This is a genomic window from Paenibacillus sp. yr247 (assembly GCF_900103825.1).
In the GTDB taxonomy this organism is placed as follows: Bacteria; Bacillota; Bacilli; order Paenibacillales; family NBRC-103111; genus Paenibacillus_E.
On record NZ_FNIF01000002.1, the window covers coordinates 459,185 to 515,500 of the forward strand.

Annotated in this window: 60 protein-coding genes and 2 pseudogenes (1 of these 62 running past the window's edge); 23 read left to right on the forward strand and 39 right to left on the reverse strand. The window is 43.4% G+C overall.

What is annotated here, in order from left to right; translation table 11 throughout:
* A protein-coding gene (locus BLT91_RS06820; RefSeq protein WP_090818505.1) for a WGxxGxxG-CTERM domain-containing protein crosses the window boundary here: on the reverse strand, positions 1-452 show its 5' portion. 55 nt of this gene lie to the left of the window's left edge; 452 of the gene's 507 nt are visible here — the first part of the coding sequence; the start codon lies at positions 450-452; its stop codon lies beyond the left edge, outside the window.
* 154 nt (positions 453-606) lie between these two features.
* On the opposite strand from BLT91_RS06820, the gene BLT91_RS06825 reads away from it, so the two are divergent.
* The 4 genes from BLT91_RS06825 to BLT91_RS06840 all read left to right on the forward strand — a co-directional run bounded on the left by BLT91_RS06825 (position 607) and on the right by BLT91_RS06840 (position 3,890).
* Positions 607-1,563, forward strand: coding sequence for a tRNA modification radical SAM protein MnmL/YtqA (locus tag BLT91_RS06825; protein WP_090818508.1), 957 nt, complete (start codon positions 607-609; stop codon positions 1,561-1,563).
* A 202-nt stretch (positions 1,564-1,765) separates the two neighbouring features.
* On the forward strand, positions 1,766-2,242 hold the full coding sequence (locus BLT91_RS06830; RefSeq protein ID WP_141224942.1) for a c-type cytochrome: 477 nt from the start codon (positions 1,766-1,768) through the stop codon (positions 2,240-2,242).
* Between the two features lie 30 nt (positions 2,243-2,272).
* Positions 2,273-2,851: a tRNA 5-(aminomethyl)-2-thiouridylate-methyltransferase MnmM gene (locus BLT91_RS06835; protein ID WP_090818514.1), complete on the forward strand. Its 579-nt coding sequence runs from the start codon at positions 2,273-2,275 to the stop codon at positions 2,849-2,851.
* A 73-nt stretch (positions 2,852-2,924) separates the two neighbouring features.
* Positions 2,925-3,890: a type I phosphomannose isomerase catalytic subunit gene (locus BLT91_RS06840; protein WP_090818517.1), complete on the forward strand. Its 966-nt coding sequence runs from the start codon at positions 2,925-2,927 to the stop codon at positions 3,888-3,890.
* Between the two features lie 67 nt (positions 3,891-3,957).
* Here BLT91_RS06840 and BLT91_RS06845 read toward each other — a convergent pair whose 3' ends face one another.
* From BLT91_RS06845 to BLT91_RS06855, 3 genes are all read right to left on the reverse strand, one after another.
* On the reverse strand, positions 3,958-5,460 hold the full coding sequence (locus BLT91_RS06845) for an IMP dehydrogenase (protein ID WP_090818520.1): 1,503 nt from the start codon (positions 5,458-5,460) through the stop codon (positions 3,958-3,960).
* Between the two features lie 243 nt (positions 5,461-5,703).
* Positions 5,704-7,467, reverse strand: coding sequence for a B12-binding domain-containing radical SAM protein (locus BLT91_RS06850; RefSeq protein WP_090818524.1), 1,764 nt, complete (start codon positions 7,465-7,467; stop codon positions 5,704-5,706).
* An 89-nt stretch (positions 7,468-7,556) separates the two neighbouring features.
* Positions 7,557-7,781 (reverse strand): hypothetical protein, encoded by a 225-nt coding sequence (locus BLT91_RS06855; protein WP_090818527.1) that lies wholly within the window; start codon positions 7,779-7,781, stop codon positions 7,557-7,559.
* Between the two features lie 938 nt (positions 7,782-8,719).
* Between BLT91_RS06855 and BLT91_RS06860 the strand changes: the two genes are divergently transcribed.
* The 3 genes from BLT91_RS06860 to BLT91_RS06870 all read left to right on the forward strand — a co-directional run bounded on the left by BLT91_RS06860 (position 8,720) and on the right by BLT91_RS06870 (position 12,097).
* On the forward strand, positions 8,720-9,730 hold the full coding sequence (locus tag BLT91_RS06860; protein ID WP_090818530.1) for an RluA family pseudouridine synthase: 1,011 nt from the start codon (positions 8,720-8,722) through the stop codon (positions 9,728-9,730).
* Between the two features lie 21 nt (positions 9,731-9,751).
* The gene (locus BLT91_RS06865; RefSeq protein WP_090818532.1) at positions 9,752-10,708 is read left to right on the forward strand and encodes a D-2-hydroxyacid dehydrogenase; all 957 of its coding nucleotides are present in this window, start codon (positions 9,752-9,754) and stop codon (positions 10,706-10,708) included.
* Positions 10,709-10,951: 243 nt separating this feature from the next.
* The gene (locus tag BLT91_RS06870) at positions 10,952-12,097 is read left to right on the forward strand and encodes an NADH-dependent flavin oxidoreductase (RefSeq protein ID WP_090818534.1); all 1,146 of its coding nucleotides are present in this window, start codon (positions 10,952-10,954) and stop codon (positions 12,095-12,097) included.
* 312 nt (positions 12,098-12,409) lie between these two features.
* On the opposite strand, the gene BLT91_RS06875 is transcribed toward BLT91_RS06870, so the two are convergent.
* Both BLT91_RS06875 and BLT91_RS06880 read right to left on the reverse strand, forming a co-directional pair.
* The gene (locus tag BLT91_RS06875; RefSeq protein ID WP_090818538.1) at positions 12,410-13,258 is read right to left on the reverse strand and encodes a 1,4-dihydroxy-6-naphtoate synthase; all 849 of its coding nucleotides are present in this window, start codon (positions 13,256-13,258) and stop codon (positions 12,410-12,412) included.
* 1 nt (position 13,259) lies between these two features.
* Positions 13,260-13,898 carry a futalosine hydrolase gene (locus BLT91_RS06880; RefSeq protein ID WP_090818541.1) on the reverse strand — a complete coding sequence of 213 codons (639 nt, stop codon included), beginning with the start codon at positions 13,896-13,898 and terminating at the stop codon, positions 13,260-13,262.
* A gap of 200 nt (positions 13,899-14,098) precedes the next feature.
* Between BLT91_RS06880 and BLT91_RS06885 the strand changes: the two genes are divergently transcribed.
* The gene (locus BLT91_RS06885; protein WP_090818544.1) at positions 14,099-14,704 is read left to right on the forward strand and encodes a DUF2087 domain-containing protein; all 606 of its coding nucleotides are present in this window, start codon (positions 14,099-14,101) and stop codon (positions 14,702-14,704) included.
* 78 nt (positions 14,705-14,782) lie between these two features.
* On the opposite strand, the pseudogene BLT91_RS32665 reads toward BLT91_RS06885, so the two are convergent.
* Positions 14,783-14,911: pseudogene (locus tag BLT91_RS32665) on the reverse strand (VOC family protein); the annotation flags it as partial.
* Positions 14,912-15,004: 93 nt separating this feature from the next.
* Positions 15,005-15,394 carry a hypothetical protein gene (locus BLT91_RS06895; protein WP_090818546.1) on the reverse strand — a complete coding sequence of 130 codons (390 nt, stop codon included), beginning with the start codon at positions 15,392-15,394 and terminating at the stop codon, positions 15,005-15,007.
* A gap of 73 nt (positions 15,395-15,467) precedes the next feature.
* On the opposite strand from BLT91_RS06895, the gene BLT91_RS06900 reads away from it, so the two are divergent.
* From BLT91_RS06900 to BLT91_RS06935, 8 genes are all read left to right on the forward strand, one after another.
* Positions 15,468-15,773 carry an ArsR/SmtB family transcription factor gene (locus tag BLT91_RS06900; protein ID WP_090818549.1) on the forward strand — a complete coding sequence of 102 codons (306 nt, stop codon included), beginning with the start codon at positions 15,468-15,470 and terminating at the stop codon, positions 15,771-15,773.
* Positions 15,774-16,197: 424 nt separating this feature from the next.
* On the forward strand, positions 16,198-17,220 hold the full coding sequence (locus BLT91_RS06905; protein ID WP_254776814.1) for a glycosyltransferase family 2 protein: 1,023 nt from the start codon (positions 16,198-16,200) through the stop codon (positions 17,218-17,220).
* Between the two features lie 4 nt (positions 17,221-17,224).
* The gene (locus tag BLT91_RS06910; RefSeq protein ID WP_254776815.1) at positions 17,225-17,671 is read left to right on the forward strand and encodes a GtrA family protein; all 447 of its coding nucleotides are present in this window, start codon (positions 17,225-17,227) and stop codon (positions 17,669-17,671) included.
* 20 nt (positions 17,672-17,691) lie between these two features.
* Positions 17,692-17,985, forward strand: a complete 294-nt coding sequence (locus BLT91_RS06915; RefSeq protein ID WP_090818557.1) for an alpha/beta-type small acid-soluble spore protein — start codon at positions 17,692-17,694, stop codon at positions 17,983-17,985.
* Between the two features lie 101 nt (positions 17,986-18,086).
* On the forward strand, positions 18,087-18,530 hold the full coding sequence (locus tag BLT91_RS06920) for an Hsp20/alpha crystallin family protein (RefSeq protein WP_090818559.1): 444 nt from the start codon (positions 18,087-18,089) through the stop codon (positions 18,528-18,530).
* Positions 18,531-18,688: 158 nt separating this feature from the next.
* Positions 18,689-18,907 (forward strand): hypothetical protein, encoded by a 219-nt coding sequence (locus tag BLT91_RS06925; RefSeq protein WP_090818562.1) that lies wholly within the window; start codon positions 18,689-18,691, stop codon positions 18,905-18,907.
* An 8-nt stretch (positions 18,908-18,915) separates the two neighbouring features.
* Complete coding sequence (locus tag BLT91_RS06930; RefSeq protein ID WP_141224943.1) at positions 18,916-19,419, forward strand: hypothetical protein; 504 nt, start codon at positions 18,916-18,918, stop codon at positions 19,417-19,419.
* A gap of 27 nt (positions 19,420-19,446) precedes the next feature.
* On the forward strand, positions 19,447-19,782 hold the full coding sequence (locus BLT91_RS06935) for a hypothetical protein (protein ID WP_141224944.1): 336 nt from the start codon (positions 19,447-19,449) through the stop codon (positions 19,780-19,782).
* Between the two features lie 20 nt (positions 19,783-19,802).
* On the opposite strand, the gene BLT91_RS06940 is transcribed toward BLT91_RS06935, so the two are convergent.
* From BLT91_RS06940 to BLT91_RS06970, 8 genes are all read right to left on the reverse strand, one after another.
* On the reverse strand, positions 19,803-20,063 hold the full coding sequence (locus tag BLT91_RS06940) for a hypothetical protein (protein WP_090818568.1): 261 nt from the start codon (positions 20,061-20,063) through the stop codon (positions 19,803-19,805).
* Between the two features lie 20 nt (positions 20,064-20,083).
* Positions 20,084-20,326, reverse strand: a complete 243-nt coding sequence (locus BLT91_RS06945; RefSeq protein WP_090818571.1) for a spore germination protein — start codon at positions 20,324-20,326, stop codon at positions 20,084-20,086.
* Positions 20,327-20,513: 187 nt separating this feature from the next.
* On the reverse strand, positions 20,514-20,828 hold the full coding sequence (locus BLT91_RS06950) for a 50S ribosomal protein L33 (RefSeq protein WP_090818574.1): 315 nt from the start codon (positions 20,826-20,828) through the stop codon (positions 20,514-20,516).
* On the reverse strand, positions 20,825-21,031 hold the full coding sequence (locus BLT91_RS31345; RefSeq protein WP_175532127.1) for a hypothetical protein: 207 nt from the start codon (positions 21,029-21,031) through the stop codon (positions 20,825-20,827). The genes BLT91_RS06950 and BLT91_RS31345 overlap by 4 nt, the downstream gene beginning before the upstream one ends.
* An 8-nt stretch (positions 21,032-21,039) precedes the next feature.
* Positions 21,040-21,264, reverse strand: a complete 225-nt coding sequence (locus tag BLT91_RS06955; protein ID WP_090819816.1) for a DUF1128 domain-containing protein — start codon at positions 21,262-21,264, stop codon at positions 21,040-21,042.
* 129 nt (positions 21,265-21,393) lie between these two features.
* Positions 21,394-22,050: a TetR/AcrR family transcriptional regulator gene (locus BLT91_RS06960; protein WP_090818577.1), complete on the reverse strand. Its 657-nt coding sequence runs from the start codon at positions 22,048-22,050 to the stop codon at positions 21,394-21,396.
* Positions 22,051-22,111: 61 nt separating this feature from the next.
* Positions 22,112-22,753, reverse strand: coding sequence for a YigZ family protein (locus BLT91_RS06965; RefSeq protein WP_090818580.1), 642 nt, complete (start codon positions 22,751-22,753; stop codon positions 22,112-22,114).
* Positions 22,754-22,922: 169 nt separating this feature from the next.
* The gene (locus tag BLT91_RS06970) at positions 22,923-24,278 is read right to left on the reverse strand and encodes a glucose-6-phosphate isomerase (RefSeq protein ID WP_090818583.1); all 1,356 of its coding nucleotides are present in this window, start codon (positions 24,276-24,278) and stop codon (positions 22,923-22,925) included.
* 205 nt (positions 24,279-24,483) lie between these two features.
* On the opposite strand from BLT91_RS06970, the gene BLT91_RS06975 reads away from it, so the two are divergent.
* Together BLT91_RS06975 and BLT91_RS06980 are read left to right on the forward strand one after the other, a co-directional pair.
* Positions 24,484-25,767, forward strand: a complete 1,284-nt coding sequence (locus BLT91_RS06975) for an NAD(P)-binding domain-containing protein (protein ID WP_090818589.1) — start codon at positions 24,484-24,486, stop codon at positions 25,765-25,767.
* A 147-nt stretch (positions 25,768-25,914) separates the two neighbouring features.
* Positions 25,915-26,580, forward strand: coding sequence for a hypothetical protein (locus tag BLT91_RS06980; protein WP_090818592.1), 666 nt, complete (start codon positions 25,915-25,917; stop codon positions 26,578-26,580).
* Between the two features lie 364 nt (positions 26,581-26,944).
* Here the strand turns inward: BLT91_RS06980 and BLT91_RS06985 are convergent, their stop codons facing one another.
* On the reverse strand, positions 26,945-27,262 hold the full coding sequence (locus tag BLT91_RS06985; RefSeq protein WP_090818595.1) for a pyrimidine/purine nucleoside phosphorylase: 318 nt from the start codon (positions 27,260-27,262) through the stop codon (positions 26,945-26,947).
* Between the two features lie 155 nt (positions 27,263-27,417).
* A complete protein-coding gene (gene tkt, locus BLT91_RS06990) occupies positions 27,418-29,439 on the reverse strand; it encodes a transketolase (RefSeq protein ID WP_090818598.1) in 2,022 nt (673 codons plus the stop codon).
* 182 nt (positions 29,440-29,621) lie between these two features.
* On the opposite strand from tkt, the gene BLT91_RS06995 reads away from it, so the two are divergent.
* Positions 29,622-30,929: a DUF1800 domain-containing protein gene (locus BLT91_RS06995; RefSeq protein WP_090818601.1), complete on the forward strand. Its 1,308-nt coding sequence runs from the start codon at positions 29,622-29,624 to the stop codon at positions 30,927-30,929.
* A 22-nt stretch (positions 30,930-30,951) separates the two neighbouring features.
* Entirely contained in the window at positions 30,952-32,187 is a 1,236-nt protein-coding gene (locus tag BLT91_RS07000) for a DUF1501 domain-containing protein (protein WP_090818604.1), read from the forward strand.
* A 41-nt stretch (positions 32,188-32,228) separates the two neighbouring features.
* Here the strand turns inward: BLT91_RS07000 and purU are convergent, their stop codons facing one another.
* Complete coding sequence (purU, locus tag BLT91_RS07005) at positions 32,229-33,128, reverse strand: formyltetrahydrofolate deformylase (RefSeq protein ID WP_090818607.1); 900 nt, start codon at positions 33,126-33,128, stop codon at positions 32,229-32,231.
* Positions 33,129-33,149: 21 nt separating this feature from the next.
* A complete protein-coding gene (locus tag BLT91_RS07010; protein ID WP_090818610.1) occupies positions 33,150-34,277 on the reverse strand; it encodes a deoxyribonuclease IV in 1,128 nt (375 codons plus the stop codon).
* Between the two features lie 125 nt (positions 34,278-34,402).
* Here BLT91_RS07010 and BLT91_RS07015 point away from each other — a divergent pair, with 125 nt between their 5' ends.
* On the forward strand, positions 34,403-34,831 hold the full coding sequence (locus tag BLT91_RS07015; RefSeq protein WP_090818613.1) for a DUF2621 domain-containing protein: 429 nt from the start codon (positions 34,403-34,405) through the stop codon (positions 34,829-34,831).
* Between the two features lie 193 nt (positions 34,832-35,024).
* Here BLT91_RS07015 and BLT91_RS07020 read toward each other — a convergent pair whose 3' ends face one another.
* From BLT91_RS07020 to BLT91_RS07095, 16 genes are all read right to left on the reverse strand, one after another.
* On the reverse strand, positions 35,025-35,237 hold the full coding sequence (locus BLT91_RS07020; protein WP_090818616.1) for a hypothetical protein: 213 nt from the start codon (positions 35,235-35,237) through the stop codon (positions 35,025-35,027).
* A 113-nt stretch (positions 35,238-35,350) separates the two neighbouring features.
* Positions 35,351-38,101 carry a non-ribosomal peptide synthetase gene (locus BLT91_RS07025; protein ID WP_090818619.1) on the reverse strand — a complete coding sequence of 917 codons (2,751 nt, stop codon included), beginning with the start codon at positions 38,099-38,101 and terminating at the stop codon, positions 35,351-35,353.
* Between the two features lie 9 nt (positions 38,102-38,110).
* Entirely contained in the window at positions 38,111-38,863 is a 753-nt protein-coding gene (locus BLT91_RS07030) for a 4'-phosphopantetheinyl transferase family protein (RefSeq protein WP_217635184.1), read from the reverse strand.
* A 20-nt stretch (positions 38,864-38,883) separates the two neighbouring features.
* On the reverse strand, positions 38,884-39,867 hold the full coding sequence (locus tag BLT91_RS07035) for a glucosamine inositolphosphorylceramide transferase family protein (protein WP_141224945.1): 984 nt from the start codon (positions 39,865-39,867) through the stop codon (positions 38,884-38,886).
* Positions 39,868-39,935: 68 nt separating this feature from the next.
* On the reverse strand, positions 39,936-40,763 hold the full coding sequence (locus BLT91_RS07040; protein WP_090818627.1) for a glycosyltransferase family 2 protein: 828 nt from the start codon (positions 40,761-40,763) through the stop codon (positions 39,936-39,938).
* Between the two features lie 37 nt (positions 40,764-40,800).
* The gene (locus BLT91_RS07045) at positions 40,801-42,093 is read right to left on the reverse strand and encodes an oligosaccharide flippase family protein (RefSeq protein ID WP_175532129.1); all 1,293 of its coding nucleotides are present in this window, start codon (positions 42,091-42,093) and stop codon (positions 40,801-40,803) included.
* A gap of 19 nt (positions 42,094-42,112) precedes the next feature.
* Positions 42,113-43,267, reverse strand: a complete 1,155-nt coding sequence (locus BLT91_RS07050) for a glycosyltransferase family 1 protein (RefSeq protein ID WP_090818634.1) — start codon at positions 43,265-43,267, stop codon at positions 42,113-42,115.
* Positions 43,268-43,354: 87 nt separating this feature from the next.
* Complete coding sequence (locus BLT91_RS07055; protein ID WP_090818637.1) at positions 43,355-44,926, reverse strand: right-handed parallel beta-helix repeat-containing protein; 1,572 nt, start codon at positions 44,924-44,926, stop codon at positions 43,355-43,357.
* 104 nt (positions 44,927-45,030) lie between these two features.
* Positions 45,031-46,410 carry a sugar transferase gene (locus tag BLT91_RS07060; protein ID WP_090818640.1) on the reverse strand — a complete coding sequence of 460 codons (1,380 nt, stop codon included), beginning with the start codon at positions 46,408-46,410 and terminating at the stop codon, positions 45,031-45,033.
* A gap of 34 nt (positions 46,411-46,444) precedes the next feature.
* On the reverse strand, positions 46,445-47,563 hold the full coding sequence (locus BLT91_RS07065) for a glycosyltransferase family 4 protein (protein WP_175532131.1): 1,119 nt from the start codon (positions 47,561-47,563) through the stop codon (positions 46,445-46,447).
* Entirely contained in the window at positions 47,523-48,773 is a 1,251-nt protein-coding gene (locus BLT91_RS07070; RefSeq protein WP_090818646.1) for an O-antigen ligase family protein, read from the reverse strand. The genes BLT91_RS07065 and BLT91_RS07070 overlap by 41 nt, the downstream gene beginning before the upstream one ends.
* Positions 48,774-48,825: 52 nt before the next feature.
* Positions 48,826-49,869, reverse strand: coding sequence for a UDP-glucose 4-epimerase GalE (gene galE / locus BLT91_RS07075; RefSeq protein WP_090818649.1), 1,044 nt, complete (start codon positions 49,867-49,869; stop codon positions 48,826-48,828).
* A 205-nt stretch (positions 49,870-50,074) separates the two neighbouring features.
* Entirely contained in the window at positions 50,075-50,755 is a 681-nt protein-coding gene (locus tag BLT91_RS07080) for a CpsD/CapB family tyrosine-protein kinase (protein WP_090818653.1), read from the reverse strand.
* On the reverse strand, positions 50,739-51,488 hold the full coding sequence (locus BLT91_RS07085) for a YveK family protein (RefSeq protein WP_090818656.1): 750 nt from the start codon (positions 51,486-51,488) through the stop codon (positions 50,739-50,741). Before BLT91_RS07085 ends, BLT91_RS07080 begins: the two co-directional genes overlap by 17 nt.
* A gap of 101 nt (positions 51,489-51,589) precedes the next feature.
* Entirely contained in the window at positions 51,590-52,387 is a 798-nt protein-coding gene (locus tag BLT91_RS07090) for a tyrosine-protein phosphatase (protein WP_217635185.1), read from the reverse strand.
* A 20-nt stretch (positions 52,388-52,407) separates the two neighbouring features.
* On the reverse strand, positions 52,408-52,842 hold the full coding sequence (locus BLT91_RS07095; RefSeq protein WP_090818662.1) for a hypothetical protein: 435 nt from the start codon (positions 52,840-52,842) through the stop codon (positions 52,408-52,410).
* 183 nt (positions 52,843-53,025) lie between these two features.
* Here BLT91_RS07095 and BLT91_RS07100 point away from each other — a divergent pair, with 183 nt between their 5' ends.
* Complete coding sequence (locus BLT91_RS07100; protein ID WP_090818665.1) at positions 53,026-53,397, forward strand: helix-turn-helix domain-containing protein; 372 nt, start codon at positions 53,026-53,028, stop codon at positions 53,395-53,397.
* Between the two features lie 198 nt (positions 53,398-53,595).
* Here the strand turns inward: BLT91_RS07100 and BLT91_RS07105 are convergent, their stop codons facing one another.
* The 3 genes from BLT91_RS07105 to BLT91_RS07115 form a co-directional block, all read right to left on the reverse strand.
* Positions 53,596-54,114: a tyrosine-type recombinase/integrase gene (locus BLT91_RS07105; RefSeq protein ID WP_090818668.1), complete on the reverse strand. Its 519-nt coding sequence runs from the start codon at positions 54,112-54,114 to the stop codon at positions 53,596-53,598.
* Positions 54,115-54,142: 28 nt separating this feature from the next.
* Entirely contained in the window at positions 54,143-55,165 is a 1,023-nt protein-coding gene (locus BLT91_RS07110) for an LCP family protein (RefSeq protein WP_090818671.1), read from the reverse strand.
* 316 nt (positions 55,166-55,481) lie between these two features.
* Complete coding sequence (locus BLT91_RS07115; RefSeq protein ID WP_090818674.1) at positions 55,482-55,775, reverse strand: response regulator transcription factor; 294 nt, start codon at positions 55,773-55,775, stop codon at positions 55,482-55,484.
* 305 nt (positions 55,776-56,080) lie between these two features.
* Between BLT91_RS07115 and BLT91_RS31350 the strand changes: the two are divergent.
* Positions 56,081-56,316: pseudogene (locus BLT91_RS31350) on the forward strand (hypothetical protein); the annotation flags it as partial.

Below are 56,316 nucleotides of genomic sequence, written 5' to 3' on the forward strand. Positions count from 1 at the left end.
AACAGACCTAACAGACCAAGCCATCCCCAGTTCATATTTCTGTTATCTGCCGCGGTATTCGCATAAGCCCGATAAGATGAAGTATCATAATTGCCACGATGCGTGCCGGTTGTACTCATGCGATCCATCATATTGTTGCCATAAGTGTTGATTTGCCCCCTAACACCTGTGCCGTAAGTACTTGTGCCCGTGCCGTCCCCCGGATAGGTACTTGTGGGAGCAGGAGTGCCGGTGGCAGTACTAGTGCCTGTAATAGTACCAGTTGTAGCATCATAATTACTTCCTGTATACCCCGATGTTGTCGTAGTCCCCGTCCCCATAGTTCCCGAAGTTCCCATATTCGTATTCATTGTTGTACTGGTTCCCGCTGTGTTCGCCTGGACACCAGCTGCCCCAAAGCTCAATGCTGTCGTCAAAGCAACTGCCAGAGTAATCGTATGAAGCTTTTTCATCTGTCAATTTCCCCTTTCAGCATATAATAGTGATGCAAAGTTATCATGCTCCCATTCGTTCCGTTTTAACGGGGAACTTGTTGGAAAGGCAGGGGTCGCTTTCATTCTTAATTTTCGCTACAATATAGGTTGGAAAGAAAGGAGCACGCCCCTTATGTCTACAATCATTCAGGAGTCGCCTCAATTATGGGGAGACAAACGTTTCCATACATGGAATTATGAAATGCGCGAAGCCTTCGGCGGAAAGGTTTTTAAGGTTATGCTGGATGCAGGCTTTACCTGTCCTAACCGCGATGGCAATATTGCGACTGGCGGCTGTACCTTTTGCAGCGCGAGAGGATCAGGCGATTTCGCGGGGAGCCGCCGAGATGATCTAGTCACTCAATTTAATAAAATCAGAGATCTCCAGCATCAGAAGTGGCCTGAGGCCAAATATATCGGTTACTTCCAGGCTTATACAAATACGTATGCTCCCGTGGAACAATTACGTGAATATTATGAGGTTATTTTGCAGCAGCCGGGCGTTGTGGGATTATCCATTGCGACAAGGCCGGATTGTTTACCCGATGATGTCATCGAATACTTGGCTGAGCTGAATGAACGTACCTACCTCTGGGTCGAAATGGGACTTCAAACCGTGCACGAATCCACGTCTCAGCTCATCAATCGAGCTCATGATACCCAGTGCTATGTGGATGCGGTTGCCAAGCTGCGTAAGCATAATATCCGCACTTGTGCACATATTATTTATGGATTGCCCGGGGAGACGCATGAAATGATGCTGGACACCGGACGAGCTGTCGCTCAGATGGATGTGCAGGGCATTAAAATTCATTTGCTTCATTTAATGCGTAAAACACCTATGGTGAAACAATATGAAGCTGGCTTACTTGAGTTTTTGGAAAAAGACGAATATGTGAAGCTTATTGTAGACACACTCGAGTTTTTACCACCGGAAATGATTGTACATCGCTTAACTGGGGATGCTCCACGTGATTTGCTGATTGGGCCAATGTGGAGTCTAAAAAAATGGGAAGTACTGAATGCCTTTGACAGCCTGCTAAAAGAAAGAAATACTTGGCAGGGTAAACTTTGGAAAGGCAAAGTATAGCAGAAGGACATAAAACCAATTTGGATTTTGAACCGTTTCCTTTATATAGTGAGAGCGAATAAAGGAGATGGATCAAATGAAAAAACGGGTTGGAGCAGCTTTGGTAGGGATAATACTTGTTGTGGCTGGGTGCGGAAGAGCGTCGTCGTCCGAAGTGGTGACGCCGGGTTCGGCAGCGCCGTTGCCGTCCGCGGCGGCGGTAGTGAGTGCGTCGCCCACAGCTTCGGCTGTTGCTACGCCTTCAACGGCAGCCTCTACGGCGACGCCGGCGGCCAGCAGCACGCCGCAGCCTAGCGCAGCGGCTACGGCGACGCCGACAGCTGCGGTCGCTACCGCAGCCCCGGTGAAAGAGGCGGCATCGGCGAAGCCATCGCCGTCACCAACGCCAGCGCCTGCAAGCGCGGCACCCTCGCCATCCGCTAAGCCGCAGGCTACGGATAGTGGCACCAGCACAGCCGCGCAGGCGCAGGTGCTGTATAAGGACAACTGCATGGCCTGTCACGGGGCAGGGCTTGCAGGTGACTTCGGGCCGAACCTGACGAAAGTCGGTTCGCGCAAAACCAAGGATGAGATCGTCACGCAGATTCTGGGAGGTAAAGGCGATATGCCACCTTTCAAAAACGCATTGAAATCCGAAGAAATTGAAGCGCTAGCCGCTTGGCTAGCAGCTAAAAAATGATTGTAAGCTACAGCATGGAGGCTTCAAAGCATGGGTTTTGTTTCTGTTCTGAGTTTTGCTCATCAACTAATTAATCAGCGGGCCCAGCCTGGCGATACGGTCATCGATGCGACCCTCGGAAACGGCGTTGACGCCTTGTTCTTGGCGAAGCTGGTGGGCAGCCGCGGCAGCGTGTACGGCTTCGATATTCAGCAGCAAGCGCTGGATCAAACAAAGATGCGTCTGGAGAAGGAACTTCCAGACGCATCTTCTTATGTGCACATGAGCTTATGCAGCCATGCGCTCATGGAAACGGCGGTGCCGCAGGACCGCCACGGCAAGATCGCCGCGGTCACGTTCAATCTCGGCTACCTGCCCGGCGCCGATTCGGCCACAATCACCAAGCAGGAATCAACCATTCCTGCTCTAGAGGCAGCCCTCCGCCTGCTTCGCAAAGGAGGTATTGTGACCATCGTGCTGTATAGCGGGCACGATGGCGGATCTGAAGAGGCTGCTGCCGTAGAAAGTTGGGCGCAGCGCCTTCCGCTCGCAGCCTTTCAGGTGCTGCGCTATCAGTTCATGAACACGAACCAGCATGCTCCCTATCTGCTAGCTTTAGAAAAAAGATAGACGCATGATATAATGCTAAAGAGTGGTGCTAAGCCTTATTTTGCAGGAGAACTTAGAGAAAGAAGGGATAGCCTTGAAATCATACCCGCTTCAATTTCAACCTGAAATGAAAGAACGTGTCTGGGGAGGAAGAGCCCTAGAAAAGTTTGGTTTTCAGCTTCCAGAAGGCGCTATCGGCGAAGGCTGGATGATTGGCGATCATCCGAACGGAACGACAAAGGTTATTAATGGCGAGTTAGCAGGTCTAGGTTTGGACGAAATTCGCGAGAAATACGGTAAAACGTTATTCGGTACCAAAGGATTTTCCGAAAAAAATGGCCGTTTCCCTCTGCTCATTAAGCTGCTTGATTGCGAAGACGACCTTTCGGTACAAGTACATCCGAATGATCATTACGAGAATTTGGCTGCAGGCGAGCTAGGCAAAACAGAGATGTGGTACATCCTTGATGCGAAGCCCGGCGCCAAAATTATATATGGCATGCGAGAAGGCGTTACACGCGAAAGCCTAGCACAAGCAATTGCTGAGAACCGCATTATGGACTGCTTACAGGAAGTGCCAGTAGAAGCCGGAGATTCCTTCTATATTCCTGCTGGAACCGTTCATGCTCTTGGCGCTGGCGTTCTAGTTGCCGAGATTCAGCAGAATTCCGATACAACCTATCGTTTGTACGATTATAACCGTCCGGGTCTGGATGGTAAGCTTCGTGAGCTTCATATTGAAGATTCACTAAACGTTATCGCTTATGAAGGCTCCGGATCTACTCGTATGAAAACAAATATAAATGAAGCCAGTACTTGGCTAACGCTTGCTGAGTCTCCTTTTTTCACTGTGGAAAAAGGTCTAGTGGGACCGAAATGGGAGCTAAGCACCTCATCTGAAAGCTTCGTGATCCTCGTTATCGCAGAAGGAAACGGAACACTCCAGTGGGCGGATGGCAGCATCTCCACGAAACCAGGCGACTGCTTCTTACTGCCTGCCAATCTTGGCAGCTATGCATTAGAAGGCAGCATGACCGTTATTCGCAGCTACTTACCTTAGAGATTTCCAAAAAAGGCTCTCCACCCGTCATCCCTAAGATGTCAGTGGAGAGCCTTTTCAATTGCTGCTATGATTCTTCAGACAAGCTGCTTTCTTTTAAAATAACGTCGTGTGCTCCGCCTTCAACAAGACTGGTTGCCGAAACAAGCGCAATTCTTGCTTTGCTCTTCAGCTCTTCCAAACTTAATGATCCGCAATTGCACATCGTGGACTTTATTTTGCCAATCGTCTTATCCATGTTCTCCTGCAGGCCTCCCGCATAAGGAACGTAGGAATCGACGCCTTCCTCAAACAAGAGCTTGTTTTTGCCCCCAGTATCGTAACGCTGCCAGTTACGGGCACGATTGGAGCCTTCCCCCCAGTATTCTTTCACGAAGTTATTGCCTACCTTCAGCTTTCTGGTCGGGCTCTCATCGAAACGCGCGAAATATCTGCCCAGCATGACAAAGTCCGCCCCCATTGCTAAGGCTAATGTAATATGGTAGTCATGTACAATGCCACCATCGGAACAGATCGGAATATAGGTACCTGTTTCTTTGAAGTACTGGTCTCTGGCTTCGACGACTTCCATGAGGGACGATGCTTGTCCGCGTCCAATCCCTTTTTGTTCCCGAGTGATACAAATCGACCCGCCGCCGATGCCTACTTTCACGAAGTCAGCACCCGACTCTACTAAGTAAAGAAAGCCCTCACGGTCTACAACGTTACCTGCACCAATTTTCACATCGAAATTCTCTTTCACGTACTGAATCGTCTCGCGCTGCCATTCGCTGTAACCATCCGAGGAATCGATGACCAGAATGTCTACTCCCGCTTCAACCAGCGCAGGCACTCTCTCTTTATAATCCTTCGTATTGATCCCAGCTCCAACAATATAGCTTTTGTTAGCATCAAGAAGTTCCATTGGATTCTCTTTATGCTCATCATAATCTTTGCGGAAAACGAGGGTGTCGAGCTTCTGCTGCTCATCCACAATCGGTAAACAATTCAGCTTGTGATCCCAAATTAAATTGTTGGCTTCCGATAAGGTAATCCCGGATTTGCCGTAAATTAGTTTATCAAACGGTGTCATAAACTGATGAATCGGGCGATCCATAGGGTCACGACTTGTCCGGTAATCACGCCCTGTAACAATACCAAGCAATTTCCCGTTCGCTGTGCCATCGTCAGTAATGGCAACCGTTGAATGCCCTGTTTCTTGCTTCAACGCCAGCACATCGTTTAGCGTATGATCGGGAGTCAGGTTGGAGCGGCTAAGCACAAATCCTGCCTTATACCCTTTTACCTTCCGCACCATTAGCGCTTCTTCTTCAATCGATTGCGAGCCAAAAATAAATGAAATCCCGCCACAACGCGCCAAAGCAATCGCCATTCCATGGTCGGATACGGCTTGCATGACAGCTGATGAAAACGGGATGTTGAGCGAGATCGCAGGCTCCTCGCCTTTATTGAATTTGACTAACGGTGTCTGAAGCTTCACATTCGCCGGTGTACAGTCCTTCGTTGTAAGATTAGGAATCAACAGAAACTCACTAAACGTACGCGATGGTTCTAAGTAATACGTGGCCACTTTACGACTTCCTCCTCATATAGGGATCTTTGAGCGCAGCTCAAAGTCTCTCATTTATAATGATCCATAGGTAAATTTTTTCAATTTTATCACTGAACCTTACCAGTGGTCAATGGATTTTTCAGGGAAATCTTCCGATGGCATGTAAAAAGATAGAACTATCTATTCGAAACCTGGGGTTCGGAATCTCTGCTCATATATAAAAAGCCCCACTCCCGAATTAAAACTGGGAATGGGGTTATCTTATACGGTCGCCACTTGGTGCAGCGGCATGGTGTAGTAGCTAGCCGGCTGCTGTGCATCCGGCGGGAAGTGCACGACGAGCAGCTCCTTGCTGCTGGCGTCAATCTCACCGCTTTGCAAATACGTCTGGAATGCGAAAGGCAGTACCTCAAGCATGGCGTGCTTGTGGAGGTCCTTCTCGTTAATGCGGAGATGGTGAAAGTCTCCGCTCACAAGCCCAGGCTGCTCAGCCAGCAGCTTGAGGTACGCATTCTGCTCGGACTTCTCCAACGTGAAGTCCCACCAGATTTTGCGCGGCTTATATTTATGACCCAGGAAATAATCCAGCTTCATCAGACCCTCAATAATGTGCATGTTCTTCGTCTCGCGATGCATCAGGAAATCGCGTAAGCGGGTAAACAAATCCTCGAGCTGATGCCCAATCTTCTGCCAGCCGCGGCCTTCCCAGAAATCGCCGAACTCTTGAAAGAAATCAAACGCTGAGGCGAATTCATGCGCAATCAAATATTTAACCGTATGATCCATACGGTGCGCGTTCCAATATTTCTCCAGCACATCTTCAACCCGTTTGATGCGAATTAAATCGGTGAACGGCAGAATATCATTGCCGAGAATCTCATACGGCGCGTGGTCCATGTAAACGTAGCCGTATTTATGCGCGTCATTTCGCATCCCTGTGCCGCGCAGCATTTTCAGAAATCCTAGCTGCAGCTCTTCCGGTCCAAGTTCAAAGACATCGTTAAATGTCTTGCGGAACGAATTATAGTCCTCTTCAGGCAGGCCGGCAATCAAGTCTAGATGCTGGTCGATTTTTAAGCTATTTTTTACCTTGGATACGGTACGGCTCAGCTTGAAGAAGTTCTGCCTGCGCTGCACCAAATCATTGGTCGTATCATTCGTAGACTGAACCCCGATCTCGAATCGGAATGTGCCCGGAGGCGCATTCTCTGCTAGGTAATCAAGTACCTCTGGTCGCATAATATCCGCTGTAATCTCAAACTGAAACACGGTGCCACGATGGTTCGCAATGAGGAATTCAAAGATTTCCATCGCATAATCCCGCTTAATATTAAACGTCCGATCCACGAACTTGATCAGCTTTGCGCCAGAATCAATTAGGTACAGCAGATCTGACTTGGTTCGTTCCATGTCGAAGTACCGTACGCCTACCTCAATACTAGAAAGACAGAATTGACAGGAGAAGGGGCAGCCGCGACTTGTCTCGAAGTATACAACGCGATTGGCCAAACTAGGCACATCTTCATCAAAACGGTGCGGGGACGGGATATCATCAAGCTTCAGCTTCGGTCTGCCCGGCATCAGCACGACTTCCTCGCCTTTTCGGTAAGCCAAACCATAAACGAAATGATATTTACGAGTCGTTGAAATCTCAGTTAGCAGCTGGTGAAAAGTCTCTTCCCCTTCGCCCATAACAATGAAATCGACTTCCGGGATGCGATCCATCCAGTAGTCCGTGTCGTAAGAAACCTCGGGACCGCCAAGCACGATTATAATTTCCGGTCTAATTTTCTTGATCATTTTAATAATATGAATCGTTTCTTCAATGTTCCAAATGTAACAGGAAAAGCCCAGTACGTCCGGCGCCTTTTGATACAGGTCGGAGACGATATTCATCGCTGGGTCTTTGATCGTATATTCTGTAATTTCGACATCAAAATCCTTCTCGCAGAACGCTTTCAAATAGCGCAAAGCCAAGGAGGTATGAATGAATTTGGCATTAAGTGTGGATACAAGTACTTTCATTATAAAAAAACCTCGTTCTGTTCTCGTTTATTGTTCTATCTAATTCTACACGAAAACCGAGGAAATACAAAGGTAAGCCCTCCCAAGCACTAAAGAACCATATCATCATCCAGATGAGGATTTTCATAAGGGAACTGCAAATAGGAGGCTTCCTGAATCGCATTTTTCCAGCGTTCGGCATGTGAATGCAGCTGATCTTCAACTTCTTGAATTCTCAGTTGCAAGTCTCCAGGGCTTTCGGCTGCTCCACTGTGCAAAGCCTTCTGCAGCGTAGTACGCTCTTCGAACCATTGCGTTAACTGATATAAAAGCATAGGGAATTCCCACCTTTTCTCACACGAGGGTTATAGCTGTAAGTCTTCCCCTCCTTGGGAGTATGCATACAAAGCAAATACAGGTGTTGAGCCGTCAGAGCCGTCCTTTTCGGACGTCTCACTGCGGTTTCGCACCATTCTGCCTTCTGAGAAGTACTTTTCCGTGTTCTCAGACCGTATTCTCTACCTGCACTCCAAGTGCTCTCAGCCCCCACCGCCAACCAAAAACAAATTATCCATTGTTTCCTTTGCAACAGAAGAAACCACAAGCTCCTCCAGCGCAATATGGTTTCTTCTGTTACCCAGCACAAGAACAGACTGCTGCTCAGCATAATCCTTTGTGCCGGTTGAACTTCATGCTTTATAGCAAGTCCTGCTGCTGAAGTCGGGTAAGTGGATCTAGAATTGCAGCAGAAAAGGGTTATCTCTCAAGTAGTTTTACTCGTAAGCAGGAGGCGGAACGCCACTGGAGTTTCTATCGCGGCGTTTCTTTTGTTTTTGCGAACGTGGTATATTGTAAGGAGAATCATGTGGTCGGCTGTTAGTTACTGCTTATCAGCGGTATGTTCCGTAGGCATTTAGGTTACTTGGAGCAGCTAGCTCTATACACCTGATCTCGTGAGTCAGGCGACAGGCGAGCAGAGTTGATGTAAAAAGTACAGCAAAATCAGCCTATCTCGGCGTTTTCACGTTAAATCATGCAAAAAGTGCATCTAATTCGGCGCATACTATCATATTTAGGATAAAATGAGAATATTTGATGTACAAAATACATGATTGCAATTAAATATCGGAAATAATTGATGATTTACTGTACTTTTTGCATGTGGTTGGTGTAGAGTCATCGGGCGACAGGTCAGGTCATATAACGATAATAATGCAAAAGATCAGCTAATTCAGAACACTTTTAAACGACCAAAAATTGGAGGTCTTCTTTCATGCAAAATAAACAAGGTAAGAATCAAAGTCCAATCAAACATCAGAATCACAACCCGAAATTCAAAATCAGCAAGAACCAAAGCCACAATCAAACTCCGTTCAAGGGAAACCAAGATACGAACACTCGCCAGTATACCGTCAAGGAACCAGTTGAGCTTCTGCCTTTTTTATTAGATAAACTTTCCAGTCTGGGCCGGAACTCTGTCAAAGCCATCCTTGCCCGAGGGCAAGTCGCGGTGAATGGCAAGGCCGTCACAGCTTATAACTATCCCTTGCAGCCTGAGCAAACGGTGACTATCAACAAAGATAAAGTCGTCGAAGATATTCCTTTGGCTGGCATGTCTATTTTGCATGAGGATGAGGATGTCATTGTCATTCAAAAGGATACCGGACTATTATCCATCGCCGCTAATGCTCAGGAAAATGAGATTACAGCCTATCGCCAGCTTACGGCGCATGTACGGAATCATGATCCAAAGGCACGGATTTTCGTTGTACATAGACTTGATCGTGATACATCAGGCGTGATGATGTTTGCCAAAAACGAGAAGGCCCAACAGCACTTACAGAACACTTGGCAGGACAGTGTAAAAGAGCGCACTTACGTAGCCTTGGTTGAAGGTATGGTGAAAAAGCCCGAAGGGACCATTTCCTCATGGCTCAAGGAGCACACGAAATCGCTTAAAATGTTTTCAACTCCGTATCCGAATGATGGGCAGCACGCGGTTACACATTACAAAACAATACAATCTAATCGAAGCTTCTCACTTCTTGAGGTCAATTTGGAAACAGGCCGTAAAAATCAAATCCGCGTTCATATGCAGGACATCGGCCACCCCGTTGTTGGCGATAAGAAGTATGGTTCAAAAACGAAGGAAATTGGCCGCCTTGGACTTCATGCGCGGGTTCTTGCCTTTTTGCACCCGACAACTGGACAATTGCTGCGTTTTGAGACGAACATTCCGAAGTCGTTTTTAAATCCTTTCCGAGAACTACCTGCGAAAAAATAATAAGCTAGGAGACTTTACAAGATGCGAATCGTTGTACTTGACGGCTATACATTAAATCCCGGAGATCTGGACTGGGACGGTTTAAACTCACTTGGAGAGCTTGTTGTCTATGATCGTACTGCGGTATCTCAGATCCTTGAACGTGCGGCTGAGGCTGAAATTGTGTTGACGAATAAGACGCCGCTTTCCGCAGAAATCCTTCAGCAGTTGCCTAAGCTCCGCTATATTGGCGTACTTGCTACCGGGTACAATATCATTGATCTTCAAGCGGCTAAGGAGAAAGGCATCATTATCACAAATGTTCCAACTTATAGCACGCACTCTGTTGCTCAGTTGGTATTTGCATTGTTGTTGGAATTTTGCCATCGTGTGCAGCTGCATAGTGACAGCGTGCTTAAAGGGGATTGGTCTAGGTCGGTTGATTTCAGCTACAGCCGTTCTTCGTTTATAGAGTTAGCCGGCAAAACAATGGGACTTATCGGCCTAGGGCAAATCGGTAAACAAACTGCTTTGATTGCGCAAGCGCTTGGGATGAATGTTATCGCTACAGGCAGCGGCAAAAGTGTGCCTCAACCTGTGGAAGGCATTGCATGGGTGCAAATCGACGAGCTTTTGCAGCGCTCTGATGTCATTAGTCTCCACTGCCCTTTGACACCGGCTACGAATCAGCTCATCAATGCTAAACGGATAGCTCTCATGAAACCGAACGCTATTTTACTGAATACGGCAAGAGGCGGCCTTCTGAATGAAGAAGATGTCGCTCATGCGTTGAATGAAGGCAGATTGGCGGGAGCTGGTCTGGATGTTTTGACGTTAGAACCTCCACGTCCGGACAATCCCTTGCTGCATGCGCGAAATGTGATCATTACCCCGCATATCGCTTGGGCAACTCAAGAAGCACGAGCTAGGCTGATGGCTGCGGCTGTTGATAATGTTCGTGCTTTTGTGGAAGGGCATCCGGTGAATGTGATTAGGTAGGTATCTAGGCAAGTGAAAAACCACTGGATTAGGTTAACTTATCAAGACTTATTTGCAAAGGAAAGAGTGCTTAAAGCACTCTTTCTTTGTGTACATGTAAATGATGATATGAACATAGCTAACGTTCTCCGTTACTTTGATAAAATCGCAGTGCGGTAGGTTATGAAATGATCCTGGTTGTATAATATTAAATGATAAATTAAGGCTATCTATCTAATTTAAAGATAAAGGAAAGGAACCACTATGACTTCTTCCTATTCATCACTATTCGAATCCTTCCAGCTGAAATCAGGGGTTGAATTGAAAAACCGCTTCGTCATGGCACCTATGACGAATTGCTCTTCGAACGAAGACGGCACGGTATCGAGTGCGGAACTTGCTTACTACGCTCGGCGTTGCCAAGGCGTTAGTATGGTGATTACGGCAAACACTTATGTGACTCCCAATGGAAAAGGTTTCCCCGGTCAATTCTCCGGAGACAGCGACGCGATGATTCCAAGCTTACGTTCGCTTGCTCAAACGATACAGGCGCAAGGGGCTAAAGCGGTGCTGCAAATTTGCCACAATGGCCGGCACTGCCCGCCATCGTTAGTGCCAAATGGCGACATCGTTAGCGCGAGTGAAGTCGCAAGCAACCAAGATCAAGTAGGAGGCGCATCACCTCGTGCCCTGACTGAAATCGAGGTGGAGGAGATCATTAGCGCTTTCGGCGAAACGACGCGTCGCGCGATAGAAGCGGGCTGCGACGGCGTTGAGATTCATGGCGCTAATGGCTACCTGATTCAGCAGTTCTTTTCACCCCATACGAACCTTCGCAACGACAAATGGGGCGGCAGCCTGGAAAAAAGGATGGCGTTCCCGCTGGCCATTGTAGATGAAGTAAAGCGTGTTGTTGTCGCCCACGCCAGAGAGCCGTTCATCGTCGGCTATCGCTTCTCGCCGGAAGAAGATACGACACCAGGCATCACGATGGTGGAGACATTCGCTCTTGTCGATGCGTTAGCTGACAAGGACCTCGATTACTTACACATATCACTCAATGACTTCCGTTCTTTGCCTCGCAGAGGCGCAGATGAATCCCGCACTCGCGTCGAGTGGATTCAAGAGCGCATTAACGGCAGAGTACCTCTGATTGGTGTCGGCTCTATTCGTACGGCAGATGATGCTCGGGATGCGCTGCAGCTAGGTCTGCCTTTAATCGCAATCGGCCGTGAGTTGATTATCGATCCAGATTGGGTGCAAAAGGTCAAGGAAAATCGACTTTCCGAAATTTCTACGGTTATTTCGAAACAGGATCAAGCTAAGCTTGTTATTCCCGATCCCTTATGGAATTTAATTAGGAACAGAACGGGCTGGTTCCCAGTCGCTGAGGAAACAGCAAGCAAGTGATGAATGAGCAACGCATCGGATCGAACAAGACAAATGAAAAAGAAGTAAATAATAACGTTGGATACGTTATTACCTACTTCAAATTATAGTACACTTAAGTTGGCGCCCTGATCGGGGTCATCGCTAGTTCAAACTATACGGGCTGTGGGTATTCACAGCATAATTATCATGGCCGTATAAGTGTTAACACACACTTATACGGTTTTTTAGTATTTCCTCAATTAGCCACATATACAGTAAAATTCAATTTAAAAGCTGAATGTAAGAGTTCTATTGCAATTCCTGCAATAGAACTCTTAAGCTTACAAACCTTTATTTCAATAGGGTCGCATAATCCATCTGCGGCACGAGCCCTGCCTCGGCAGCCCGCTGGAGCAAGGTTAAGACGGCGCCATAGCCGCTATCACCAAGATTTGCGGTGAACTCGTTTACGTACAGGTCGATATGCGCCTGCGCAACCTGCGGGTCCATTTCCTGCGCGTGCTGCATGACGTAGTCGCGCGATGCTTCCGGATGCGCCCACGCGTATTCGACTGAGGCGCGGGCCCAGCCCGCAAGCGCCTCCAGATCAAGGGAGCGCCGCGCAATGATGGCGCCCAGCGGGATCGGCAGGTTGGTGTCTGACTCCCACCAACTGCCCAGATCTGTGAGAAGCGCTAACCCGTACGACGGGTAAGTGAAGCGCGCTTCATGAATGACGAGGCCGGCATCGATGAGGCCGTCCCGCACGGCGGGCATGATCTCGTGAAACGGCATGACCACGATTTCGCCAACACCGCCGGGGACGTTCTGTTCCGCCCAGAGGCGGAACAGTAAATACGCGGTCGAGCGCTCGCTCGGCACAGCGACCCGGCGGCCGCTCAGCATGGCCGGGTCTGGGGCTGTTCCCGCTGGACCGCTGATCTTCGTCAGCACCAGCGGTCCGCAGCCTCTGCCCAAGGCGCCGCCGCAGGGCAGCAGGGCGTAATCCTGCAGCACCCAAGGCAGTGCTGCGTAAGAGATCTTGAGCACATCGGGGCCGCTGCCTTCGGCAGCCAGCCGGTTCGTAATGTCGATGTCGGCGTATAAGAGATCCAGTTCGGGGGCGCCCGGGATTAATCCATGCGCCCAAGCATGGAAAACAAACGTATCGTTTGGACAAGGTGAGTAAGCAATCTTCATATTAAAGCACCTCCGCTAAGACTGAACTTGCTGCTTCTAAAGCTTTCAAGGCATCACCGATGCGCCAGGCATCACGGTCACGAGGACCAACCGCGTTGGAGATCGCGCGGATCTCCAGCACAGGCACACCGCGCAGATGAGCGGCTGTTGCTATGCCGAAGCCTTCCATGGCTTCGGCTGCGGCTCCAGGCACACGCGCAGCTAGCGCTGCTGCAGTAGCTGCCGTCCCTGTGGCCGTCGCTACCGTGAGCACCGGCGCCGTTTGCGCGGGCAAACCGGCGGCGAGCAGCGCCGCCAGCACTCGCTCAGCTGCATCAGCGGCGACGCTAACTCGCGTCGAGCCGAAGCCCAGCTCGTCCAAGCTGCTGAAGCCTTCGAGCAGCTCCACGCCAAGGTCAGCGGCAATGATCTCGCTCGCTACAACCAGCGAGCCTATCTCCGCTTGCCCTACAAATCCGCCAGCAATGCCGGCGATAACAACGAAATCATATTCAGCTTTAGCAAGCTCCATCGCTCCGTTAACTGCAGCGGCTGCAAGCCCCACACCAGCCAAAGCGAATTCAAACCTGCTGTCATGGCCAAGACCCCGCTGGACAGCATCCCTTTCAGGCGCTACAGCTGTCATTACAAGTACACGCATTGTTGTGCCTATCCCCTTTATGATAAATAACCATCAGATATATTGATAATTTTATTTTACATGACCAAGATCAAATAGGAAACTTTCGAGAACAATCAAACTCTTCCTTCGATTAAATCGAGTTGACATTGCGATCTAATTTAATTATCATCTAATTAGATAATGATCTAATCGAAAACTAGTTCGGAGGTGCTAACGCCATGCAATTAGATAAAATCATCACCTATCACAAGGCTCTCGCAGACGCGACGCGTATTCGAATGCTTATCCTGCTAGCTGAAGGAGAGCTGAACGGTCAAGTTCTTGCCGAAAAACTGGGTGTAACTCCAGCTACCATCACCCATCACGCCTCCAAGCTTCGCGAAGCCAGCCTGATCCATGAACGCAGAGATAAGAACACGATTTATTTCGCTTTGAATGACTATTTCCTTCGCAGCAATGCCAGCGCGACAGCCGATCTCATTTATAAAAATAAGAAAGGAGGTTCTGTGCCCATGAAGGATGAAGACGCAAATCTCAACCTCAAGCAATCTGTTATTCGAAACTTTTTCACCTTAGATGGCAAACTCAAGCATGTCCCTGCACAGCTCAAGAAAAAACTAATTGTCCTGGAACATCTCGTAAAGCAATTTGAAAAAGGACATACCTACACAGAGAAAGAACTGAATACACGGATTAAGAACTATCATCCCGATTTTGCAACGATTCGCCGAGAATTTATTATGCACCAGTTCATGTTTCGCGAGAACGAGGTTTATGAAATTAATCCACCGGAAATGTGGGCCAAATGGGAAACTTTATCTTAAGCCATAAAAATTCACATGCAAAAAGGACGGTTCTCCATCGTTTTCACGATCTAAGAACTCGTCCTTTCTGTTCGCTACTTATCCTTTTAAAAGAAACGAATTACCATCCTCATCCTTGAATGTGGCGAATGTTCCCCCTTGCATAACCTGTAGTTCCCCTTCGAATTCAACACCTTTGGACTTCATGTTCTCATAGGTCCCTTGAATCATAGCATTAACATTCGTTATTCGTCTTGTAAAAATACGACATTCTTCGATTACTTCCTTTGCTCAAAGGCACGCAGTATCCACTTTTTGTATTCAGCCGGTGTTATTCCTGGCCAAGTTAAACCTGGACACTGTATTCAACTGTTTAGCGGACATGCCGATTAGCTCCGAGCATATGCGTTCGAACTGCCGCTGTGAGTACCCGCTTTCTGCCACGCTGCTTGGGACATCCTGTTCCATAGGACTGCGATAAAGCTTGGACAAAATATCAATTATGGCATCTTGTTTGAACTCCGGTTGAAATTTGGCATGTAAAAATGCTGTAAGAACGCCGATCCCCTCATCTAAACCCGCTTCGGCCAGCACTTGTTCCAACTGAGCGATCTCAGCTTCCGGAAATAATTCGTCTAAAGGAACAAACTTATCTTTTAATACACGGTTATCTATATTCTTGAATGCCTGCAGTATGGCTTCTCTACTCATTTCATCCCGCCCCCAAATATGATATAATTAGTTGTAAGAGTTTACATTATAAACAGGCAGGTGAACGCTTGCGATGAGAACCATCTTCCATCCTGCTAGGAGCGATCTTGAATTATCAGCCATCTTACACGCTTTAAGTGATGAGATCAGACTTCGTGTAATTAAGAAACTTCATGATCAGGGTGAGCTGTTCTGCAGCGCCATTGAAATTGAAATCCCCAAATCCACTCTCTCCCATCACTTTAAGGTGTTGCGTGAGTCAGGGTTGGTCCATACACGCATTGAAGGCACTACACGCTATATATCCCTTCGCCGAGAAGATTTGCAAGCCAGGTTTCCTGGGCTGTTAGATACCATTTTATCTTTAGTTAACGCCTAAGAGCTCCCTTTCACTATGATTCAGCATGGTGATGGGGAGTTTTTTTGTTGGTTCCCCGATAGGAATCTGCTTATTATTAAGGAGCTAGTGGACACGTTACCTAATTTAAATATCCGAAATTGGACATTCATCCATACGCCCTCTAGATAAATGACATATAGTAATGTTGTGAAGGGAGGGATTGACATGAGTTATGGTTGCGGACCTGCAGTACCTTACACTGGCACATCTGTAGTTCTCGTTCTATACATCCTCTTGGTTATCGTTCTTAGTACTTTCGGATTTGGGTGGTAATGGTAGACAAAGCGGCTGGGACGATGATTTCCGTTCCGGCCGCTTACTTTTTTGAGGCCTTTTACGCTATAATTAAATCTTAATGAGTTACATGTATTCTACTACCTATTCAGGATGGAGACGAGGAATTGTGGCTAATCCCATTTTGACCATTGTGGTCCCTTGTTATAACGAAGAAGAAGTACTCCCAGAAACGATATTCCAGCTTAGCAGCGTACTGGATGCCCTCATCGAAGATAAACTAGTTGCAAGTTCAAGCACTATACTCTTTGTTGACGATGGCAGCAAGGATGCAACTTGGGCGCTCATCGAACGCTTCCATGCCTCCAATTCTTTCATCACAGGACTTAAACTGGCGAAAAATGCCGGTCACCAAAGCGCCTTGCTTGCTGGACTAATGAAAGCCAAATCCTATTCAGATTGTGTTGTTTCCATTGATGCAGATCTACAGGATGACACGAACGCCATTCGCGAGTTTATCGTCAAATTCCACGAAGGCTGCGATATCGTATATGGCGTCCGACAAGATCGCTCCGCAGATACGTTTTTCAAGCGGGCTACAGCCCAAGGCTTTTATAAGCTGATGACTTCGCTTGGTGTGAAAATTCATTACAACCATGCGGACTTCCGATTAATGAGTAAACGCGCGCTCGAAAATTTAGAGAAATTTCAAGAGGTCAATTTATTTCTTCGCGGCATGGTGCCTCTACTCGGCTTCCCATCCACCCAGGTCTATTATGACCGTAAAGAACGGTTTGCCGGAGAATCCAAATATCCGCTGCGCAAAATGCTCGCATTCGCCTTCGATGGCATCACTTCCTTCAGTGTGACACCCATCCGATTCGTAACATTAATGGGCTTCCTGCTGTTCTTACTAAGTGTCTTTGCCGGGTTGTACGCAATCGCAGGCAAAATATTAGGGGCCAATGTCACTGGTTGGACATCGCTTATTTTATCGGTCTGGTTCATTGGAGGGGTTCAGCTTCTGGCACTCGGTTTAATTGGCGAATACATAGGAAAAATATATAAAGAAGTGAAGCAGCGTCCGCTTTACGTCATTGAGAAAGATTTAACAGCAACCGAACTGAATCCGGCAAAAGATCAAGAAACTGTTAAGGTTCCCTCCATCCAAGCAGCCTCTGTTCGGCGATAATTCTATGAATCGAATAAGAGCATTGTTGTCTAGCAGCTTCGCACGCTTCTTACTTGTCGGTTTGTTCAATACGTTGGTTGGTCTTTCTGCCAGCTTCGCTCTCTTTAATCTGCTGCGCCTTAATTACTGGATATCGACGTTCGCGGGAAATACCATTGGTGCTATTGTCAGCTTCACGTTGAATCGTACGTTTACGTTTCGCTCGAACGTCAGTATCGGCAGCAGTTGGTGGAAATTTGCTGTTGTTATTTTGAGCTGTTATGGCCTGTCGTATAGCATAAGTTGGCTGCTTGCTCTGGCAGTAGAGTCGATAATGCCTAATGTGCGTACAGATTGGCTGCATAATGGAGCCATATTGGTTGGAAATGGCTTGTATACGATTGGAAATTTCTTGGGACACAAATATTTTACATTCCGGACTAATGCTACAAATAACCGCTGGGCATCCTAAGCATCAAGAGGTGATGCCTAATGGCACGAAGAAGAAGCAACCGAGCAATCGTTCCTGGATCGGAACACGGTTTGGGACTGCTCAAGGCGCAGGTCATGAAAAATCAAGGGTTTAATGTCAATCTGGAACGACCCGATCTGGTGAAATATGAAGTAGCCCGAACCCTCGGCGTTCCGCTGCAGCAAGGCTACAACGGGCAGCTAAAATCGGAAGACGCAGGGAGGGTTGGCGGTCCAATCGGTGGGGCTATGGTAAGGGAGCTCGTCCGCATGGCGCAGCAGCAACTCGCTAATCAGCGACCGCCGCAGCGATAAGGTTATCGACCGACTGCCATAATCCGCCGCGGGTGTACATAAACTAGTAGCAAGCTGTTCGCAGCGCTACTTTCTATGTAGAAGTCAGGTGATGATGGTCGATGAATCCCCCAGGCAACCGATCGTCGAAGCCCGATTGGAAAGGGCTGTCGGCACAAGCCGGCGACGTGCTGGGCCCCGAATTCTGGCAGGACATTGCCAGTATCATCCCGCTTACCGGGCCAAGGATTGATATGTATGAGACACCGCAGGAGCTTGTTGTTGTGGCTGAAGTTCCCGGCTTGTCTTCTCCCGAACAGATTCAGCTTTCTTTCCGAGAGCAATCGCTTCTTATGCGGGGAATGCTCGTTCGACCCTACCAAGTACTTGATGAGCAGATGCGGCTGTCCGAGCGTTTCTTTGGTGCATTTGAGAGAGTTATTCGCTTACCCGGTAAAGCTAGGACCGAGCAGATGCGGGCACAGTATCATAACGGTTTGCTCATCATCCGAATCCCGCTTGCTCCTCCCGATGGGGAGAAAGTTATTCCTATTCAATTCACGTAACGTTCGACCGACTAGGCTGATCGGTGACTCTGTCACCTGCTCGCCTATGTATCCAAGGTCGGACGTTATTTGTTTTGGAAAAAAGAAATGAATCTCCGTTTGTCCCCATATAAATAAAAGGAGATCGTTTCGGAAATGCGGATATGGAGGGGATTATAGTGGTGCGCATTCAATTTCAATCTATTCATATCGATGGAATCACGGAGACATCTAGTGTGAATAAGGGTACAAATCGGATCATCGGAAGGCGTCATTCCATGAAGGTCAATCAGGGGCTCGGAGAAATACATGGCGAGCACAATGTCATTATGGGCGGAAAGCATGTTGTCCAAGATGGCGATACCTTTGATTTTAAACCATTTACACGAAAGAGCTGAGATCAACCATGTGGTTTCAAAAAAAAAAATCGCCGCCGCCCAAACCGCAGCCAACTACAGCTACAACTATAACTACTGCTCCAACTGCTGCTCCAACCCCAAACCAAGCTAGATCCGAAGCAGTCACTCCTCTAACTACTCAGCAATTAGAACGGCGTCTACGCAAATTAGAGGAGGAATTGGCGAATCTGACAGCCAAGCATCCACAGATTCATATAGATGCACTGCATATCCATCAACCCGTCTTAGAAAACTTAACCTTTCGATTGGATCACCTTGATATCAATGAGCTCAGTGGCTCCTTAAATTTGGGCAATAATTTTGGAGCCAAGCCGAACGAGAAAAAAGGCCCCATTGATGAGGCCCTTAAACGTGTTCATGTATCAAAAGAAAATAAGGCCGATCCTCGTTCAGCAGCCGATGGAGGAGAAGCTGCGCCAGTAGATCCTACCATTCCCAATCCAGAGCGAACCTCGACCGGCTACCGATTTACACCACAATCCAAACCGTAAAGAGGTGATTCACGAGTGTCATCCTTCATGTCACCAACGTTCATCATCGGTTCGATCCGTATTGGATCGGTAGAAAGCGCATCCTGCATCAATATGGGCAACAATTGGCCTACTGATTTCCAGAGCAATCAGAAAACCGTACAAGGTTTTGGCGCTGTTAATGGCGACAACAATCAATTAGTCGGAACTCGCTCCATGCTGAACGACTCCGATTTCCTTGATATGCTGAATGTGGGCGATAACGAAACGCCCGATTGGCTTCAGGAGATGATTACTGCGCAGGCCCAAACGTCCGGCTACACCCCAGCCCCTGCCAATCCTCCAGTAGAACAAACGACGAATGCTCCGCAGACATCTGACTAAAGCAGCTGCGGAGCAAGCTTTTACACACGGCCAATAATCAAATCTCCTTTGGTGTAAGGGGCATCGATGATATCATTATCGTAAACCGTGTTGATATTATTAAGCACACAATTGTTATCACCTCTCACTTCACCAAGGCCGCTATTCCCTTTGCCGCTTGTTGACCAATACACTTGTGTATTCGTACCAATAAAAATGCCAGATGCATCGGCTATCGCATTAACATGGATGGAATCAAATTGAATGAGCGGCGGATCCAACTGGTAAGGGAACTTCTGCATGGCCTTCACCTACCATTCAATTATACTTGATTAGTGACTGCCGGTTTAAAGTCCTGATCATTAATCGGTGCATCGATAAAGTCGTTGTCATAAATAAAATTCACAATATTGGAGGATACGGAATTCCCAATAAATTCACCTGTTCCGTAATTGTTTTTGCTGTGCGAATCCCAGCTGGATTGCGCATTCTCACCGATCCCGATGGTCGAATTCGTATTCAGATTATTAATATTGATCATGTTAAAAACGATGGAACTCGGCATGCTGCTCACTCCTGTCCAAGGATAGCTTCCAGCTCCTTCTGCCCCACTAGCAGGGCTTTTGCCGAAAACTTGTATGTTAGCCTATTCATCTAGCAGCGGATTGGTGCCAAAATCGTGAAATGTTTCCAATACCATGCAAAAAGGACCCTTTCCCAGTCGGGAAAGAGTCCTCCTTCTTTTAGAATCCTCAGAACCAAAGTCCTGGACCGAAGCCACCAAAACCACCATAAGGATAACCAAAGCCACCGCCATATCCGTACCCACCATAGCCACCATAGCCACCATATGCATAAGGTGCTGTTCCAATCGCTAACAAATCAAACAATACCAATGGAATAATAGCTTTTACTTGAACTTTTTTGCCTTTTTGTGGAGCTACAATTAATGTGTTTCCGCTGATCCGCACCAATTTGCCAGCTACGCTTGTTCCGTCTTTCTTAAGAGCTACAATATTTTTTCCGACCAACTTTTGAACGTCTTCTTTACGTATTTTGGATGTCATGAACGTCCACCTCCTTCAGCCACCGAGATACATTGCTCTACAGTGTACGGCTGTGTAGGTAACATCGCTTGGATAGCTGTCCACTCTCCCGTAAAAATAGTCGGTTGTCCATACGCGGTTGCCAAGGCATTCTTAATCCGTATTAAACAAAAAAAAGCCGCATTTCCAGCCCATAAGGCCAGAAAAACGGCAATTTTATTCAAATAAGTGCTTATGCTTTACGAATCTTGCCTAGCTCTGTAGTAATAGCATCAATCTCGCTAATGCTGAATCTATCTTTACTGGCGACCATATCATACAAATCTTTCAGATCTTCGTAAACCTCTTGCTTCACGTTTGAGGCCTTGATCGATCCACCTGTAGCCATGCGCAGCTTTTTCTTAATTTCTTCAAACATAAATTCCACGTTCTCTTCCGACCATATATTCAAATCCATCGCTTTATGTTCATCCTTCCCTGCTTCTCTTTTCATTATTTTATAGCACATGCAGGTTAATGTAAAATATAAGCTTGTCTCTAACAAAAAAAGGAAGGAAGACTTAACGTCTTACTTCCTTGATTCATTTTATATAACAATAGCTTTAGGGAGATTCGGGCTGACCATTTTAACAAGCGGACGCTGCTGCTCATAGGAATCAAAATCCAAGCTGACACAAATAAGACGGATATGCTCTTCAGCCAGTTTCCGCACATCCTCATAGGTTTGTTTAAACTGAATGCAGTACGAAATTAGACCATGTAAGGACATAAACAAATTCCATGGAAGCGTGTACTTCCTGCTCTCGGATCCCGGCTGATCGGCAATCACCTGTCTGATGACAATAGCGAACATTTCTAAGCACTGTGCTTGCTCGGTACGGGAATAGTGCTGCAGCTCTGGCTCGTTAATCATAAACATCATTTCGTAGTGATTCGGATTACTTACACCAAACCAGACAAACTCCAGCATTAACTTTTGGAGCAGATTCACGCTAAACCCATGTTCACGAACAATCATTTCACGCTGACGCTGCAGCAGCAAGGAGAAATCTTCCTTAATTAATGCATAAAACAGTTCAGCTTTCTCATTAAAATGGTAATATAACGCACCATGGCTGTACCCCATTGCTTTTGCGATGCTGCGCATCGTTAAAGCGCGATAGCCGAAAGAAGCGAATAATTCCCGCGCCTCGGCAAGTATCCGTTCTCTGCTAAGCTCTTGAGCGACTGCTTTCCTAGCCATTCCTATCCCTCCCCATCATAGCTTCTATGAAATTACTTGTGCCCGTGTGCTTCGAGCCTGCCTATTCCGGCAGACTCTTATGTACCATGTATTCGTTCTCACCAGCAATAATTACGCTTTGACCTTGTGTGACGTCTGTTGCCCAGTTGATAAATGCTTCCGCTGCCGCTGCCAAAGGATAACAAGCTACAGTTACTTTATCCGTAAACTGAATGTCCCCTAGGAGCATTCCCTGATTTCTCAGCTCGTTTTCAATTTTGCCATACCACGTATAGTCAACCTCAATTAGCACTTTTTGATGATTGACTTTATAAATCGGTTGGCCTGCTTCAATACCTACCACGGCTCCATCCGTATAGGCACGAATGAGTCCGCCCGCACCAAGCATGATGCCGCCAAAATAACGGGTAACGACTACAGCTATATTCTTAAGCCCTTGATGCTTAATCACTTCCAGAATCGGCTTCCCTGCTGTACCGCTCGGTTCCCCATCATCAGATTGCTTCTGAATCTGATCCCTATCTCCGATGACATAGGCACTGCAGTTATGTGTTGCCGATCTATGTTCCTTCTTGATTGCTTCAATAAATTGGGTCGCTTCTTCTTCTGACTCTACCGGTTTGGCATGACCAATGAAACGCGACTTCTTGATGATGATTTCCGACGATCCATACGATTGGATAGTTTTGAAATGTGCTAGCATAGCCGACCTTTCTTGGTAAAAGGAAAAATCTGTTTCATTATATTTTACACACATCCTTTGACTACGACAATATAGCAAGAAAATTTACCACACAAATAATGGGATTTATTCATAAGAAAAACGACCTATCCGATTGGATTGATCGTTTTTGGTTCTTGCCTACTTAAAATTACTGCTGTAAGCGTGCTTCGAGCTCCGCTTTTTCTTTCTCATAGCCCGGTTTGCCTAAAAGCGCAAACATGTTCTTTTTATAAGCTTCCACACCTGGTTGGTCAAAAGGATTCACACCCATCAGGTAACCGCTGATACCACATGCTTTTTCGAAGAAATACACCATATATCCGAAGGAGTAAGGTGTCATATCCGGCAGCGTTACAATCAGGTTCGGCACATTTCCGTCCGTGTGTGCAAGCATGGTGCCTTGGAACGCCTTCTTGTTCACGAAATCCATCGTTTTACCGCTTAGGAAGTTGAGGCCATCCAAATCATCGGGATCCGTACCGATTGTAATATGATCAACCACTTGATCAACCTGAATGACCGTTTCAAACAGAATCCGGTTGCCGTCTTGAACAAACTGGCCCATTGAGTGAAGATCTGTCGAGAAGTCAACGGATGCTGGATAAATACCTTTGTAATCTTTCCCTTCGCTTTCCCCGAACAATTGCTTCCACCACTCCGAAACGAAATGCAAGGAAGGCTCGTAATTGACGAGAATTTCGATCGTTTTCCCTTTACGGTAAAGTGCGTTACGAACAGCTGCGTATTGATAGCTTTGATTCTCGCTTAGCTTCGGATTAGAGAATTCATGCTGCGCATCCGCCGCGCCTTTCATAATGGCTTCCACATCAATGCCGGCTGTTGCGATTGGCAGCAAGCCTACAGCTGTTAGTACGGAATAACGCCCACCCACATCATCTGGAATGACAAAAGTTTCGTATCCTTCGGCTGTTGCGAGTGTTTTCAGAGCACCCTTCGCTTGATCCGTTGTTGCATAGATACGTTTACGCGCGGCATCCTTACCGTATTTCTTCTCCAAAAGTTCACGGAAGATACGGAAAGCAATCGCTGGCTCTGTTGTCGTACCGGACTTCGAGATCACGTTCACGGAGAAATCTTTACCTTCAAGCAGTTGAAGTAAATGCGTAACATAGGTAGAGCTGATATTATTTCCTACGAAATAAATCTCAGGCGTCTTCCGTTTATCTTTTGGCAAAATATTATAGAAAGAATGTGACAACATCTCCATCGCCGCACGCGCACCCAGATAGGAACCACCAATGCCGATAACGACAAGCGCCTCGGAGTCGGACTGAATTTGTTTAGCGGAAGCCTGAATGCGAGCAAATTCCTCGCGATTATAATTCTCAGGAAGATCGACCCAACCTAAATAATCTGAACCCGCACCCGTTTTGTTATGCAGCTGTTCATGCGCTAGCTCCACTTGAGCCGACAAATAATCGACCTCATGCTGGGATAAAAAAGACAATGCTTTACTGTAATCAAAGTGTAGTTTCTTACTCATTATGTTCGCCTCCATCTCTAATTTTTTCCTTATCCTAGCATACTTATTTGCCTGTCCAAAAGCAAGTAAGCGATCCTATATTGAATGATATTCAACGATGAACGATCGCGTAAGCGGAGAGACTTTGGTCTCCGACCAAAGATCCCTATAAAGTAATTCACAGGCAATAATTCCCATGATAAAATGATCCTAGAGGTGAATGATCATGAAACGTATCGGCTTTATCGGACTTGGCACAATGGGTAAACCCATGGCTGCTAACCTTATTCAAAAAGGTTTTATGGTAACTGTATATAATCGGACTGCTGAAAAAGCAGACGAGCTGGTCCGACTTGGTGCAGAAGCGGCCTTGACCCCTGCGGAGGTAGCTCGCAGTTCGGATGTGCTGATCACGATGCTAAGCAATGATGCTGCACTGCTGGAAACGTTCTACAGTGAGCAAGGCATTCTGAGCGGCATTCATCCAGCTCTCACGGTTATTGACTCCAGTACCGTTTCCCCGCAAACAAGTCAAAAGCTGGCTGAGGAGCTCGCGGCGCATTTCGTCGACTTCCTCGACGCGCCTGTCAGTGGCACTGTAACTGCTGCTGAAGCAGGCACGCTTACTTTCATGGTTGGCGGCAGCAAAGAAGTGTTCGACGAGCATCAACATTTGTTCCTCGAACTAGGCAGCAAAGCACTTTACCTCGGACCTAGCGGCTCCGGTTCTTATGCCAAGCTTGCCAATAACACAATGGTGGGCATTAATCTGGTCGGCCTAGCCGAAGGCTTAACGATCGCAACCAAAGCAGGCATTAACCCTGCTCAATTCCTAGAAATCGTTCGCTCCGGTGGAGCAAACAGCAAGCAAGTCGAGCTGAAAGGCGATAAGATTCTCGATCGCGATTTCAGCAATCAATTCTCGCTGAAGCTGATGCTGAAGGACCTGTTGCTTGCACAGGAGCTCACCAGCAAGCTGCAATTGCCGACGCCACTGCTTCAAACGGCTACGGGCTTGTTCCAGATGGGCCTTAGCAAAGGCCTCGGTGATGAAGATCTGAGCTCCGTCATTCAGTGCTATGAAGATTGGATGGGTCAGCAGGTTGTAAGACCTAGCGAGCCTGTCATCGTTAAAGAGAAACCGGCATCGCCGCTCTCTGGCCGTGAACGCCGCCGGAACACACGTGTGAAGCTGGACATCAGCTTGAAGCTGTCCATTTACCAATGGGAGCAGGAAGGCTCCTTCTCCGGCCAAAACATCGACGGCACCCTCTTCGACTTGTCGGAGAGCGGACTGCAGATCACATCAGCCGCCCCGCTTGCGCCGGACATGTTCATCGTCATCCACTTCCCGCAGGAAGCGGAGCTTCCGCCAATCACAGCTCGCGTGATTCGTATCGAGACCGATGGCCGCAACTTCCGCTATGGCTGCATGCTATCCGGTCTGCCGCCTTACGTGCGGATCAAGCTGGAACAGTATGTCGCGGATCATATTGAGTATGCTTTGTAGTGATTCTCAAGAGGCGGACAAGCTGTCACTAAGGCTAATTATTCCTAATGAACAATGAAATTAACCAATTGAACTATAACGCATGAAGCACATGCCGTCTTTCCCTTTCGGGAGAGGCGGTATTATTTTTTTGAGGGGGTTAGCAAATTGGGTTTTCTACAGGAACATGAAGCTTTTGTAAGATTACATGAGGAGAAACGAACAGGAGAGCGATTGCGAAGATTGCAAGAAGGACACGGCTACGCGGAGAAATTATTTCTACAGCAAGTGTGGTGGCCCACCATAGGACATTTTCATCAGCTGCACCCCGAATACGAGGTGAAAGACTATCAGGACGGAACACGGTTTATCGATTTCGCTTATCTTCGCCTGCCATACCGGATAGGCATTGAAATTGATGGTTACGGGCCTCATGCCAGAGATATCGATAGAACCCGCTTTGGCGACAATCTAATGCGGCAAAATCAGCTGGTCTTGGATGGATGGAAAGTGTTTCGCTTTTCTTACGATGATATCACGCAAAAGCAGCGGCGCTGCCAGCAAATGATCTTGCATCTCATGGGACGTTGGTATGGCGAATATGCACAACCCATCTCACTTACCCACCGGGAAAAAGAAATCGTGCGACTGGCCGCGATGTCGGTGGAGCCGCTAAAGCCAAGAATAGTGGCCGGTCACCTGGGTATCCGGCCAGAAAATGCTCGCATCTGGCTGCAGCGCCTTCATGCAAAAGGGATTCTTCGACCTGCCAGCGGCGATTTGCGAATACGTTCCTACCTTCTCGACTCAACTGGAGAGCGCTTTATGTTATAAGTTACTATTCTAAGTCTGATAGACCTCTCGCCCACCACTTTGAGCGTATAAGAGCCTCTAACAGCTTCTATTCCCCCAGAAAACTGCGAAAGCGGAGAAATAAGAGTTCCTAGGGACTCTTATTTGCTATAAAATAGGGTATGCGTCGATCCGATGAGTGAATAAGAGCCCCTAGCATCTTCTATCTCCTGCAGAAAGCTGCGAAAGCGGTGAATAAGAGTCAATAGGGACTCTTATTTGTTGATGATCCGAGTGCGGGCGGCTCGAATGAAAATTAACGTGCTCATACCAAAAAGCCCCCTTCTCCACACCGGATTACTTTCTGGTGGAAGAACGGGAGCTTTTATGCGAAACCAATTATTTTTTACTCGTTGATATATGAACAAATATAATCGCTAACTGTCTTCACTTCGAGCTTGAATTTTGCGTTGGCTGGAACGGTGAACTCGCCTTGGCCGTTGATGGTAATCCAATCGCTGCTGCCTGGTAGCAAAACGTTCAGCTCACCAGCTTGGATTTCCATGAGTTCTTTCACATCTGTTCCGAATTCGTATTCACCTGGAAGCAGAATGCCGAGTGTTTTTTTGGTGCCATCGGCGAATTGTACCGTGCGGCTTGTTACTTTACCGTCGAAATAAACGTTGGCCTTCTTTAATACCGTTACATTTTCAAAGCTGGACATGATAAATAATTCCCCCTCTAGAATGAATTAGAATAAGGCCTTGCCCACACGGGGGTGGGCTTGAACTACTGTAAAATAACACGAAGCGCACACAAGGTGCGCCGCGTTAATGCCTTTATAGTCAGGCACACATCAAGTGCGCCCTGGCAATTTAATTAAGACAATAGAGCTTTTACTCTAGCTACTACATTTTCAGGTGAGAAGCCGTATTCTTTGAGGACCAGATCGCCAGGGGCGGATGCTCCGAATGTGGAGATACCGAGGATGGAGCCTTGGTCGCCTACATAACGCTCCCAACCAAGTGGGTAAGCCATCTCAACTGCAAGACGCTTCTTCACGTCTGGCAGAATGACGGAATCTTTATATTCTTTGGACTGTTTCTCGAACAGCTCTAAGCTCGGTAAGCTAACGACACGTACGTTAATGCCTTCGGCTTGAAGAAGTTTTTGCGCCGCGACAGCCAGCTGTACTTCAGAACCAGTCGCAAGAATTTGTGCATCTGGCTTGCCGTTAGCTGCATCGGATACAACATATCCGCCTTTGCTTAGGTTGGCTTTCGCACCTTCGACAGCTCCTTCGAGAATCGGCAGATTTTGGCGAGTCAATACGAGGGCAACCGGTCCTTTTGCTTGAGAGATTGCGTAGCGCCATGCTTCTGAAGTTTCATTCCCGTCAGCCGGACGAATAACGGTGATGCCCGGAATCACGCGAAGCGCTGGCAATTGTTCAACTGGCTCATGCGTCGGTCCATCTTCACCAACAGCGATACTGTCATGTGTCAGGACGTAGATAACCGGAAGCTGCATAAGAGCTGCTAGACGAATGGATGCCCGCAAGTAGTCGGAGAATACGAAGAATGTAGCTCCGTATATTTTAACACCACCATGCAAAGCCATACCGTTCATAGCTGTACCCATACCGAATTCACGAACACCAAACCATAAATTACGGCCCGCATAGTTCCTTGCGCTGAAATTGGATTCACCTTTGATCATGGTATTATTAGAGCTCGCAAGATCCGCGGAACCGCCGATCAACTGCGGCAATTTAGGTGCAATAGCATTAATTGCATTACCGGAAGCTACACGAGTAGCCATTGGCTTGTCTGATGTGCTGTAAACCGGAAGATCTGCATCCCAGCCCGCTGGTAATTCATTGTTCACAGCCGCGCTGAACTGGTTACCCAATTCCGGATAAGCCTTGATGTATTCATTCAAGAGTTTGCTCCAAGCTTGTTCTGCTGCAGCGCCTTCTTTTTGAATTTCTGCATAGTGAGCTCTTACTTCATCCGGAACTAAAAAGTCCGGCTCTTCCGGCCAGCCATAGGCTTGCTTCGTCAATTTCACTTCATCGCCGCCGAGCGGGGAGCCGTGTGGTCCAACGTGGCCGCCCTTGCCGCCTTTGTTCGGGCTGCCAAAACCGATTGTCGTTTTCACTTCAATTAGGGTTGGACGTGTTGTGTCAGCTTTTGCATCAGCAATCGCTTTGGAAATCGCAGCAAGATCATTCTGCTCTTCTACGCGAATAACTTGCCAGCCGTAAGCTTCGAAACGCTTCTGAACATTCTCGGAAAATGCCATATTCAACTCGCCGTCCAGCGAGATATCATTTGAATCGTACAGCATGATTAATTTGCCTAATTTAAGGTGAGCAGCCAAGGATACTGCTTCCGACGAAACGCCTTCCATCATATCGCCATCGCCACAGATTGCATATGTATAGTGATCGATTACAGGGAAGTTTTCTTTATTATAAGTCTCTCTCAAATGAGCCTCAGCCATGGCCATACCAACCGCCATACCAATCCCTTGTCCAAGTGGACCTGTCGTTGCATCAACACCAGCTGTATGACCGTATTCCGGATGTCCTGGCGTTTTGCTTCCCCATTGGCGGAATTTTTTGATCTCTTCCATCGGCAGATCATATCCGCACAAGTGAAGCAGACTGTAAAGCAGCATGGACCCGTGGCCTGCAGAAAGAACAAAGCGGTCGCGATTGATCCATTTCGGATTAGACGGGTTGTGCTTCATATGCTGTTTCCACAGCACATAAGCCATTGGGGCAGCCCCCATTACCATACCCGGGTGACCTGATTTGGCTTTCTCAACGGCATCGATACCCAAAGTACGAATCGTATCTACCGCTAATTGTTCGATTGTTTTGTTTGTTGCTGTCATTCGAAATTCCCTCCTATTTTTCTGTATTTTCGTCAGTCCGACTTGTACATACAAGTGAATTTTCTAGCTTGCATTATTGTACCATTTGCTTTAAGGCTTTGCCACAATAACCCACTAAAACATCATTTTTTCTACTAGCCCTGACTATATATATAGTAACCAATGGGACAGGAAGTGGGGGCATGGCAAAAGGTTGGACAGAAAAGGAAATTATTCATTTACTAAATCGAGCTGCTTTCGGAGCAAGTGACCTCGAGATCGCGGCTAGCTTGTCTTTTGGAAAAGAAGAAACTGTCCATCGATTGGTGAATGGGCTGCCTCTAACCACTGAACCTAAAAAGCTGGCTCCGATAGAACAAGTTCAAGCAGATGGTCAAACTCTAAAACCTGACCAACTTATTGATCAACAAGTCTACTGGCTATATCGAATGATTCAAAGTAACACCCCTTTAATTGAAAAAATGACCCTCTTTTGGCATAGTCACTTCGCTACCTCATTTGCCAAGGTTAATAGTGTACCCCTGATGGTTCGTCAAAATGAACTTTTTCGCAGCAAGGCTCTCGGATCTTTTCGTGAATTGCTGCTTGCTATAGGAACAGACCCTGCCATGATGATATGGCTCGATGTAGGCGATAACCAAAAAGACAGTCCAAATGAGAATTATGCTCGTGAAGTGATGGAGTTGTTCACACTGGGTAGAGGCCATTATTCAGAACAGGATGTGAAAGAAGCAGCAAAATCCTTTACAGGCTGGCGATATGATGAGGAAAAAGACCAATCCATCTTCGACCCTAATCTGCATGATAATAGCATGAAACTTGTACTCGGAGAACAGGGCAACATGAATGATGAGGATGTGTTGGAAGTTTTTCTGGAGCAGCCGATCTTATACGATTTCGTGACGTTAAAGCTGCTGCAAGCTTTCGCTTTCCACAACCCATCCAAATCGTGGAGGGCGAGAATCGCGTCTCGCTTTGCTCAATCTTTGCAAATCAAAGATGCACTTGATGAGCTTTTCCTATCCGATGAATTCTATGATGAAACCTGCTATATGTCCCTGATCAAATCGCCTGTGGACTATGTTGTCAGCTTGGCCCGCGCACTCTCTTTACCTTTATCCAGAAATATGGCAGATGCCTTGAAACATATGGGGCAAGAACTTTTCGTGCCGCCCAATGTAGCCGGTTGGCAAGGGGGCGAATCTTGGTTGATAACGAGCTATCTCCTCGCCCGATTCCAGTATGCGGAAATAGTGTCCAACCAAGTCGCCAGTGATTGGTTCCTTTTGAATGCTTTGAAATCTACCGCCAAAGTTCCTATGGATGAACGATTGCGTACCTGGAGCAAAAAACTTCGAATCGAGCAATTAACTAATGCCACAATTAATGGGCTTACCGCCTATTCGCAAGATAGTCTCGTGCTTACGGACTCTGTTAAACGTCAATTGCTGCAGATGCTGATGCTCTGTCCAGAAACTCAGGTGAAATAAGGGAAGGGGCTTGTCCGCCATAATGAAGCTAACCAGAAGAGATTTTCTGAAAAAGAGCACTGCATTGATTGCCACACTAAGCTTTGGCGGGACTATGCTAGCCACCGAAAAAGGCCGAGCACTCCTATCTGGACATGCCGAATTTAAGCATCGCGTCAAATCTCCAGTGCTTGTTGTTGTTCAGCTTTCAGGGGGGAATGATGGAATCAACACCGTCATCCCTTATGCTGCTGGGGCCTACTATGACACCCGACCTACGCTCGGCTATAAACAGAACGAAGTACTAGCACTGAATAATGAGCTGGGGCTTCATCCTAGCCTGTCGCATATGCAGCAATTTTACCGCGATGGGAATCTCGCAATTATTCAAGGCGTCGGCTATCCGAAGCCTGACCGCTCACATTTCCGTTCTATGGATATTTGGCAAACCGCCAAGCCTGAGGAGCTATCAGATAGTGGATGGCTCGCCCGTTATATCCTTACATCCATGCCCAAACATCCCCTTCCCGCTATTCAAATTGGGGGACTTATTCAGAAAGCCTTCAACGCTCCGCGTATCAACATTCCTGCCATAGAATCGCTAGAACAGTTCTATGCCTTTACCTCTAAGACATCTGCAAACGATAAGGAGCGAATGACGCTGGAACTGAAGAAGATCTATCAAAATCAGCCTAAACAAGAGATGCTCCGTGTCTCAGCAAAGTACGCCTCGGCTGCTTTTCAAAGTGTGGAGAGCATTCACTCTTTGCTAAGCTCCTACAAGAGCCAATTGACCTACCCGCAAAGCGGCTTCGCCAGCGATTTACAGTTAGTCGCTAAACTGATTGCCGCCAAAGCGGGAACTCGCATCTATTACACCGATATGGGCGGGTTCGACGATCATGCCAATGAAAGGAAGCAGCACGCCAATAAATTGAAGCAGTTGGACGAAGGGCTGTATGCTTTTTACTCCGATTTAAAGGATCAGGGGCTGCATCACGATGTGGTGACCCTAGTATTTTCGGAGTTCGGTCGTCGCCTGAAAGAAAACGGCAGTGGCGGAACTGATCACGGAACTGCTGCACCTGTGCTGGTGCTCGGAGGACAGGTTAAAGGTGGTTTGTTTGGGGCATATCCAAGCTTAACAAATCTGGATTACGGGGATTTGAAATATGAAGTTGATTTTCGATCCGTTTATTACACCCTAATAGAGGGTTGGCTGCGTGGCGATGCAAAAACTGTGCTAGGTGGTAAGTTTGAGAAGTTGGGTTTTGTGTAAAAAAGGCTGCATCCCTTGGTTGGGACGCAGCCTTCGGCTATTTAGTTAAACACAACTGTCTTATTATTATGCACAATAATTCGATCTTCAACATGCCAAGCCACCGCTCTGGCGAGTACGATCCGTTCAATGTGACGACCGATTCTTTTCAAATCTTCGACGTTATCTCGGTGGCTTACCCGTTGAACGTCCTGCTCAATAATCGGTCCGCCATCCAATTCATCGGTCACGTAATGTGCGGTGGCTCCAATGATTTTCACCCCGCGGTTATGAGCTTGCGCATAAGGTTTTCCACCGACAAAGGCAGGTAAGAATGAATGGTGGATATTAATGATACGATTCGCATAGTGCTTAATGAAAGACGGCGAAACAATCTGCATATAGCGAGCCAATACAATCGCATCTACTTTGTCTCCTACCACTTCAAGCTGACGACGCTCAACTTCTGCTTTCGTATCTGCCGTAACCGGAATATGGTAATACGGAATACCAAAAGGCTCCACAAGCGACTGCATGTCAGGATGATTACTAATGACCATAGCAATATCCGCGTTAAGATCACCTGCGCGCCAGTGCCAAAGCAGCTCAAGTAAAGCATGATCTTCCTTAGATACAAAGATAGCGATTCGCTTTTTCTGACTGGCAAGAGAAAGACTCCATTCCATGGAGAACTTGTCCGCAACAACGTAGAAATCATCTCTCAACCGCTCAACACGGTTCTCAAGCTCAGCTAAATCGAACTCGATCCGGATGAAAAACATGCCGCCCTCAGGGTCCATCGTATATTGATCGGATTGCACGATATTCGCACCATACTCGAACAAAAACTGCGAGACTGCCGCGACAATACCCGGCTGATCCGGACAAGAGATCAACATCCTAGCCCTATTCACCAATTCGCTTTCCCTGCGAAGAGGGCTGTTATTACTTTCCAGTACCATGTTAATCCCCCGCTATCTAAATTACGCTTTCTTCAGTATATCTTTGCCTGCAAGCCAAACGATCAAGCGTTGATTGATCTGCTCCTCGCTAAGGTCTGAGAAAAGACTTTCTTCGTGCAGAATATCATACAAGCGCTCCAGCGGCTCGCGACCGTCGGCTTTTTTCGCTTTGGCATCATTTTTCAATACATCCCATGTATTTAGAACGAAGTCACGGAAATGAATATCCTTTTTACCTAGCAAATGGTCAATTCTCTCTACATGATCCAAGAATTCGCCGCCAAAACGTCCATTTAAGTTGCCGGACAACAGCGCAATCTCGGCTTCGTACATTGGACGCTGGGTTTTGTCTTCTTTACCGATCCAAGGAGTCTCAAGAATCATAGGCAGATGCTGCAGCTTCTCATGGTTCGCTACATTATTCATAGCCTCAAAGCCAATCCAACCTGATCCTAGCGGCGCGTGACGGTCTTTGCTTGCTCCGCGAGGATTTTTGCTATCATTCAAGTGGATAACACCTAGCTTTTCCAGACCAATAACTTTGTCAAAATGATGCAGTACACCATCCAGATCGTTAACGATATCATAACCTGCGTCATGAATATGGCAAGTGTCCAGACAAACGGTTAATTTGTTGTTAAACTCAACGCGTTCTATTATTTCCGCGATTTCCTCAAAGCTGCGGCCAACTTCTGTCCCTTTGCCCGCCATTGTTTCCAGCGCGATGTTTACATTCGTATCTTTAACTCCGGCAAGCACTTCATTCAAACCATCGGCAATACGCGCAATGCCATACTCCGCATCTTTATCTGTGTAAGCTCCTGGATGAAGAACGATATTTCGTACACCGATATAATCCGTTCGACGGATTTCCTCTTGCAGAAAACGGACAGCTAATTCAAACGTGTCTTCTTTATAAGAACCAAGATTGATAATGTAGGGAGCGTGCACGACAATTTCGTTAATCGCATGCTTGTCCATCAACGCTTTACCTTCTTCAATAAATTGATCCTCAATCGGTTTACGGCGCGTATTTTGCGGGGCGCCAGTGTATATCATAAATGTGGAAGAACCGTATGAGACTGCTTCTTCTGCTGCATTTAACAAGCCTTTATCTGAGAACGAAACGTGTGAGCCAATTTTGGGCATGATCACAACTCCTTTGTGAGTGTCTATCTACTACCCTCCCATTTTACTCGGATTGTCGCAAGAAATCTAGAAATAAGGTATAATTCTTATTACATAATGACTTAGGCTAATGAGGTGACAAATAAATGGCTAATGATTTTTTCATGTGGTTTATCATTTTCTGGGTATGTATACTGCTTTTTTTCATGACCGTAGGCGGATATTTCATGTTTCGAAAGTTCCTCAAGGTGCTTCCTAAAGAAGACGGCAAATCGAAGTTGGATTGGCAAAATCACTACGTGGACAGTTCGCGGCACTTATGGACAGAGGACTCCAAAGCATTTCTCGATCAATTAGTATCACCTGTACCGACGGCCTTTAGAGATATTGCGAAGCATTCCATCGCGGCTCGAATTGGACAGGTAGCGTTGGAGGCAGAAGCAGGGGAAGTCACCAGGGATCACTGCATCGAGGGGTATATTCTTGCGACGCCGCCGCGCGACTACAAGAGTTTGAGGAGTTTTCTGGAAAAGCAGGAGATTGATTATAGCGCTTATCGGCATTTGTTGAATTAGGAAAAGGGCTTGTCCTCTTGATGTCATAGGGGACTTGTCTCGTTTTATCTGAATACGCTTACATTTTAGGGCAAAATTTTAAATGTTTAAATCCATTAATCTGATTACTAGAGATGCCGTTGCTGCACAGGTAACGAGAGTGGTAGGCAGACAGCAGACATCTCCAACTTGGTTTTCTACGTTCACTTGCTTTCTAGACATATAAAGAAGAGGTTTCAGTTAAATGAGCAAAGCCTTGCTCTGGAACACTAACTATATCGATATCCTCGCTATCACAAGCACAATCCTTACAGTGACCCAATGGTATCGTTGTTTTATAGAAGCCAGTTTTAAAAATGACCTCCGCATTTCCTCTTGCCAACACCGTCTTGCATTCAACGCAAAATATTTGTCCAGGGCTATTCATTTAAAAGCCCTCCTTTTCATATCCAAATGTCGTTTGTTGTTACAATATGTATTTGTTTATAATTATATGATACATTTCGTAACTAAGCAAGGGGTATTTGTTCGGGATCATCTTTATAAATAATTTTTCAAGTGCTTCATCACATAGGTAACATTTATTTTATCGAGCATCGTGGTATGGTTACCCGGAACGTTGTATATGTCAATACTTCCTCTTCCAGTGCATTCCCATCCATATTTTTCATCCAAGATTAGGTTGTTCATATTGTCATTTGCGCGGAAAAACACTATTCTTCCAGGGTATGGCTTTGGATCAAAAGAATTTGCTGCTATTAATAGATTCTTTTCTCTTTCTTCAATTTCATCGCTTGGGGAATAAGGAAACAACTCTTTTTTTCCCAGATTATTTTTAAACTTCTCTTTGATGAATGGCAACTTCTGTCTCCACGATATCTTAAATAGTACATTCGTATTTACAATAATTTTTTTTGAATTAGAAATACTTCGTAAGCACTTCGGATTTCTAGTATCAAAAAGGGCTAGTAATGAAACTTCTTGGAGCTGGTTGATCAGCTCTTGTGCCATCTCATAAGCGATCATGCCCCCAAGGGAGTGGCCAACAAGGAAATAGGGACCTTCGGGTTGTATTTTCTTTATTTCTTGTAAATAAGTAGCAGCCATCTCTTGAATGGTAATATTAGCTGCGTTATCGTTTGTTGCGTAGCGTAGTCCATATACGGGTTGGTCATTAGCTAGTTCATGCACTAAGTTACGGTAAGAGATCACCTCACCACTTAAATTATGGATACAAAAAAGAGGTGGCTTATTTCCATATGGCTGAATAGTTACCAAATAGGAGGAGAAATCCTTTTCCGAATCATATGAATCTAATAATTTGGCAAGCTTTTCAATTGTATCTTCCTGAAAAATAACTGAAACAGGTAACTTCTGTATAAATGCTTTTTCGATCTCTGAAAACAACTGCATCGTTAACAATGAGTTACCGCCCAGCTCAAAAAAATTATCCACAACGCTTATAGGGCCTATATTTAATAGGTTACTCCAAATTTCTTCAAGCTTCTCCTCCGTTTTGTTTCGAGGGTAAATCATTGGTTTTGGGTTGTATGAAACGTTTAGCTCTGGATAGCTCTTATGCCCCATTTGTCCACCTCTCATAACTGGTGTTTGCGATGCTAATAAAAAGGATGGTGCAATCAATTGGAGCAACGGGTCCAGAAAGATCGAACGCATTTTTTGCTTGAATGGTACCATGCTATTCTGTCTAGAATCATTAACTATTGTTGGCTGACTTATGTCGTCGTAATTAGCAAACGATTTCTTTTCTGAAATCAGATTCAATTTTTCAGCCATGTTGACACGTTGAATTTTCCCTGTTTGTCCTTTTGGTATTTCGTTAATGAAGATGACTTTTGTTGGAACCTTGAAACCAGCTAAACTGGCGGCTATAAACTGACGAACTTCTACTTCACTAACCTCTGTTTCTGATCGTTTCACAATAGCGATAGCTACATCTTCTCCCAAAGTAGGGTGCGGAATTGCAAATGTCACTGCTTGCATCACCGATGGATGCTTAAGTATAACTTCTTCGACCTCTAGTGGCATTACCTTTTCTCCCCCACGATTAATGAGTTCTTTAATTCTGCCTTTAATAAATAAGTAGCCATCCGAATCCATATATCCTAGGTCTCCTGTACGAAGCCACTCATTAAAGAAGCTACTTTGATTCGCAATCGGATTATTCTCATATCCTTCTATCACACTAGCTCCCCGAACAATGATTTCCCCTACAGATTCGTCCGATACAATCTTTCCATTGTGATCCAAGACAGCTATTTCACAGCCTACAGCCTTTCCTACGGATCCTGTTTTTCGTTGTTCAGGCGGAAGCGGATTTACGGCCATCTGACTCGCAGTTTCCGTCATCCCGTAGCTTTCCAATACAGGGACTTGGAATAGTTGTTCTAATTCAAGTGCAATTTGTTGAGAAAGCGAGGCCGAACAAGAACGGATGAACCGGAGTGAGGTACGTTGTGAACCAAAGGATGCGAATCGACCTTGTGCAAGTATGGCTTGATGTATAGTTGGCACCGCTGTATACCAAGTTGGGGAAAAATTCTCTAAACTTTCGTAAAACTTCTCGGGTGCAAAGCTCCTGCTACAAACGAAGCCCCCGCCTGATAAAATCGAAGTTACCAGAGCTCCAATGATTCCCTTTACATGGAATAATGGGACCGTATTCAGACAACGGTCTGAACCTGTCAATTTCATCGAAGCTACAATGTTCTGAGCTGAAGAGCATATATTCTGGTGCGTTAAAGGGACTATTTTAGGTCTCGCAGTAGTGCCGGACGTATGAAGAATCATCGCAGTGTCAAATTTCTGAGATAAATGGTGTGTTAAATTTACTCCTACGTCGGTACTCTCGTTGTTGTATGCTATCATTTCCGAAATCTGAGATAAAGGTATTACTTTCACACCTAGATCATTGGCTGCCTCAATAGCAACTACGATTTCATTATCTACAATTATGGCATCAATTCCAAGATCTGACAGGTGGAACTTATATTCTTCGTATGTATACTTGGGGTTTAAAGGTGCACAGGTCATAATGCCAGACACAGCAAGAAAAAGAGTGGCCATTTCTGGCCCATCATGTGCGATTACAGCTATTCGACTCTTATTCCCAAAACCCAAACGCAGCAATAGACCCACAATTATATGTATGGATATTGATAGTTGAGAATAGGTTATTTCAGGTTGTCCTGGAATTAGGATCGCTTTGGCAAGAGGTGTCGTTTCTGCATAATATAATACACAATTTAATATGTTTTGATTATCATCCATAAATAAACCTCAATTCGTATTAGTGATATAACGGAAATATTTAATTTTAATAATGCTAGGGCTAACAGCAATGCTGCACTGTAAATTCCTATCAGACATAAATGAAACTAAAGTATGCTTACATTTTGAGCGTGACTGTAAGACCTCATCTAATTCCCTCAAACCAGATAACCCCACCCCTAACGCCTTAAGCATCGCCTCTTTACGGGTCCACATAAGATAGAAGGCATTACTCTGCTCATGACTCTCTACAGATTCCAACTCGATAAGTTCGCTCGAAGAAAAGTACTGTTTTGCTATGTTGTACCAGTCGAGATCACACTTAACTTGTTCCATATCAATGCCTACTTCGTCCTTCGTCGAAACAATATAACTAACCGCATCTTTAGAATGAGTCATATTGAAATGTATCTCTTTTTCTTCTGATTGATTAAATAAAAATGGTTTACCATACTTTGTATACTCGTATCTCAATTCGTTAGGCGCATGCCGCGTATAAGCAGCAATAATGAGTCTGAGAATACCATGGGAAACTACAAATTGATTCTGGTCTCTTGCGAATTTGAAATTTCGTGCCCTCTTCTTTTCCTCAGCAGATAATAGGTTATATAAATGAGAATTCGAAAACAGTGACGCTTCCGTAGATGTTATCCAAACATGCGCTTCAGAAGCAGTCAGACATTGTTTCCCTAGGATAACATCATTAGGCTCATAAACATTTTCCCAATAGATCGTAGGTTGATGCACAACTTCCCGTATCATTTGATTCATCTCCTGCAAGCTCAAAATATAAGACCCTTCTTTTTAGAACTTTTCATCATCTTAAACATTCTACTGATTCGAAATTTCAGAACCACATACATTGACTCGATTTTACGCAGATATTTATTGCGTTCTATAAATCTATGCCCATCTACACAAGCAAGCCAGAGGTCCTCTCCCAATTGATGAGCATCAATATGATGCATACCATCTGCATTCCAATCTCCAGGATGCCCTGTACCCTCTAGGAGAAACGAGGTCTTACTCTCCTTATATTCACTTATAGTTAATTTTGTAATCTCGAAAGCATTTACCCGCTTTCCATAATAGGGCTCAATATCTTGAGTAAATCTATAAATCCTATTCTCCCATGAAACGACTTTACCGGATGGGCGTGCAATATGTTTATTCATGACGATTGGACTCATAGGATGCTCATGCCACACATCGAGCAAACCTTCGGAAAAATACAATCGAAGTTTATCTCGATCAGATGAACGAGTAAACATCCATAACTTGTCGTTATACTCAAAAATGGTTGAATCAACAAAATACCCTTTCATGATATCACCCAAATATTCCCATTCCGTTGGTGTTTTCGTTGACTTGTATAGTCGGATTGAATTTGTTTCGCATGTTTCAGGTATCATATACAATTCATCTTTCCACATAAATACGTTTGGATATGACATGTGAAATGATTCCAAGATAACTATTTGTTGATATTCCCAATGCACGCCATCCTGACTAGATGCTAGTCCTATACAGCCTTTACCCGTGTTTTTATTATAAACCTCGAAGAACATGTGCCATTGATCTTGAAATCTAATCATGAATGGATCAGCAATAAACTCCGCGGGTACATCGATAACATCCTCTGCCGTTAACACTGGGTTATTAATACTATCGGAACTAAGTCCAAAAGGCGAATTTCCTTTATAAATGGATATTGACCAGACTGGTCTTTTACTTTTCGAGCTAAGTTTAGGCACTGATTTAAACATGATCATAACCAACTCCTACACCAAGTAATATATTCCAATTGCACCTCAAAAGTCTTCCCTATTAGTTTCTATATCAACTTCCTAAGTGAAACCTTACATAGCCTCCAAATATACTTGGCAATAGATAGAGTCTTTATAAGATATAATTTATAATTACTAATATATCCATTTTTGAATAAGAAGTCGTAATTTTCAAGTTCCCCCTTCTCCATTAGCCATAAATTAGAAGAAAGGCCTGATGAACCATAGTCTTCTTTATAGGTATATGCGAGGCACTCCTCCAACATCCACCCTTCATTCTTATTAATTATGATCTGCAGCCATAATAGGTAGTCTTCCGAATATCTTTTGGTATCATCGAATCTAATCGTAAGATCACTTTTTAACATAACTGCTCTTGTGGGGAATACATTATGCCTCAGGAGTAATGAGGCTTCCACTTTTTTTACTTTCATATTATTTATGTCTATTTCATGAATGAACTGTTCATTTGCTTCCAATTGTTTGAAGTTGTGCGCACTTATTGCTACCTCTGGGTGTGACTCCATCCATCCATATTGAACCTCTAGCTTTCGGTGGTGCCATGCATCATCTGCATCCAGAAAAGCAACATACGTCTGTGTGGCTTGATCCCACCCGCTATTTCTTGCATGCCCAGGACCTCCGTTTTGTGTAAGCGGGATTACTTTAATCCAACCTTGTGGGTGCTCAGATTCAAGTTGAAGTAGAATCTCCAACGTCTTATTATCATCAGGTGAACAATCTTCTACAAGTATCACCTCAGTTGGCCTTACCGATTGCATCCAAACAGAATCCACAGCACGTCTAACCGTATCCGCACTTTTGTAACAAGGTATGATTACACTAACTGGAACCATCTTTCTCTCGTGTTTCATGCCATCCTCCAAATGATTTATTATTAAAATTTGACGTTTACTCGCTAGCCATCCCCACCAGAGTAATCGGTTTTTTCATTTTCCTTATTTTTCCTATTAGTATAATACCCATTAGCAGCATATTAAGAACAGAAGTAATGACTAATACGAAAGCTGCACCTTCTAATCCCTTTGTCGGAATGAGTAGGTAAGAACATACAAGGCATGATAATACTGAAACAATAATAATTGGCACTTGTATTTTATAAGCTCTTGCAGCATTAAGCCCGTCTCCTAAGAATGATGCAATAAATCCTATTCCTGCTGACAATATTGTTATGAGCAGGATATGTTCATACCCAATGAAATCCTTACTGAAAATTAATACTAATAATCTTTCTCCAAATAAGAGAGAGATTATAAATCCGCACACAGCAACCAAAATCGCTATGCCTATCATTTTAAGAAGCAATGACGTAAACGACTTTCTATTACCTTCACCGAAGTATTTCACTAATTTGGGACTTGCAGATTGGCCAAGAGCGCTAACAATCGTAGCCCCAGCAATCATTAAATTAGAGATCGACGCGAATATACCTAATTCTTTTATCCCAACATATTGTTCCAAAAAATACCGTGGAATGTTGATATTCAAGCAAACTAATAGCGTAACAAAACCTAATGGCAAACTAGTTATAAATATTTTTTTTAATTTCCTCATATTAAAAATGGGTTGGAATCGGTTGTACATTCTCAAATTTTTAATATCTACAAAAATTAAAATCAATGCCATTACGAGGGCTATGACAGTTACTACGGCTATGAGATTTTTAAAAAAATACATACAAACGGTTAAAAACACAACCGTTAAAATACCTTTCAAAATCAAAGAGGCTGAAACTAAAGGCAGATTTTCATTTTTTTGAAATAAACTGAAAATAATATCACAAATACCTTCAATGGATTTATAAACAGCTAATATTAACGCTATATACTTCACGAAAGAGTTATTATAAAACAACTGTATAATAATAAAGGTGACAAGCAACCCGAATGCCATAGAAACAAGTCGCAACGCTAGAAAATCTCCAAAAACAAACTCGTTCTTAGAATCTGAAACTTGTACAATTCTGAGCTGTAGGTTTGAAAACATAAAAACGGGTGCTGTGATAGCCAGCCCTAAAGAAAATACACCCACCATTTCAATGGAACCTAACTTTGTAATTAAAGTGATATATAGAAATTGACAAAATGCGTATATCATATTTCCACCAAACAACCAGATGAAATTTATCTTTAATGGCTTTCCTACAGAAACACGATTTGCATACGCGATATTTTCTTTTTTCAATGTTGTTCCCAGCCTCATTTCAAGTTAATTGCTTATCATTAGCATAAATACTTGCAACTCTTTTTACGCCTTCGGTAATATCATAGCCTCGATCAATTAGGTTTCTAAGCGCTGCTTCTTTATCAATTAGTGGTTTTCTGGCTTCCGCAAGAATTTCATCTATCCAAATACTTATGTCATTTTCTAACGAAATAAACTGAATGCCGCCTATTCCCATATCTACTTCTTTAGGCACCCCTGTTGAAACAACACTTTTTATTCCTGCAGCTTGAGCCTCTATTAAAACTAAAGCTACCCCTTCATACCGAGATGGAAGTAAGAAAACATCAAAGATGTTCATTAATTGGTTAACATCCGAACGAACACCCAAAAATAACACATGTTTTTCTAATCCCTTCTTCTTAACAAGTTGTTTTATATCCTCAAAAAGAGGTCCATCCCCAACCAAAATTAACTTGAATTCCTCTATTCTTTTTTTCAATTGCTCTACAATAGCAATTAGAAAATTATGATTTTTTTCTTCGGCAAATCGACTTACATTCCCCAGTACTAATTCCTTTTCTGAAATACCCAACTTGTGGCGTATAGCTTTGGATATATTTACGTCAATGAAATCATATTGAGAAAGATCGATGGCATTCGGAAATACAGTGAAATCATTTCTAACGCTCTCTTTACTACCATATAAATACTGCCCTGCAAGTTCGCCACACGCTAACTTTAAAGTTGAATTAAATCGAATTAGCATTCTCATCATATAGCGATACATTGATCTGAAGTAATGGTCGCCGCCAGCATCCGAAGTACTATGTGCATGGCATATTCTTTTCTTAACACCTGCAAGTCTAGCCGCTAGCAAAGACAAACCTGCATTAAATTGCGTATGCACATGCACGACCTCATATTGATACTTCCCTTTTTGTATGATCTGCGTTAATATTTTTAGAGATCTGATAACTCCAACTTCCTTAATAGAAGGGCAATGAAATATTCTTCCACCCATCTGCGTGATTTCATCATCATAATGACAAGTTTCGTTACAAAAATATATAAAATCAAATTGAATTTTGGTTCGATCAATTCTTCTATACAAATTCATAATCATACTCTGAACACCGCCGACCTCCATGCTTCCTGGTATATGTAGAATTCTTAAAGGCTCTTTATCATTCATATTTATATCCCCTTATTAGTTCAAATAGTCAAAGAGTACACGCTGGAAGTAGACCGTGTACTCTTAGTTCCCCATATTCAATTAAGACTACATGAGCTTAGTTGATAATTTACCATCTTCTCCTACGATGAGTTGAAATTGCTTGCCGCTTGGTGATTTCAGAACTGTAAGCTCATTACCAACATATTTAACTTTAGATGAAAAAACATTATATAGTTTTTCAGGCATCACAAGTGCCGTATTTCCCCCTACCGAAGCATCACATTGGCTTAGCAATATACGTGATGCAAGCGTATTGTAAAAGTGATTTTTTGTCACCCACACCGTCCCCCAGTAAATCGCAATACCACCATCTTGGTACAATATATTGTCTCGAACCATCGTACTATCTGATGAGTAGATCTCAATTGCATTTTCTTTAATAACACTATTCGAAATCGTATTTCCCTCGATGAATAAATTCTTCTGGTGATAAGCGCCATTCGCGGTAATCGCTTTATACCAGCCATCAACCGTGTTTTTTGTGATTTTCAAATCAGTTGTACTGTTTATTAGCTTTATACCTAAAGTACCACCTTGATTAATTGCATCCTTCGTAAGTGGTCCATTAGTAAAATCGATTTTATTTCCCGAAATTACCGTACGATGGCAGTTCTCGGATACATAAATCGCATTATTTTCTGATCTAATGATGTTATTTACTATCATGCAATCTTGCGCATTCCAAAGTAGCAGCGAAACGCCGGGATTATTCGAAAATCCAGATAAAGCTGGGTCTGAAGCGGAATTATTTAGATTTTCAATTAAATTACCAATGACTGAAATACGCGAACAATTTCCGTCAGATGTTGGGAATAATTCAAGCATTTTAAACGAATTGTTTTGAAGTATCACATCTTGAGCTGTTGATACCCGTAAATGATTAACCACTGAATTTCCGATCTGTATACCTCGTGCGTACCATATCGTTGAATCTTGAAATATGCATTCTGCAACCGTACAATCTGCGAATTCCACCATAGAGTCCGCAGTTATGTTTAACTCGGTAAATATACAACCAACAATAGATATTCGCTTAACCAGAGCACCTTCTGGTTCAATATCCAAGGTACCTGTTCCCGTACAACTGGAAATAATACTATCATAAGCATGAATAACAGCAATATCTTGACGTCCCATTCTAGAGAAAAAGCAATTCTCGATCAAAATTTTTGATGGAACGAGGCCGCTTGTCTCATCATAGCTAACCCGAATACCATCACCACATATATTAGTAAAGTTAATCTTTTGGATTAGAATGTCCTCGCTGCCGCCACGAACATCAATGCCGTGCATTTGAACATCGCTTAGTCCAATTGCTGACTTGTTACCGTCAATCACCATATCCGAAATTGAAACATTGTATGCTCCTTTGCCTCCACCAACGATTAGCACCATGTCCCAAACTTTCCCAGTTAATGGGAGTTTTAAAACTGTGGCCCCACCTTTTCCAATTAATTTTATATTAGATGTCAGTCTTACATTTTTGATAATAAAAATACCTTCTGGAATTTCTACCATTCCACCGTTTGGTAGACTATCAATAGCTTTTTGAAACGCTGAACTACTATCTGACTTTCCATCAGGCAAAGCCCCGAAATTGATCACATTAACTGACATCTTCTAGTCCTCCTCCATGACTCTTCCAATTTACTATTAGTATATGAAAGGGGGAGGAGAACGATTGGACGCTGTTGTCACAATATTCCGATATCGTAGAGTGATTATACACCGATCTCTTTATTTAAATGTCCTTCCATTAAGCTTTGTTTAATTCCAACGGATTGCTCTTTTTGAAGGACTGTATAAATCGTACGAAATGCAATTTTCACGTCCAGCCAAAGCGAATAATTTTGTACATACAGAATATCAAATCGCAGCTTCTGCTCTGGTGTAGAACTATATTTACCCATAACCTGAGCTAATCCGGTAATTCCAGGTTTTACTGCAAATCGATACATGTAGTCAGGGTTTTCATTCGTAAATTGTTCAGTAAAGAAAGGTCTTTCTGGCCTCGGTCCGACCAAACTCATTTCACCTTTCAATACATTCAACAACTGAGGAAGTTCATCGAACCGTACTGATCTCATCCATCGTCCTACCCTTGTAATTCGCGGATCATTTTCTACTGCCAATACAGGTCCAGTACGCTGCTCAGCATCACTTATCATGCTGCGAAATTTATAGACCTGGAACCTACGACATCCCATACCTGCTCGTTCTTGTTTGTAGATAGCCGCTCCCTGCGAAGTTAAGGGGATGATGACAAATAAGATCAACAATAACGGAGCTAAAATAATAAATATGAGAATAGAACCTACTACATCTAACGCTCTTTTACACATTCGCTGGGTCATCGTCAACTTGTGAGGATGGACAGACAGCGTCAACATGTCATCCATATGCGCAATCTGCGAGTGGACAATAAATAGATCATAGATATCAGGCTGCATCAGGATTTCCTTACCATAGTAGAGACATATTCGTACTAAACTCTCCTTTTCGTGGATGCGATCACCGAATACAATAAGATCTGCATTCAGTAGAGCAGTGATAAGCATATCTTTGTCTGGCTGACGAAGAACCCGAACATTTTTATACCACTTACTTTGAGCGTACGATTTTTCTATAAATGCTTGAGCAAAGGATGTTTCTCCTTCAATGATAAGTACTCTTTTGTTCCTTTGTTCTCGTTGTTTCAAATGCCGAAAAATGAAATGTGTGATACTAATCAACAACACCTGAATACAGATGGAAATCAAAAGCGTAATCAACGAAAGTCTTAAAGCTTCATTCCAACGTAAAATGAAAACAGTCACAACGGATTGAATCACTACGCCGATACCTACGTTTATAACAATAAATCGCATATCTTGATTGCGTTGATTCGAGTACAGACCCGTAAGATAAAAAATTAAAATCGCAATTCCAAACAACGGAGGGAATCCTACTAAAAAAACCGCTAATTTGCTTACATTGATTGAGCTTTCTGCAAACATTGTTGCCAATAAAATACTAGAATAGATCAAACAAATATCCATCATTGCATTTATCACAGAAAACCAATTTATTTTTATTGACCGTTCCAATAGAACACACCCCATTTTTTTCCACCTTAGATGTAATCCTTTGAATATTTTACCGTACAAGTGAATCTTGCGTTTGCTTGTAGACTTCCATTGTTTTGTAAATCATGCTCTGTATTTCAAATTTCTTTAGAAATTTAACCCTACCTGCTAAGCCTAATTGACTTCGAGTTGCATCATCTTGAATCAAATCAGTAATTCGACTTCTTAGATGATGTACATCTCCATTTTGAATTAAATACCCATTCACACCTTCTTCAACTAATTCGGGTATGCCGCCCACATTTGAAGCTAATACGGGGAGCCCAGCTCTCATAGCTTCAAGAATACTCAGAGGCAAGCCCTCCCAATCCGATGTTAATATGAATACGTGAGATTGACTCAATAACGTAGAGACATCTTTTCGTTCTCCCAAAAGTCTCACCTTGTGTTCCAACCCTAGCTTAACTATCATCTTCTGTATTTCAGCAAGCTGTGGCCCGTCACCGACTAAATCAAGCTCCCAATCCAAGTGATGAATGCCTGCCAATGCTTCAAGTAAGAATAACTGTTTTTTGGGTCTTTCCATCCTAGCAACCATGATTAGACGGATGGAAGACTGTGCACCTTGTCGGATTGGCATAACTTCCATATCTGGAATACCGTTTTGAATGGTGACAAGCTTTGAGGCTGGAATTACAGAGTATTTCTCACAAAGTCTTCGATCGTACTCCGAAACAGTAATAATGCGCGTGGACAGCATACCAGCTAACCGCTCTGCAACTGAATAAATGATCCGTCTAACCTTTGGGACACCTTCTGTAAATGCCCATCCGTGGGCTGTAAACACAACGGGAATCCCGAGTAACCGCGCTGTGGCTCGACCCAGCCAGCCTGCTTTAGACGAGTGGGTTGCAACCAGATTAGGCTTAATCAGTCTCAACGCAATTCTTATCTCGATGAAAGCCATTATGTCCCGATATAGATTTATCTCTCGAACCAAATGCTTAATAATATGGACTTGAATGCCATAATTTCTCAACTCATGAATGAACTTGCCTTCCCCACCGATGAGAATAACAATCTCATGGCCTTGCCGTTGTAATTCAATACATAAATCTCTCAAATGAATTTGAGCACCGCCAACATTGTCAGAACGAGTTATGATTTGAACGATTTTGATCTTTCTCATCTCCTTCCTTTTCATTTAAAGGTATCCATGGTAAGGCAAGAAGTATCCATAAATGCCGCCAATGTAAGGTATCGATGAAAAAACTGTTAAATAATATACCAAATAACGAGGCAGCAGCAATTATCATATAAGGATGGATTGGATTTCCCAATAATTTACTTCTGCTTCTGAATACATGGCGAACTGCCCTAATTGCTGTTAATCCTATAAAGGAGAAAAATGACAACACACCAACTATGCCGTATTCCGCTGAGATTCGAACATATAAACTATGGCTTGACATTCCAAATACATTTTCAATTTGACCTGGTCCAATACCGAAGGGAGCGTCCATTATATTTATAAGCGAGTTATACTGTGTTCCAAATCTATCATTATCATATTGCTGGTACTTTAACCGGTGCATGAGCATATCATAGACAGAGGGCTGTCCATACAAGATAACCAGTGAGAGTCCCAAGATAATGATTAGCGTGACTAGTGAAATTAATCGTTGTCTCTTGGAAACCTCGGAAGGTAGAATCGCATACAATAGTAATGCAATTAAACAATTCCCCCAGGCTGCTCGTGAATAACTAAATAAAACACCGAGAATGGTTAGGAAGAACATACAAATCCAAATCACCTTATGAATACTTCTTTTTGTAGATTCAAACCGCCATAAACAGAATAAAACAGCAGGTATAAGAAAGGGCCCAAACACGTTTGGATCTTTGAACAGAAACTTTACTCGATCAAAAAGTAAGAAGCTTTCATACTGAGGTATCCATTTAAAATAAGCTAGATTACCCACAGCTGCAGCAATAATTGCAGCCGTGGTGTATCCAGTAAACATGAGATCCAGTATCTTTCTTCTATATCTCTTTAGTAATCCAACTAAACAAATCCAAGTAAGAATGAGATAGACAGTAATAGCAACAAAACTTATTGATGAAGTCATACTTCCGGTTACGAAGTACATGGAAATCAAATTACTAATAAAAAACAACAAAAACATAAACAAAGCCGGAAGCGTAAAATAAGGTAATCCAAAGTAAGAAAATGTAAATCCCACAACAATACAAGTCAGAAAGAGAACATCATATGGAGAAGGTTCGATAAATACAAATGAACCCATAATCATTGCAAACCATAAAAGCAAAAAATAAATTTTCGGAGTATCTGAAAAAGGGACTATTCCTTTCATGACACCACCGTGTTTTATAAGCATGTACGATCCTCCCAATTAACTTACGTTTACACCGATGAGGCAGCATCACTGATTAACTATTTATCCCCATAGCCATCGGCTCCGAAACTTCTTCATACCCATTCGGATTATTTAACTGCCATCTCCATGCATCGGAACACATCTCTTCAATCCCTTTTTCTGCTACCCAATTTAATTCCCTGTTTGCCTTGGAGGGATCCGCATAGCAGACGGCAATATCACCTGGTCTTCGATCAATTAGCGAATATTTTATTTTCTTTCCAGATATTTTTTCAAACACATTTACAATTTCTAATACACTGTATCCTCTTCCAGTACCCAGATTGTATGTATGAAAACCATTTGTTGATATTACTTTCTCAATGGCTTTTACATGTCCCTTTGCAAGGTCCTCGATGTGAATGTAATCTCTTACACCTGTTCCATCCTGTGTAGGATAGTCATGTCCTAGGACTTTTAATTCATCTATTCTTCCGATTGCAACCTGAGTGATATACGGTATTAAATTATTCGGAATACCATTCGGATCCTCTCCTATTCGCCCACTTGGATGAGATCCTATTGGATTAAAGTAACGTAACGCAGCAATACTCCAGTCCTCATCAGACTGGCAAAGATCAGCTAAGATCTCTTCCGTCATTTGTTTTGTTCGTCCGTAAGGATTAGTGGCTCTAAGCGGAAAGTCCTCCTGGATTGGTACCCATTCAGGTACACCATAGACAGTAGCAGAGGAACTAAATACTAATTTTTTGACGCCGTATTTTTGCATCGTCATGCACAGGGAAATCGTACCGGTAATATTGTTATGATAATAATCAAGTGGTAATTTTACAGATTCACCTACCGATTTTAGCCCCGCAAAATGCATTACCCCATCGATATGATTCTCAGAGAAAACCTTTTCCAATATGTCACTATTGAGTAAACTAGCGTTGTATACTTTAAACTTCTTTCCGGTTATTTCCTGAACGCGGGTTAAAGCTTCCACTTTACTATTCGAGAAATTATCGATTACGACCAACTCATAGCCTGTATTTAACAATTCAATGCACGCGTGATTTCCAATATATCCTGCTCCTCCGGTTATCAGTAACAAATTCCCATCTCCTTCGGCTTTCAGCAAACAAATAAAAAGTTAACATATAGAATTAATTGAAAAAAAACCAATAGGGCATTCAACCCTCCCTCACAACACACTTTTGACAATAAACGTCTAAGGCAATTTAAGCCCACAGCGTGATCGAGTGCTTACAGTGATAAGGGTTCAGTAGACATTACCCAAAACTATTTTTTTAACTACTCTAATAATAGGTATAGGATTGGTCTTGACTTTGGCTATTTTTATTATTAAGGACAACACCCAACACTTTTGCTTTTACGTGTTCCAAATTTTGAAGAGCCTTCACCACGACTTGGCGTTTTACTTTACCTGAATGAATAACAAACAGCACTCCGTCGCACATTGTTGATAAAATTTGGGAATCCGTTACAGAAATCGTAGGAGGAGAATCGATAAGGATGAGATCAAAATCTTGTTCTAGCTGCTTCAATAGTTCAATCATTTTTCTTGATGCCAGAAGCTCTGAAGGGTTCGGAGGAATTGGACCTGAAGAAATTAAAGATAAGTTGGGAATGTCTGTGGATACAATGATTTCTTCGAGACTATTTTGATTAGCAAGAATATTCGTCAGACCAACTCGATTAGACTTCATGAAAATATGATGAAGAGTAGGCTTTCGTAAATCTGCATCTATGACTAATACTTTCTTGTTCTCTTGTGCATATGCTACCGCTAAATTAGCAATGGTAGTTGTTTTTCCCTCAGAAGGCTGTGAGGAAGTAATAAGTATTTTTTTTGTTTCTCGATCAATAGAGGAGAATGTAATATTTGTCCTTAATGTCTTATACGCTTCAGATTTATGTGATTTGGGATTTAAATTCGTTATTAAAGTATATTTATTCTTACTACTTTGCACTGACATATGAACCATCACCTACCATTCTTTGTTGGGATACAGACTTGCTTTTGATATCCCTAGATTTAATTTTTGTGATTACCCCTAAAGTCGGAATGCCTAGATATTTTTCAACGTCCCTCTCCGTCTTGATGGAATCATCTAAAAATTCTAAGAAAAAGGCAATCCCGATTGATAAAGTAAGAGCCACGATCGCACTAATTGCAATATTGATTTTTGGATTTAGGCTGGTCGGCTGTGGATTAAGTTGTTCTTTAGCCTCATTAAGGATGGACACATTATCCACTTTCATAATGTTAGAAATTTGTTCTTTAAATACCTGCGCTATTGTATTCACAATCTTTACAGCTTGCGAGTACGAGTAATCATCTACCACTATCGTCATGATTTGTGTTGCATTCACGGTACTAACCTTAATTTTCTTACTCAATATTTCTGAAGTCACATTTACATCTGGCAACTTCTCTAATACCTTATCCATAATCGCTGGCGTTTTAATAATTTCTTTATATGTATTTATTAACATAATATTTGTAGCCACATTGCTGTAATCCAGGGACTGTAAACCTTGATTTTCACTTGTTTTATTAACAACCAACGCTGCGCTAGCCGTATAAACCGGTTGAATAAAGTAGTAGCTCATGATACCCGTACAAATACTAGAAAGTAACACGATGCTTAAAATGATCCATATTCTTTTCTTGATTACTTTGAAATACTCTTTCAGTTCTATTTCCATTAGAACCTCCACCTTAGATTTATTTCGATACACTACCAAATACAATTCGTATCATAAATCAATATTACGATACGAATTGTATCAAGTCAAGTGTGTTTTTACTAATGGTTCAACCATTTCTGACGGTAAAATGAACCATTACGAATATTCAACCACTTCCTTTTTTTTCGATTGAAAGATTGGTTAATAATTGCCTCTCCTTTAATTAACAAGGCTGCATTTTCCAGATAATATTGAGCACGCTCTTCGCCCAGAACCGCACGAATGTCACTCAGCACTTGACCAAGATTTCCTTGTCTAGTCGAGGTGTTATGGGCATCCGAACCAATGACATGTATGAGATTCTGCTTACATAATTCAAATGCAAACTTTTTGATTTTGTTACCGAATACGCCTGATAGAGAATGCGAGGTAGCCTGACAAATTACGCCGCTTTCAACATATTCTCTCAAACGACTAGGATACTTCAGAAACTCAGCATTTCGTTCCGGATGTGCGATAACTGGTGTAAGGTGAATGACTCTAAGTTCATGCAATAGCTCATCGAAATAGCTAGGTATTCCCTTTGAGGGAAGTTCTAATAAAATATATTGAGATTCATTCAGCGTCAGTATTTTCCCTGACATCAGATCATCCATTACATACTTATTTACACGTACCTCTTGTCCTGCGTGGACAATAAGATTAATTCCTTGCTGCTTCAATTCACCCTTAAAAATATTAACAGCATTCTTTATTTTAATTGCATCGTTTTCATATCTCCCATTGGCGTGATGTGGCGTAGCAACTAAAGCATTGATACCACATTGCAACGCATAGCGCGCCATAACGATAGCTTCTTCCATACTTTCAGCACCATCATCCATGCAAGGTAATATATGGCAGTGAGTATCAATCAACAATGAGATTGCACCTTCTCTCAGCATAACAAATCAATATTCTGCTTATTTTGAGAATGTTCATTAAAATAAGCATAGCTCTGAATGGCTTGAGAAATAAAAGGATATGGATCCATAAAAAAATCCAAGATATAACGGCCAAGTTCTACTCCATCAATCCACTCTGCCTCATATTCAAATCCCTCGTCCATCTTGCTTACACTAATGAGAACACCTGCAGCTGAAATTGGCATTTCTCTCAGCAGTAATCGAAAATTCCAGATGATTTTTTCATCAATAGGCAGATCTAATGAAGAAAGAAATCGCATACCACGAGAATTGGTTTCAGTCAGTGTTACTTTTGTATGCTTAGTCTCAATTCTTTTATGATTGATTTGTATAATCTTAATTAAACTATGGACCGAGGACTCATGTTTGAGGTCGAATTTTCGTCTTTTGATGACATTATTGTCCATATGTTCATCGTCCTTTTCTCAAAAATGCAAGATGCATTCAAATAAATACATTTCGTATCTCGTAATACAAACTAAGCCGACATTTTCGTTTTCATATCTATCAAAACACTGGTATAATAGGTCTAACAAAAGGGTTATTGGTTATAATGTTAATATTCTTATTGAAATGTGAGGAATTTGAAAATGACTAAATACGGGGATAGAATTGCCCTTCTGCGGGAAAAGCATGCACTCACCCAGGAAGATCTCGCCAACAAGCTGGGCATTTCGAGAGCCGCGCTATCACACTATGAGACCTCTCGTAGAGAGCCGGATTACGATACTATTAATAAAATCGCTTCATTCTTTCGCGTATCTATAGACTATTTGCTCGGACGAACGAATCAACCTGATAGTAATCTCGATCAAGAAATTAGGGAATTCGTTGATAACTTGGAGCTATCAGATGAAAAAATATTGGAGAAGTTTGCATTGACCGTAGATGGAAAAAAGTTATCTTCCGAAGAAGCACGGCGTTTTATCGCTTTTGTGAGGGCTGAACGTTCACTTGATTAGTAAGTATTTTATTCTCTGATTCGTGTTCGTTCCACAACATAAATTTGTTTGGATCCAATCCTGTTTGTCTTAACATCTCCATGACATCAAGCGTGACTTGTGATCGTTTCTCCATAAGTAACCTCCTTTAAGGTCATGTGGTTCCTCAGCATGATCTTTTACTATATGCATCTAATTTATGATACATTTCGTATCATATCAGAACATTTTTTCTGATTGAACACCAATATATCTCAATGTTACAGATGGAGCCGAATGATTAAACAAATCACGAAGCACAGATATATTCTTTGTTTTTTGGTAATAGTGATACCCATACGTCTTTCTAAGTGTATGTGTTCCGATATCGTTAAGACCCGCCTGTTTGGCCGCTTCACTCAGTATACGGTATACTCGAATTCGCTTGATCGGCTTACCTGTTCGTTGAGAAGGGAACACATAGTCGTCATCATTCATATACTTTACATACTCAAAGATAGATTCTCTTAATTGACTATGAATAGCAAAAGTTTTCTCTTTACAAGTCTTTTCTTCCTTAAGCGTTACACTATACTTTCCCTTTAAATCCCTTACCCTTAATGTTAACAAATCACTTAAATGCAGCCCCGAATTAATTCCGATTGTAAATAAGAGCCAATCTCTATGTGATTGTCTTATTAATATTTCTTGCATTTGCTCAATTTTTTCTTGCTCACGAATAGGCTGAACGACTTGCATTGCAACAACGCTCCTTTTTGAATATGATTCAATTACTGGGTTTATCCTTTAATAAAGTATCACTTAACTCCTTCACTTCATCACTATCTGGAATCCAATAATATAATTGCAATTGTACAAGTGGATCCATGTCATAACCGCTATGTCCCGGAATTTGTTTGTAGGTAAAATCCTCTGTCGTCATTCCCTTAAATAGCCAAGCTAAACTTATAAGATCATCGTCTTGAAAGTTCGTATCCACAATATCTTTCTTTACTTTCCTTAACAGGTTGGCGATCTCGCCGACATGTTCGGGTTTTAATATTTCTTGGGCTACATTTTTTAGAATTTGTGATTGCTCTCTTTGTCGTCCGAAATCGCCATCTGGTTGCGAATACCTTTCTCTTGCCAAACTCAGTGCGAGTTTACCATCAATATGCTGAATACCTTTGGCAAGCGTTATTTGGTTATCGGATAAGTTAATATCGTTTTTAACCTCTACGTTCACACCACCAATGGTGTCGATAAAGTTTTCAAAACCTTTAAAATCTGTTTTTACATAATAATTAATCGGCACATCTAAAAAATTGCTAGCAGCTTGGAGAGCAGCCTTGGTTCCCTCTTGATTACCTCCCTTCAATTCGCCAAGTATGTGAGCATGATTAATTTTGGTATAGCCAACTCCCTCAATCTTGACTCGCGTGTCTCTTGGTATGGATACGATGTTGACTTTACGCTCAGAAGGAATGATGTGCATCACCATCATCACATCCGACCTGGAATTTTCCTCCCCCCTGGCATCGATGCCAAGAATCAACACATTAAACGCCTGAATCACTTTAGTATCTACTGAAGAAGATTGAATGTGGGATTGATCATTTAATTGGTTTTTCTCTGTGCCTTGCTCCCGTAATAGGGGAGTCGTTTCAATGGAGACAACTGGCTTACTCAAAACAGGTATTTCCATTTGTTTAAAATGATGATCAGGTTCATATTTCCAGTATATAAAACCACCTATACTGATCAATCCCAAAAGTATGAAACCTGCAGTGTACACAACCCAACGATTCATGGTGACACATCCTTAAGCTTCCTGTTTTTAATGATACAAAATGTATCATTAGATTTGCAACAAATACAAGTTTGCATTAACGTATAAATATTATCTCTCCAATTTATAATTCCAAATACAACCTGGTTTACATTCCCCCTACATGAACTATTAGCATATAGGATTTTTGTTCCTAGATCATAGATACATATTGTATCTATGATCTAATTTATGTTACAAAACGTATTTTGTCAAGTAGATGTTCAAATTTCCTTAAGTATTCACAAAACAAAAAGAAGGCTTCTTTCCAGAAGCCTCTCTACATGCATTAACTAACTCATATGATCGATGTAACTCTGGTGGGTTCACTCGAGAGCTTCGAGACTAAGAGAGCTTGCTGTAAAAGTAGAGCGAGCAGTCTACGCATCGAACCAATTCCGATTTTGCTCATAATGTTGGCCAGATGAATCTTGACTGTTTTCTCACTAATGCAGCAGTTCTCTGCGACTTCCCGGTTCGTGTACCCATGAGTGGCGATGAGGGTAAGAATTTCAGATTCACGCTGTGTTAAACCATAATTGGTGAAAAACTGGTACAAAACTTGGTTTTCTGCCAAAGTATTATGCTTCATACAACAACTTCCTTTATATGAATATGACGTTCCTTCTCTTTTCTGCCAATCAGATTTTGAATTTCAAATTATAACCAATTTCAATTATATACGACATATATATTTACATCTATGGGATTGAAATCCCGTATTTAACTAACATGTATAGGATAAAGAACCTACCTCGCTCTTCAAAACAATTAGAAGTAGGACTATTGGTATGGATGCTAATCATTTACGCCAATATATACCGTGACATCCGTCTACCCTCCTGCATATAGTAAGTATCGACTATTCCGCTTTTACCTAAGGAGGAAGTAATACACATGACTTCGAACAAAAAAAAAGAGCTTCGCGATTTGGATTTGGATACTGAATTAGTGGAACAACAACCCGAAATCGAACAGTCCTATGCCCCTTCATATCCTCAAGCTATGCCTTACCCTTATGGCTATCCTGAACCTCAACCTTATGCTTGGGTACCTGTTTATGATCCACGCGGCTTAGGCGGCATGTTCGGGCTTCCTGGTATGCCTGGTGGTGGTTTCCCTGGTATGCCTGG

Bases quoted from the DNA above. Each gene is read 5' to 3' on its own strand.
- BLT91_RS06825 (WP_090818508.1), top strand. From the start codon at position 607: ATGTCTACAATCATTCAGGAGTCGCCTCAATTATGGGGAGACAAACGT.
- BLT91_RS06835 (WP_090818514.1), top strand. From the start codon at position 2,273: ATGGGTTTTGTTTCTGTTCTGAGTTTTGCTCATCAACTAATTAATCAG.
- BLT91_RS06850 (WP_090818524.1), bottom strand. From the start codon at position 7,467: ATGAAAGTACTTGTATCCACACTTAATGCCAAATTCATTCATACCTCC.
- BLT91_RS06855 (WP_090818527.1), bottom strand. From the start codon at position 7,781: ATGCTTTTATATCAGTTAACGCAATGGTTCGAAGAGCGTACTACGCTG.
- BLT91_RS06860 (WP_090818530.1), top strand. From the start codon at position 8,720: ATGCAAAATAAACAAGGTAAGAATCAAAGTCCAATCAAACATCAGAAT.
- BLT91_RS06865 (WP_090818532.1), top strand. From the start codon at position 9,752: ATGCGAATCGTTGTACTTGACGGCTATACATTAAATCCCGGAGATCTG.
- BLT91_RS06870 (WP_090818534.1), top strand. From the start codon at position 10,952: ATGACTTCTTCCTATTCATCACTATTCGAATCCTTCCAGCTGAAATCA.
- BLT91_RS06875 (WP_090818538.1), bottom strand. From the start codon at position 13,258: ATGAAGATTGCTTACTCACCTTGTCCAAACGATACGTTTGTTTTCCAT.
- BLT91_RS06880 (WP_090818541.1), bottom strand. From the start codon at position 13,898: ATGCGTGTACTTGTAATGACAGCTGTAGCGCCTGAAAGGGATGCTGTC.
- BLT91_RS06885 (WP_090818544.1), top strand. From the start codon at position 14,099: ATGCAATTAGATAAAATCATCACCTATCACAAGGCTCTCGCAGACGCG.
- BLT91_RS06895 (WP_090818546.1), bottom strand. From the start codon at position 15,394: ATGAGTAGAGAAGCCATACTGCAGGCATTCAAGAATATAGATAACCGT.
- BLT91_RS06900 (WP_090818549.1), top strand. From the start codon at position 15,468: ATGAGAACCATCTTCCATCCTGCTAGGAGCGATCTTGAATTATCAGCC.
- BLT91_RS06910 (WP_254776815.1), top strand. From the start codon at position 17,225: ATGAATCGAATAAGAGCATTGTTGTCTAGCAGCTTCGCACGCTTCTTA.
- BLT91_RS06915 (WP_090818557.1), top strand. From the start codon at position 17,692: ATGGCACGAAGAAGAAGCAACCGAGCAATCGTTCCTGGATCGGAACAC.
- BLT91_RS06920 (WP_090818559.1), top strand. From the start codon at position 18,087: ATGAATCCCCCAGGCAACCGATCGTCGAAGCCCGATTGGAAAGGGCTG.
- BLT91_RS06930 (WP_141224943.1), top strand. From the start codon at position 18,916: ATGTGGTTTCAAAAAAAAAAATCGCCGCCGCCCAAACCGCAGCCAACT.
- BLT91_RS06935 (WP_141224944.1), top strand. From the start codon at position 19,447: ATGTCACCAACGTTCATCATCGGTTCGATCCGTATTGGATCGGTAGAA.
- BLT91_RS06940 (WP_090818568.1), bottom strand. From the start codon at position 20,063: ATGCAGAAGTTCCCTTACCAGTTGGATCCGCCGCTCATTCAATTTGAT.
- BLT91_RS06945 (WP_090818571.1), bottom strand. From the start codon at position 20,326: ATGCCGAGTTCCATCGTTTTTAACATGATCAATATTAATAATCTGAAT.
- BLT91_RS06950 (WP_090818574.1), bottom strand. From the start codon at position 20,828: ATGACATCCAAAATACGTAAAGAAGACGTTCAAAAGTTGGTCGGAAAA.
- BLT91_RS06955 (WP_090819816.1), bottom strand. From the start codon at position 21,264: ATGGATTTGAATATATGGTCGGAAGAGAACGTGGAATTTATGTTTGAA.
- BLT91_RS06960 (WP_090818577.1), bottom strand. From the start codon at position 22,050: ATGGCTAGGAAAGCAGTCGCTCAAGAGCTTAGCAGAGAACGGATACTT.
- BLT91_RS06965 (WP_090818580.1), bottom strand. From the start codon at position 22,753: ATGCTAGCACATTTCAAAACTATCCAATCGTATGGATCGTCGGAAATC.
- BLT91_RS06970 (WP_090818583.1), bottom strand. From the start codon at position 24,278: ATGAGTAAGAAACTACACTTTGATTACAGTAAAGCATTGTCTTTTTTA.
- BLT91_RS06975 (WP_090818589.1), top strand. From the start codon at position 24,484: ATGAAACGTATCGGCTTTATCGGACTTGGCACAATGGGTAAACCCATG.
- BLT91_RS06985 (WP_090818595.1), bottom strand. From the start codon at position 27,262: ATGTCCAGCTTTGAAAATGTAACGGTATTAAAGAAGGCCAACGTTTAT.
- tkt (WP_090818598.1), bottom strand. From the start codon at position 29,439: ATGACAGCAACAAACAAAACAATCGAACAATTAGCGGTAGATACGATT.
- BLT91_RS06995 (WP_090818601.1), top strand. From the start codon at position 29,622: ATGGCAAAAGGTTGGACAGAAAAGGAAATTATTCATTTACTAAATCGA.
- BLT91_RS07000 (WP_090818604.1), top strand. From the start codon at position 30,952: ATGAAGCTAACCAGAAGAGATTTTCTGAAAAAGAGCACTGCATTGATT.
- purU (WP_090818607.1), bottom strand. From the start codon at position 33,128: ATGGTACTGGAAAGTAATAACAGCCCTCTTCGCAGGGAAAGCGAATTG.
- BLT91_RS07010 (WP_090818610.1), bottom strand. From the start codon at position 34,277: ATGCCCAAAATTGGCTCACACGTTTCGTTCTCAGATAAAGGCTTGTTA.
- BLT91_RS07015 (WP_090818613.1), top strand. From the start codon at position 34,403: ATGGCTAATGATTTTTTCATGTGGTTTATCATTTTCTGGGTATGTATA.
- BLT91_RS07020 (WP_090818616.1), bottom strand. From the start codon at position 35,237: ATGAATAGCCCTGGACAAATATTTTGCGTTGAATGCAAGACGGTGTTG.
- BLT91_RS07025 (WP_090818619.1), bottom strand. From the start codon at position 38,101: ATGGATGATAATCAAAACATATTAAATTGTGTATTATATTATGCAGAA.
- BLT91_RS07030 (WP_217635184.1), bottom strand. From the start codon at position 38,863: ATGATACGGGAAGTTGTGCATCAACCTACGATCTATTGGGAAAATGTT.
- BLT91_RS07035 (WP_141224945.1), bottom strand. From the start codon at position 39,867: ATGTTTAAATCAGTGCCTAAACTTAGCTCGAAAAGTAAAAGACCAGTC.
- BLT91_RS07040 (WP_090818627.1), bottom strand. From the start codon at position 40,763: ATGAAACACGAGAGAAAGATGGTTCCAGTTAGTGTAATCATACCTTGT.
- BLT91_RS07050 (WP_090818634.1), bottom strand. From the start codon at position 43,267: ATGAATGATAAAGAGCCTTTAAGAATTCTACATATACCAGGAAGCATG.
- BLT91_RS07055 (WP_090818637.1), bottom strand. From the start codon at position 44,926: ATGTCAGTTAATGTGATCAATTTCGGGGCTTTGCCTGATGGAAAGTCA.
- BLT91_RS07060 (WP_090818640.1), bottom strand. From the start codon at position 46,410: ATGGGGTGTGTTCTATTGGAACGGTCAATAAAAATAAATTGGTTTTCT.
- BLT91_RS07065 (WP_175532131.1), bottom strand. From the start codon at position 47,563: ATGAGAAAGATCAAAATCGTTCAAATCATAACTCGTTCTGACAATGTT.
- BLT91_RS07070 (WP_090818646.1), bottom strand. From the start codon at position 48,773: ATGCTTATAAAACACGGTGGTGTCATGAAAGGAATAGTCCCTTTTTCA.
- BLT91_RS07080 (WP_090818653.1), bottom strand. From the start codon at position 50,755: ATGTCAGTGCAAAGTAGTAAGAATAAATATACTTTAATAACGAATTTA.
- BLT91_RS07085 (WP_090818656.1), bottom strand. From the start codon at position 51,488: ATGGAAATAGAACTGAAAGAGTATTTCAAAGTAATCAAGAAAAGAATA.
- BLT91_RS07095 (WP_090818662.1), bottom strand. From the start codon at position 52,842: ATGGACAATAATGTCATCAAAAGACGAAAATTCGACCTCAAACATGAG.
- BLT91_RS07100 (WP_090818665.1), top strand. From the start codon at position 53,026: ATGACTAAATACGGGGATAGAATTGCCCTTCTGCGGGAAAAGCATGCA.
- BLT91_RS07105 (WP_090818668.1), bottom strand. From the start codon at position 54,114: ATGCAAGTCGTTCAGCCTATTCGTGAGCAAGAAAAAATTGAGCAAATG.
- BLT91_RS07110 (WP_090818671.1), bottom strand. From the start codon at position 55,165: ATGAATCGTTGGGTTGTGTACACTGCAGGTTTCATACTTTTGGGATTG.
- BLT91_RS07115 (WP_090818674.1), bottom strand. From the start codon at position 55,775: ATGAAGCATAATACTTTGGCAGAAAACCAAGTTTTGTACCAGTTTTTC.